The 57,671-nt window shown below is 59.9% G+C and carries 46 protein-coding genes (2 of these 46 cut by a window edge); 25 read left to right on the forward strand and 21 right to left on the reverse strand.

All coding sequences use genetic code 11. From position 1 onward, the window contains the following. The 3 genes from ACP7EE_RS03645 to ACP7EE_RS03655 form a co-directional block, all read left to right on the forward strand. A protein-coding gene (locus ACP7EE_RS03645) for an EAL domain-containing protein (protein ID WP_426233561.1) crosses the window boundary here: on the forward strand, positions 1 to 1,521 show its 3' portion. 1,353 nt of this gene lie to the left of the window's left edge; only the last 1,521 of its 2,874 coding nucleotides appear in the window; its start codon lies beyond the left edge, outside the window; its stop codon occupies positions 1,519 to 1,521. A gap of 136 nt (positions 1,522 to 1,657) precedes the next feature. Further along, positions 1,658 to 2,524 carry a transcriptional regulator HexR gene (gene hexR / locus ACP7EE_RS03650; protein ID WP_007954250.1) on the forward strand — a complete coding sequence of 289 codons (867 nt, stop codon included), beginning with the start codon at positions 1,658 to 1,660 and terminating at the stop codon, positions 2,522 to 2,524. Positions 2,525 to 2,746: 222 nt separating this feature from the next. Beyond that, entirely contained in the window at positions 2,747 to 2,950 is a 204-nt protein-coding gene (locus tag ACP7EE_RS03655; RefSeq protein WP_420649338.1) for a PA3496 family putative envelope integrity protein, read from the forward strand. On the opposite strand, the gene ACP7EE_RS03660 is transcribed toward ACP7EE_RS03655, so the two are convergent. Continuing rightward, positions 2,892 to 3,854 (reverse strand): LysR family transcriptional regulator, encoded by a 963-nt coding sequence (locus ACP7EE_RS03660; RefSeq protein ID WP_426203413.1) that lies wholly within the window; start codon positions 3,852 to 3,854, stop codon positions 2,892 to 2,894. The two genes, ACP7EE_RS03655 and ACP7EE_RS03660, sit on opposite strands and share 59 nt — an antisense overlap. A 190-nt stretch (positions 3,855 to 4,044) precedes the next feature. On the opposite strand from ACP7EE_RS03660, the gene ACP7EE_RS03665 reads away from it, so the two are divergent. Both ACP7EE_RS03665 and oadA read left to right on the forward strand, forming a co-directional pair. Further along, positions 4,045 to 5,460 carry an acetyl-CoA carboxylase biotin carboxylase subunit gene (locus tag ACP7EE_RS03665; protein ID WP_420649336.1) on the forward strand — a complete coding sequence of 472 codons (1,416 nt, stop codon included), beginning with the start codon at positions 4,045 to 4,047 and terminating at the stop codon, positions 5,458 to 5,460. 11 nt (positions 5,461 to 5,471) lie between these two features. Then, positions 5,472 to 7,280, forward strand: coding sequence for a sodium-extruding oxaloacetate decarboxylase subunit alpha (oadA, locus tag ACP7EE_RS03670; protein ID WP_426233563.1), 1,809 nt, complete (start codon positions 5,472 to 5,474; stop codon positions 7,278 to 7,280). 107 nt (positions 7,281 to 7,387) lie between these two features. On the opposite strand, the gene ACP7EE_RS03675 is transcribed toward oadA, so the two are convergent. Then, positions 7,388 to 9,655 carry an autotransporter outer membrane beta-barrel domain-containing protein gene (locus tag ACP7EE_RS03675; RefSeq protein WP_426233565.1) on the reverse strand — a complete coding sequence of 756 codons (2,268 nt, stop codon included), beginning with the start codon at positions 9,653 to 9,655 and terminating at the stop codon, positions 7,388 to 7,390. Positions 9,656 to 10,077: 422 nt separating this feature from the next. Between ACP7EE_RS03675 and ACP7EE_RS03680 the strand changes: the two genes are divergently transcribed. After that, the gene (locus ACP7EE_RS03680; protein WP_426233567.1) at positions 10,078 to 11,430 is read left to right on the forward strand and encodes a HipA domain-containing protein; all 1,353 of its coding nucleotides are present in this window, start codon (positions 10,078 to 10,080) and stop codon (positions 11,428 to 11,430) included. Next, a complete protein-coding gene (locus ACP7EE_RS03685; RefSeq protein ID WP_426233569.1) occupies positions 11,427 to 11,705 on the forward strand; it encodes a helix-turn-helix domain-containing protein in 279 nt (92 codons plus the stop codon). The genes ACP7EE_RS03680 and ACP7EE_RS03685 overlap by 4 nt, the downstream gene beginning before the upstream one ends. A gap of 30 nt (positions 11,706 to 11,735) precedes the next feature. Here ACP7EE_RS03685 and ACP7EE_RS03690 read toward each other — a convergent pair whose 3' ends face one another. From ACP7EE_RS03690 to ACP7EE_RS03700, 3 genes are read right to left on the reverse strand one after another with little or no spacing between them, the layout of a single operon-like run. Continuing rightward, a complete protein-coding gene (locus tag ACP7EE_RS03690; RefSeq protein ID WP_426233571.1) occupies positions 11,736 to 12,407 on the reverse strand; it encodes a GNAT family N-acetyltransferase in 672 nt (223 codons plus the stop codon). Positions 12,408 to 12,419: 12 nt separating this feature from the next. Beyond that, positions 12,420 to 12,866 carry a GNAT family N-acetyltransferase gene (locus tag ACP7EE_RS03695; protein ID WP_426233573.1) on the reverse strand — a complete coding sequence of 149 codons (447 nt, stop codon included), beginning with the start codon at positions 12,864 to 12,866 and terminating at the stop codon, positions 12,420 to 12,422. Between the two features lie 10 nt (positions 12,867 to 12,876). Continuing rightward, positions 12,877 to 13,500 carry an FMN-binding negative transcriptional regulator gene (locus ACP7EE_RS03700; protein ID WP_426233575.1) on the reverse strand — a complete coding sequence of 208 codons (624 nt, stop codon included), beginning with the start codon at positions 13,498 to 13,500 and terminating at the stop codon, positions 12,877 to 12,879. Between the two features lie 92 nt (positions 13,501 to 13,592). Here ACP7EE_RS03700 and ACP7EE_RS03705 point away from each other — a divergent pair, with 92 nt between their 5' ends. Further along, the gene (locus tag ACP7EE_RS03705; RefSeq protein ID WP_426233577.1) at positions 13,593 to 15,146 is read left to right on the forward strand and encodes a PLP-dependent aminotransferase family protein; all 1,554 of its coding nucleotides are present in this window, start codon (positions 13,593 to 13,595) and stop codon (positions 15,144 to 15,146) included. Here ACP7EE_RS03705 and ACP7EE_RS03710 read toward each other — a convergent pair whose 3' ends face one another. The 8 genes from ACP7EE_RS03710 to ACP7EE_RS03745 form a co-directional block, all read right to left on the reverse strand. After that, positions 15,147 to 19,724, reverse strand: a complete 4,578-nt coding sequence (locus ACP7EE_RS03710; RefSeq protein ID WP_426233580.1) for a dermonecrotic toxin domain-containing protein — start codon at positions 19,722 to 19,724, stop codon at positions 15,147 to 15,149. Then, positions 19,721 to 24,307: a dermonecrotic toxin domain-containing protein gene (locus tag ACP7EE_RS03715; RefSeq protein ID WP_426233582.1), complete on the reverse strand. Its 4,587-nt coding sequence runs from the start codon at positions 24,305 to 24,307 to the stop codon at positions 19,721 to 19,723. The genes ACP7EE_RS03710 and ACP7EE_RS03715 overlap by 4 nt, the downstream gene beginning before the upstream one ends. 151 nt (positions 24,308 to 24,458) lie before the next feature. Continuing rightward, the gene (locus tag ACP7EE_RS03720; protein WP_426233584.1) at positions 24,459 to 25,496 is read right to left on the reverse strand and encodes a histone deacetylase family protein; all 1,038 of its coding nucleotides are present in this window, start codon (positions 25,494 to 25,496) and stop codon (positions 24,459 to 24,461) included. Positions 25,497 to 25,665: 169 nt separating this feature from the next. Continuing rightward, positions 25,666 to 27,555: an ankyrin repeat domain-containing protein gene (locus tag ACP7EE_RS03725; protein WP_426233586.1), complete on the reverse strand. Its 1,890-nt coding sequence runs from the start codon at positions 27,553 to 27,555 to the stop codon at positions 25,666 to 25,668. A 71-nt stretch (positions 27,556 to 27,626) separates the two neighbouring features. After that, entirely contained in the window at positions 27,627 to 28,619 is a 993-nt protein-coding gene (locus tag ACP7EE_RS03730) for an AraC family transcriptional regulator (protein ID WP_426233588.1), read from the reverse strand. 104 nt (positions 28,620 to 28,723) lie between these two features. After that, the gene (locus tag ACP7EE_RS03735) at positions 28,724 to 29,728 is read right to left on the reverse strand and encodes an asparaginase (RefSeq protein ID WP_426233590.1); all 1,005 of its coding nucleotides are present in this window, start codon (positions 29,726 to 29,728) and stop codon (positions 28,724 to 28,726) included. 99 nt (positions 29,729 to 29,827) lie between these two features. After that, positions 29,828 to 31,276 (reverse strand): alanine/glycine:cation symporter family protein, encoded by a 1,449-nt coding sequence (locus ACP7EE_RS03740; RefSeq protein ID WP_426233592.1) that lies wholly within the window; start codon positions 31,274 to 31,276, stop codon positions 29,828 to 29,830. Between the two features lie 487 nt (positions 31,277 to 31,763). Further along, positions 31,764 to 33,188 carry an aspartate ammonia-lyase gene (locus ACP7EE_RS03745; protein ID WP_420649323.1) on the reverse strand — a complete coding sequence of 475 codons (1,425 nt, stop codon included), beginning with the start codon at positions 33,186 to 33,188 and terminating at the stop codon, positions 31,764 to 31,766. A gap of 180 nt (positions 33,189 to 33,368) precedes the next feature. Between ACP7EE_RS03745 and ACP7EE_RS03750 the strand changes: the two genes are divergently transcribed. After that, entirely contained in the window at positions 33,369 to 34,280 is a 912-nt protein-coding gene (locus ACP7EE_RS03750; protein ID WP_426203372.1) for a LysR substrate-binding domain-containing protein, read from the forward strand. A gap of 208 nt (positions 34,281 to 34,488) precedes the next feature. Here ACP7EE_RS03750 and ACP7EE_RS03755 read toward each other — a convergent pair whose 3' ends face one another. Continuing rightward, positions 34,489 to 35,094 carry a reprolysin-like metallopeptidase gene (locus tag ACP7EE_RS03755; protein ID WP_426233594.1) on the reverse strand — a complete coding sequence of 202 codons (606 nt, stop codon included), beginning with the start codon at positions 35,092 to 35,094 and terminating at the stop codon, positions 34,489 to 34,491. 512 nt (positions 35,095 to 35,606) lie between these two features. Here ACP7EE_RS03755 and purE point away from each other — a divergent pair. The 4 genes from purE to ACP7EE_RS03775 all read left to right on the forward strand — a co-directional run bounded on the left by purE (position 35,607) and on the right by ACP7EE_RS03775 (position 38,174). Then, complete coding sequence (gene purE / locus ACP7EE_RS03760; protein WP_095081226.1) at positions 35,607 to 36,098, forward strand: 5-(carboxyamino)imidazole ribonucleotide mutase; 492 nt, start codon at positions 35,607 to 35,609, stop codon at positions 36,096 to 36,098. A gap of 10 nt (positions 36,099 to 36,108) precedes the next feature. Further along, positions 36,109 to 37,191, forward strand: a complete 1,083-nt coding sequence (locus tag ACP7EE_RS03765) for a 5-(carboxyamino)imidazole ribonucleotide synthase (protein ID WP_426233596.1) — start codon at positions 36,109 to 36,111, stop codon at positions 37,189 to 37,191. 110 nt (positions 37,192 to 37,301) lie between these two features. After that, the gene (locus ACP7EE_RS03770; protein WP_426203366.1) at positions 37,302 to 37,547 is read left to right on the forward strand and encodes a GlsB/YeaQ/YmgE family stress response membrane protein; all 246 of its coding nucleotides are present in this window, start codon (positions 37,302 to 37,304) and stop codon (positions 37,545 to 37,547) included. Positions 37,548 to 37,637: 90 nt separating this feature from the next. Continuing rightward, positions 37,638 to 38,174: a DUF3299 domain-containing protein gene (locus ACP7EE_RS03775; RefSeq protein WP_426203364.1), complete on the forward strand. Its 537-nt coding sequence runs from the start codon at positions 37,638 to 37,640 to the stop codon at positions 38,172 to 38,174. A gap of 171 nt (positions 38,175 to 38,345) precedes the next feature. Here ACP7EE_RS03775 and ACP7EE_RS03780 read toward each other — a convergent pair whose 3' ends face one another. Further along, positions 38,346 to 39,245 carry a D-hexose-6-phosphate mutarotase gene (locus ACP7EE_RS03780; protein ID WP_426233598.1) on the reverse strand — a complete coding sequence of 300 codons (900 nt, stop codon included), beginning with the start codon at positions 39,243 to 39,245 and terminating at the stop codon, positions 38,346 to 38,348. A gap of 57 nt (positions 39,246 to 39,302) precedes the next feature. Next, on the reverse strand, positions 39,303 to 39,707 hold the full coding sequence (locus ACP7EE_RS03785) for an acyl-CoA thioesterase (RefSeq protein WP_003229628.1): 405 nt from the start codon (positions 39,705 to 39,707) through the stop codon (positions 39,303 to 39,305). Between the two features lie 364 nt (positions 39,708 to 40,071). Between ACP7EE_RS03785 and ACP7EE_RS03790 the strand changes: the two genes are divergently transcribed. The 10 genes from ACP7EE_RS03790 to ACP7EE_RS03835 all read left to right on the forward strand — a co-directional run bounded on the left by ACP7EE_RS03790 (position 40,072) and on the right by ACP7EE_RS03835 (position 51,695). Then, entirely contained in the window at positions 40,072 to 41,370 is a 1,299-nt protein-coding gene (locus tag ACP7EE_RS03790) for an MFS transporter (protein WP_426233600.1), read from the forward strand. Positions 41,371 to 41,559: 189 nt separating this feature from the next. Then, the gene (locus ACP7EE_RS03795) at positions 41,560 to 42,558 is read left to right on the forward strand and encodes a phosphate ABC transporter substrate-binding protein PstS (RefSeq protein WP_426203356.1); all 999 of its coding nucleotides are present in this window, start codon (positions 41,560 to 41,562) and stop codon (positions 42,556 to 42,558) included. Between the two features lie 191 nt (positions 42,559 to 42,749). Next, positions 42,750 to 45,032 carry an ABC transporter permease subunit gene (locus ACP7EE_RS03800; protein ID WP_426233602.1) on the forward strand — a complete coding sequence of 761 codons (2,283 nt, stop codon included), beginning with the start codon at positions 42,750 to 42,752 and terminating at the stop codon, positions 45,030 to 45,032. A 16-nt stretch (positions 45,033 to 45,048) separates the two neighbouring features. Further along, entirely contained in the window at positions 45,049 to 46,719 is a 1,671-nt protein-coding gene (gene pstA, locus ACP7EE_RS03805) for a phosphate ABC transporter permease PstA (RefSeq protein WP_426233604.1), read from the forward strand. Positions 46,720 to 46,902: 183 nt separating this feature from the next. After that, on the forward strand, positions 46,903 to 47,736 hold the full coding sequence (gene pstB, locus ACP7EE_RS03810; protein ID WP_426233606.1) for a phosphate ABC transporter ATP-binding protein PstB: 834 nt from the start codon (positions 46,903 to 46,905) through the stop codon (positions 47,734 to 47,736). A 74-nt stretch (positions 47,737 to 47,810) separates the two neighbouring features. Continuing rightward, positions 47,811 to 48,572, forward strand: coding sequence for a phosphate signaling complex protein PhoU (gene phoU / locus ACP7EE_RS03815; protein WP_420649314.1), 762 nt, complete (start codon positions 47,811 to 47,813; stop codon positions 48,570 to 48,572). A gap of 176 nt (positions 48,573 to 48,748) precedes the next feature. After that, a complete protein-coding gene (locus tag ACP7EE_RS03820; RefSeq protein WP_426203349.1) occupies positions 48,749 to 49,705 on the forward strand; it encodes a response regulator in 957 nt (318 codons plus the stop codon). 290 nt (positions 49,706 to 49,995) lie between these two features. Next, positions 49,996 to 50,319, forward strand: coding sequence for a type II toxin-antitoxin system RelE/ParE family toxin (locus tag ACP7EE_RS03825; RefSeq protein ID WP_426233608.1), 324 nt, complete (start codon positions 49,996 to 49,998; stop codon positions 50,317 to 50,319). 3 nt (positions 50,320 to 50,322) lie between these two features. Next, positions 50,323 to 50,634 (forward strand): helix-turn-helix domain-containing protein, encoded by a 312-nt coding sequence (locus ACP7EE_RS03830; RefSeq protein WP_426233610.1) that lies wholly within the window; start codon positions 50,323 to 50,325, stop codon positions 50,632 to 50,634. Positions 50,635 to 50,798: 164 nt separating this feature from the next. Continuing rightward, on the forward strand, positions 50,799 to 51,695 hold the full coding sequence (locus tag ACP7EE_RS03835; RefSeq protein WP_426203346.1) for a peptidoglycan DD-metalloendopeptidase family protein: 897 nt from the start codon (positions 50,799 to 50,801) through the stop codon (positions 51,693 to 51,695). Positions 51,696 to 51,876: 181 nt separating this feature from the next. Here the strand turns inward: ACP7EE_RS03835 and ACP7EE_RS03840 are convergent, their stop codons facing one another. From ACP7EE_RS03840 to phoB, 3 genes are all read right to left on the reverse strand, one after another. Further along, the gene (locus ACP7EE_RS03840; protein WP_426203344.1) at positions 51,877 to 53,217 is read right to left on the reverse strand and encodes a hemolysin family protein; all 1,341 of its coding nucleotides are present in this window, start codon (positions 53,215 to 53,217) and stop codon (positions 51,877 to 51,879) included. A gap of 111 nt (positions 53,218 to 53,328) precedes the next feature. Further along, a complete protein-coding gene (gene phoR / locus ACP7EE_RS03845) occupies positions 53,329 to 54,615 on the reverse strand; it encodes a phosphate regulon sensor histidine kinase PhoR (protein ID WP_426233830.1) in 1,287 nt (428 codons plus the stop codon). 74 nt (positions 54,616 to 54,689) lie between these two features. Then, a complete protein-coding gene (gene phoB / locus ACP7EE_RS03850) occupies positions 54,690 to 55,379 on the reverse strand; it encodes a phosphate regulon transcriptional regulator PhoB (protein WP_310844182.1) in 690 nt (229 codons plus the stop codon). A gap of 151 nt (positions 55,380 to 55,530) precedes the next feature. Here phoB and ACP7EE_RS03855 point away from each other — a divergent pair, with 151 nt between their 5' ends. Beyond that, positions 55,531 to 55,917 (forward strand): hypothetical protein, encoded by a 387-nt coding sequence (locus ACP7EE_RS03855; protein WP_420649310.1) that lies wholly within the window; start codon positions 55,531 to 55,533, stop codon positions 55,915 to 55,917. 48 nt (positions 55,918 to 55,965) lie between these two features. Here ACP7EE_RS03855 and ubiA read toward each other — a convergent pair whose 3' ends face one another. Together ubiA and ACP7EE_RS03865 are read right to left on the reverse strand one after the other, a co-directional pair. Beyond that, a complete protein-coding gene (gene ubiA / locus ACP7EE_RS03860) occupies positions 55,966 to 56,856 on the reverse strand; it encodes a 4-hydroxybenzoate octaprenyltransferase (protein WP_420649309.1) in 891 nt (296 codons plus the stop codon). Next, positions 56,856 to 57,419, reverse strand: a complete 564-nt coding sequence (locus ACP7EE_RS03865; protein WP_426233613.1) for a chorismate--pyruvate lyase family protein — start codon at positions 57,417 to 57,419, stop codon at positions 56,856 to 56,858. Before ACP7EE_RS03865 ends, ubiA begins: the two co-directional genes overlap by 1 nt. Positions 57,420 to 57,619: 200 nt before the next feature. Here ACP7EE_RS03865 and ACP7EE_RS03870 point away from each other — a divergent pair, with 200 nt between their 5' ends. Beyond that, positions 57,620 to 57,671, forward strand: partial view of a rubredoxin gene (locus ACP7EE_RS03870; protein ID WP_034152097.1) — the beginning only. It continues 116 nt past the right edge of the window; the window shows 52 of its 168 coding nt (coding positions 1-52); it begins with the start codon at positions 57,620 to 57,622; its stop codon lies beyond the right edge, outside the window.

Consider the following 57,671-nt stretch of genomic DNA (forward strand, 5'->3'; position numbering starts at 1 on the left):
TGCAGTCGCGACGCGCGTCGACATTACGCGGCCATTCGCCAGGCGTTGGAGCAGCACGGCAGTTGGCAAGGTGAGCTGGTGGAAACCCGCAAGAACGGCGAGTTGTACCCGCAGTGGCTGCAACTGAATGTCGTGCGTGATCGCCGGGGAAGTGTCAGTCATATCGTCGGCTTCTTCGCCGATCTGTCCGCGCGTCGCGAATCTGAAGAGCGTATGCGCTACCTGACGCACTACGACGAACTCACGGGACTGGCCAACCGCTCGCTGTTCCGCGACCGTCTGCACGAAGCGCATCAACGCGTGCGGCAGGGCGGACGCCGCAGTCTGGCTTTGCTGCACATCAACCTGGATCGCTTCAAGCTGCTCAACGATAGCCTCGGCCATGAAATCGCCGATCAGTTGCTGCAAAAAATGTCGCGGCGCCTGGTCATCGCTTTGCCGGAAGCCGACACCATCGCCCGCCTGTCCGGCGACGAGTTTGCGGTGTTGTTCGATGCTTATGGCAGCCTGTCGAGTCTGGCGCGGGTCGCTACACGGCTTTCGACCAAACTGCGCTTGCCGCTGATCATCGACGGACATGAGTTGGTAGTCAGCGCCTCGATGGGCATCAGCATGCTGCCGGACAACGCCCGGGAAATCTCCGCGCTGGTCAGTCAGTCGAACATGGCCATGCAACACGCCAAACACTTGGGCGGCAACAACTTCCAGTTCTACACCGAAAGCCTGCAAGCCAGCACCCTTGAGCGTCTGCAGCTGGAAAACCAGCTACGCAAAGCCATCGAAGAAAGACAACTGCACGTCTTCTATCAACCCAAGCTGTGTCTGGAAACGGGACGGCTGAACGCCGCCGAAGCACTGGTGCGCTGGGATCATCCGACCATTGGCCGAGTGCCGCCGGGGGATTTCATCGGCTTGGCTGAGGAAACCGGATTGATCGGGCCGATTGGCGAGTTCGTGCTGCGCCAGGCCTGTTTGCAGGCGTGTGAATGGCAGCGGCAAGGGCTGGCGCCGATTCGGGTCTCGGTAAATCTGTCGGGGCACCAGTTGCGCCAAGGCAAACTGGTCAGTCTGGTGCGCCAAGTGCTCGAAGAAACCGGCCTCGCGCCGTACTACCTCGAACTCGAACTTACCGAAAGTCAGCTACTCGACAGCGTTGAACACATCATCGCCACGTTCCAGCAACTGCGTGATCTTGGGGTGAAGTTGGCCATCGACGACTTCGGCACCGGCTATTCGTCGCTGAGTTATCTGAAGCGGATTCCGGTGGACTACGTGAAGATCGATCAGGCGTTCATTCGCGGACTGGGGGAGGGCAGCGAGGACGCGGCTATTACTCGCGCGATCATTGCGATGGCGCATGGGTTGTCGCTGAAAGTCGTGGCTGAAGGCGTCGAACGGCCGGAGCAGCTGGAGTTTTTGCGGGCTGAGGGCTGTGATGAGGTGCAGGGTTATTTGATCAGCCGTCCGGTTGAGGCGACGACTCTGGCCGAGTTACTACGCGGGCAGGAAAAACCGGCATAAAGGGCTACATACAGAGGACGACGCCTGATCCGGGGGCATCCAGATACGCATTGAGCAGGCAAAATGCCGATTCATGTAGTATAACTACAAGCTTGCTACATCCCCGGCATCTGCCCCATAACAAGAGTCCAGTCCTTTGAATCTGCTGCAACATATTGCCCAGTCACGTCACCTGTTACGCAAGTCGGAGCTCAAGGTCGCCGACCACGTGCTGCTTGACCCTGCGGCGGTGATGCACAGTTCCATGGCCGACCTGGCGCACAGCGTCGGTATCAGCGAACCGACCATCGTGCGCTTCTGTCGTGCCATCGGTTGTTCGGGTTTTCAGGATCTGAAACTCAAGCTCGCGCAGAGCCTTGCGGCCGGCGCCAGTTTTGGTCAGTTCGCCATTCATGAAGACGACTCCGTCGCCGACTACAGCCTGAAGATTTTCGACACCACCTTGCACACGCTGATGGAGGTTCGCGAGAAGCTCGATCCGCTGGAATTGCAGCGCGCGGTGACGTTGATGTCGCAGGCGCAGCGCGTCGAGTTCTACGGCTTTGGTGCGTCGGGCGCGGTGGCCGCGGATGCCCAGCACAAGTTCTTCCGTTTGCTGCTGACGGCGGCGGCGTATTCCGATCCGCACATGCAGGCGATGTCCGCAGTAACGTTGAAACCGACTGATGTGGCGATCTGCATTTCGCAGTCCGGTCGATCCAAAGATCTGCTCATTACCGCCAATCTGGTGCGTGAGAGCGGTGCTTCGTTGATTACGCTGTGCCCGAGCCAGACGCCGTTGGCCGAGCTTTCGACGGTCAACCTGGCGATTGATGTGCATGAAGACACTGAAATTTATACACCGCTGACTTCACGCATTGCTCACCTGGTAGTGATCGACGTGTTGGCGATGGGCGTGGCGATGGCGCGTGGGCCGAGCCTGGTCAACCATCTCAAGAGCGTCAAACGCAGCCTGCGCAGCTTGCGCCTGTCGCCCAAATCGGTGAAAGCGCTGGACGACTGACCCTGGAATGCGGGGCTGTTGTGGCGAGGGAGCTTGCTCCCGCTTGAGTGCGCAGCGCTCACAAAAATATCGGGGCCGCTGCGCGACCCAGCGGGAGCAAGCTCCCTCGCCACAAATTGCCTCTGCCCTGAAGAATTTCATCTGCCTGTAACCTGCAAGCAGCCAAACCGTCATCCCCCGCGCCTATCGTGAAACTCCCGTAAACGCCTTGGGAGACTCGAAATGGCTCAGCCTTACGAAGAACGCAACAGCGCCGCGAAAACCCGTCGTCAGCAGGAAGATCAGCGCCGTATGGAATTTCGCCGCGCTATCGAAGATCGCGCAGAACAGCGCCTGCTGCTCGCCGAAATCGACGATTTTGCCGAGATCAATCACTGGCAGGCAGCACCGGCAGTTTCCCGGCGAAACGCTCAACCAGCGCGCTGATCTGCACGCGCTCGGCGCGGATAAACGCCAGGAAGGCGTGTGCTACCGGTGACAGGCGTTTGGCTTTGGCCTGCACCAGGCACCAGCTACGGAACAGTGGAAGTTCCTCGACCGGCAACTCGACCAGTGCGCCGGTCGCCAGCTCAAGGTTCAGGGCGTGGCGCGTCAACAGCGCCAGGCCCAGACCCGCCAGCACGCATTCACGCTGAGCTTCGGCCGACGCCACTTCCTGGGTCTGCGTGAAGTGCACGCGCTTCTCTTTGAAGTATTCCTCGCAAGCCATGCGTGTGCCTGAACCGGCTTCACGAATCAACAGCGTGTAAGGCTCCAGATCCTGCAAGCGCAGCGGCCCCATGTGCGACAGCGGATGATCCGGCGGCGCGACGGCCACAATCGGGTTGTTGAGGAAGGGCAGGAATTCCAGGCCCATGTCCTGCGGCACCATCGACATGATCACCAGATCGTCGCGGTTGTCCGAGAGACGGCGAATCACCTGGCCACGGTTAACCACAGTCAGTTGCAGATTCACTTCGGGGTGCTGGCGTTTGAATGCAGCAAACAGATGCGGCACGAAGTATTTGGCGCTGGATTCCACCGCCAGTTTCAGCTGGCCCTGCAACGAACCCTGCATGTCCGACAGCTGCATATCGAGGTTTTCCAGCCGTCCGAAAATGTCGCGACTGGCACGCTGAAGCGCTTCCGCTGCCTCGGTCATGTACAGTTTCTTGCCGACATAATCGAATAATGGCTGGCCGATCAGCTCTTCAAGCTGCCGAATCTGTAGGCTGACGGCGGGTTGTGTGAGCGACATTTCCTCGGCTGCACGGCTGTAGGAACGTAAATCACACACTTCATTGAAGATCTGCAATTGACGCAATGTCATACGCATCAATGACTTACGCATTTTATAAGCACTCTGAACGCAGGCTGATGCGACGACTATAAGTCTTTACTTATGGCTGACCCAATTTTTATTCATTTTTGTTAATCCCTTATGAGCGCTAGTGTGGGGGCGCGACCAGATTGAAACATTTGGTCACGCGTCGACCTGGGTCTAGCAGGTCGTGATGCCACCGGCTCAAGGGAACCTCCAAGTGATAAAAAAGATCCTGATCGCCAACCGTGGTGAGATTGCCGTACGAATCGTGCGAGCCTGCGCCGAAATGGGTATCCGCTCGGTCGCGATCTACTCCGACGCCGACCGTCATGCGCTGCACGTGAAGCGTGCGGACGAGGCCCACAGTATTGGCGCCGAACCATTGGCCGGTTACCTCAACCCGCGCAAGCTGGTGAACCTGGCGGTGGAAACCGGCTGCGATGCGCTGCACCCCGGCTACGGTTTTCTTTCGGAAAACCCGGAACTGGCGGACATCTGCGCCGAGCGCGGGATCAAATTCATTGGCCCGTCGGCGGAAGTCATTCGCCGCATGGGCGACAAGACCGAAGCGCGCCGCAGCATGATCAAGGCTGGCGTGCCAGTGACACCGGGCACCGAGGGCAACGTGGCGGACATCGCCGAAGCCCTGACCGAAGGCGACCGCATCGGTTACCCGGTGATGCTCAAGGCCACGTCCGGTGGTGGCGGTCGCGGTATCCGTCGCTGCAACAGCCGCGAAGAACTCGAACAGAATTTCCCCCGCGTCATTTCCGAAGCGACCAAGGCTTTCGGTTCGGCGGAAGTGTTCCTGGAAAAATGCATCGTCAATCCGAAACACATTGAAGCGCAGATCCTTGGCGACAGCTTCGGCAACGTCGTGCATCTGTTCGAACGTGACTGCTCGATCCAGCGCCGCAACCAGAAGCTGATCGAAATCGCCCCGAGCCCGCAATTGACTCCGGAACAGCGCGCCTACATCGGCGACCTTTCGGTGCGTGCGGCCAAGGCTGTGGGTTACGAGAACGCCGGCACCGTGGAGTTCCTGCTCGCCGAGGGCGAGGTGTACTTCATGGAGATGAACACCCGGGTGCAGGTCGAACACACCATCACCGAAGAAATCACCGGCATCGATATCGTCCGCGAACAGATTCGCATCGCTTCCGGCCTACCACTGTCGGTGAAGCAGGAAGACATTCAGCACCGCGGATTTGCCCTGCAATTTCGCATCAACGCCGAAGACCCGAAAAACAACTTCCTGCCGAGCTTCGGCAAGATCACCCGTTATTACGCACCCGGCGGCCCTGGCGTGCGCACCGACACGGCGATCTACACCGGCTACACCATCCCGCCGTTCTACGACTCGATGTGCCTGAAACTGGTGGTCTGGGCGCTGACCTGGGAAGAGGCGATGGACCGTGGCTTGCGCGCCCTCGACGACATGCGTCTGCAAGGCGTGAAGACCACCGCCGCGTACTATCAGGAAATCCTGCGCAACCCGGAATTCCGTAGCGGCCAGTTCAATACCAGCTTCGTTGAAAGCCATCCTGAACTGACCAACTACTCGATCAAGCGCAAACCCGAAGAGCTGGCCCTGGCCATCGCCGCCGCCATCGCCGCCCACGCAGGCCTGTGAGGAATACAACAATGTCCAAGAAGATCTTTGTCACCGATACCATCCTGCGCGACGCCCATCAATCGCTGCTCGCCACCCGCATGCGCACGGAAGACATGCTGCCGATCTGCGACAAGCTCGACAAAGTCGGCTACTGGTCGCTGGAATGCTGGGGCGGTGCGACGTTCGACGCCTGCGTACGTTTTCTGAAAGAAGACCCGTGGGAGCGTCTGCGCCAGTTGCGCGCGGCGCTGCCTAACACGCGTCTGCAAATGCTCCTGCGCGGGCAGAACCTGCTGGGCTACCGCCATTACAGCGACGACGTGGTCAAAGCGTTCGTGGCCAAGGCAGCGGTCAACGGCATCGACGTGTTCCGCATTTTCGACGCGATGAACGACGTGCGTAACCTGCGCGTGGCCATCGAAGCGGTGAAAGCGGCGGGCAAACATGCCCAGGGCACCATTGCCTACACCACCAGTCCGGTGCACACCATCGACGCGTTCGTGGCGCAAGCCAAGCAGATGGAAGCCATGGGTTGCGACTCGGTTGCGATCAAGGACATGGCCGGCCTGCTGACCCCTTACGCCACTGGTGAACTGGTTCGAGCATTGAAAAGCGAGCAGTCGCTGCCGGTGTTCATCCATTCGCATGACACCGCTGGCCTGGCAACCATGTGCCAACTCAAGGCCATTGAAAACGGCGCCGATCACATCGACACCGCGATCTCCAGCTTCGCTTCCGGCACCAGCCACCCAGGCACCGAATCGATGGTCGCCGCCCTTAAAGGCAGCGAGTACGACACCGGCCTGAATCTGGAACTGCTGCAAGAGATCGGCCTGTACTTCTACGCCGTGCGCAAGAAGTACCACCAGTTCGAAAGCGAGTTCACCGCCGTCGACACCCGCGTGCAAGTCAACCAGGTGCCGGGCGGGATGATCTCCAACCTGGCCAACCAGTTGAAAGAGCAGGGCGCTCTGAATCGCATGGCTGAAGTGCTGGCAGAGATCCCGCGCGTGCGTGAAGACCTCGGCTTCCCGCCGCTGGTGACCCCGACGTCGCAGATCGTCGGCACCCAGGCGTTCTTCAACGTGTTGGCCGGCGAGCGTTACAAGACCATCACCAACGAAGTGAAGCTCTATCTGCAAGGTGGCTACGGCAAGGCTCCGGGCGTGGTCAACGAGAAGCTGCGTCGTCAGGCGATCGGCAGCGAAGAAGTGATCGACGTGCGTCCGGCTGATCTGCTCAAGCCGGAAATGACCAAGCTGCGTGCCGATATCGGCGCACTGGCCAAGTCCGAAGAAGACGTGCTGACCTACGCGATGTTCCCGGACATCGGCCGCAAATTCCTCGAAGAACGCGCTGCCGGCACCCTGACGCCGGAAGTGCTGCTGCCGATTCCCGAGGCCGGCGCAGTGGCCTCGGCGGGCGGCGAGGGTGTACCGACCGAGTTCGTCATTGACGTCCACGGTGAAACCTACCGCGTCGACATCACTGGTGTCGGCGTCAAGGCTGAAGGCAAGCGTCACTTCTACCTGTCCATCGACGGCATGCCGGAAGAAGTGGTGTTCGAACCGCTCAACGAATTCGTCGGTGGCGGCAGCAGCAAGCGCAAACAGGCTTCTGCACCGGGCCATGTCAGCACCACCATGCCGGGCAACATCGTCGATGTGCTGGTCAAGGAAGGCGACACCGTCAAGGCTGGCCAGTCGGTGCTGATCACCGAAGCGATGAAGATGGAAACTGAAGTCCAGGCGGCCATCGCCGGCAAGGTCACCGCGATTCATGTGGCCAAGGGTGACCGAGTGAATCCGGGCGAAATTCTGATCGAGATCGAAGGCTGAGATACACGCCTCGATACAACGTTTAAACCTCGGGGGGGCATGTGCTCCCCTTTTTTTTGCGCGCAATTCAGCGGGTGGGGCGCAAGCGCCCCGCCCTGGTATGTCGATCAGAACGCCATGCGCCACTGGCCGGTTACGCCGTGATTGCGGCTGTCGGTGCCGATCTCGCCAGACAGGCCGACGCCCAATGTGTGGCTGTTGGAGACCGCCAGGTCAAGCCCGGTGTCGAGCATCAGACTGTCGCGATCCAGCTCTGCGCCATAAACGGTGTAGTCGCGGCCGCCCTTGTCCAGACGTTGCCGAGTGCTGGTGTAGGTATCGCCATAAACGTGTTTCCACCCTGCGCTGAATCGCGGGGTCAGGCGCATGCCGTTATTCAGCGTACTGACGCTTGCCATGCGCAGGCCGAGGGTGCTGTTGATGTTGCCCTGGGACTGACCATGAACCTTGAGCGCCGCATCTCCACCTTTCTCGGTGTAGCCGTCGCGCTGATAGCGCTGAAAACCAACACTGGCGAACGGTTCGATGAGGGTGTCTGCGCGGCCCAGGTTGTAGCCCATTTCGGCGAAGGCCTGCTGGGTGCTCGCCTCGTAACTGGCTTTGAGGCGATTGCTGAAACGGTCGAACTCGACTTTGCGTTTGGTCCGGCCTTCATGGCTGCCCCAGTTCGCGCCAAGCCTCATTGAGACTGGACCGCTTTGGCGCAAGGCGTATGCGCCCAAGTGCCAACTGTCCAGATTGCCGTCCAGTTCATGGCTGTCCATGCTCGTGGTTGAGGTTCCACCCAGCAGTCCCAGACGCCACTCCTCGTCGACACGCCAGTCCGCACCCAGCAGAAGGCCCTTTGTGGAATGCTGCATCGGCTCGAAGTCGCGATCGAGTTTGCCGCCGTGGCCGAGGGCTTGCAGCCAGACCCTGCCGGAGTCAGCTTTTCCGGCCGCGTGGCGCGGAGATTCTTTCTGGGTCCCGTGGATTCCATCGAGTTGGTGCATGGCCGATAACATGCTGGCGCTGACCGGCGCGACACTGCTCAAAGTCGCCTTGGACAAGTTGGCGTTGCCACTGCCGGCCAGTTGTTCGAGGGCGATTGCCGCCGTGGATTTACTGGTCGTGAGCAAAGCCGCAACCGCCGTGTTTGTCGGGGCGACTGGAGCGGAACTGGCGGCTGAGACGGAGTGGATGGCTGAGACTGGCGCTTTGCTGGAGGGTGGTTGAAGAGCCTGCACGGTTTTCCCGGGCTGATTTTGCTCTGGGGTTTGCGCAGTTACAGGAGGCGCTGGATTCTTCGCTCTGGGCGGATTTTCCTGAGTGTCGGCTAACTGTTGCGGCGGTGCAGGCGGCGCCTCAATGCTCTCGGCAACAGCGCTGGCGTTTTCCGTGGTAGCGGCTTCTTCAAGGCGCACATCGTTGCGGGTGTAAGACAGACCGACACGCTTGGGATCGTCGTAATCGAGGGTCGGAGTCATGTAGGCCAGATTATTCTCGACCGTACCGAACCGTCCCTCGACATTGCCAGCCACAAGAATCGTATGTTGGCTGCTTTGCGGGTAGTCGCCGGCACTGACCAGTCTCAGGGTCGCATCGCCCAGTACGGCAGTGCCGTCGACGATGATGGTCGGGCTGTCGCCGGCGGCATCGACGGAATACGCGAGGACGGCAGAGCTTGCCAGCGTCAGATCACCCTTGACCCTCGGTGCTCCGTACACCTCATCCACCGAAAAGCGTCCCTGAATATTCAGGCCACTGACCTCGCCATTACCGGCGAAATGACCGTTCTCATGCACATCCACGGTGCCTGCAATGTTTCCCGAGTGGGTGAGATCGCCACCGGACTGCACGATCACGCCGCGTTCGATCATGCCTTTGTTGATCAATATGCCTTCAGTGACCGCGTCGCCGAGGATGGTTCCTTCATTTGTCAGCTGGGCTTTGGAGTGGACCAGTACACCGCCAGTGAAATCTGCGGGGCCTTTGCGCGTCCATTCACCTTGCTTGACCTCCAGTCCCAGGAAGTTATGCGACTCGCCAAGCTTTCCGCCCTTGGGCCCATCGAGCTGAATAAGGTTGCCGCCACCGCCACCGTCAATCACTCCGGAATAGCTGGCTCGAGATTTCACGCTAATCAGATCGTTCGCTTCACCCGCTTTCAGCAGGAAACCGTCGACGACCTTTGTCGCGTTCTTGATCTCATGAGGGACCTTATCAGGGTCATTGATAACGGTATCGAACGCCGATCTCAGTTGCACCGGCACTTGCCCGGCCGGCATTTCAGGCTCGAGAGCGGTCTCTTGCGCCAGAGAGATTCCGGCGTAGCCAAGCGTCAGTGTGATCGCAACAGCCAGTTGGTGAAGTCGGTATGTATGTCGAGCAAGCATCGGTTCAACCTCCGTGTTGGGGAGGTCGAACTTTAAGACGGGACCTGTAGACGCCGATGTCAGGCCGTTCTGCCAATCCTGCGGGGTTCGGCGACTGGATCGGGAGGAAAGCAGCTCGTTAGTTTCAAAAAGCCGCTTTTACTTCGATGAAGCGCTGCCTTTGCCTACAGCCCGCGCTGAAATATTGATTGGCGAATCATTGGGAGCTCTACTACTCACTGCGCTTCAGCCTGCGTAGGTTTCGAAAACTGACAAACTCGACCATGTGGGTATATCTGCATTATTTTGCGTCTACTATGGGGTTGAGTCAGATAAATCTGCATTTTGTTGCACATATGCGCGTAGTTTTTGGCCTTGTGTGCACTATATTGCGTATGCAGCCTTTGAAACGCTTCGACCGCACTTAGATGCAAGTAGGAAATATGTACGACCTGACATTACAGATCTTCGCGGCCGGCCAATGGCACGACGCGATGGTGTTGAATTTCGACAAGCCTGAGAAGGGCTTTGAAAGCCGTTGCAGTTTTGGTTATGAGACGGCTTACCTGGTCGAAAACATTGATGCTGTCGGATCTCCTTTTTCCAAGGCAGTGAGTGCGCTGTTTCCTTTGGATTGGGAGGGTCGGCGCTCCAACACTCCTGCATTTGTACATGACATTGCCCCGGCGGGAGCCGCCAAAAGGTTTCTGCTCGCCCACCTGGGGTCAGAGAAACCTGTAGATATCAGCTCCGATCTTTATCTGCTAGGCCGCAGCACGCCAGCTCCGATCGGCAATATGCGGATAAAAGAGTCAGTCGAGGCTGTTGATGAGCGCAAGCCCATCGGGTTTCAGCGCCAAGAGGTCGTCAGTCGTGACAATCGGTTTCTTGAATACGCCTACGAACTGGGTGCTGCGATTGGCGGTGCAACTGGGGCTGGTGGTGAGGCGCCGAAGCTTCTGCTGGCTGAGAACAGGGCTGGTCTCCTATATCCCGATGCAGTGCTGGATGATGAAGACGTCAGTCAGCATTGGTTCGTAAAGTTCGCCCGCAATAGAGGAGGCCTGACAGACCAAGACATCCTCCGCAGCGAATTCCACTACTACAAGGCTCTGCAAACGCTTGGCATTGAAACGGTTGCTGCTGAAGGGCTCGCATTAGAGGAGGCAATCAAACCCAGCCTCTGGATGCAGCGCTTTGATCGCAGCGTAACGAACGGGGAAGTCACGCGTTTTGCCGTCGAGTCAATTTACTCGCTGGCTGAGGTGACTACGCCGGGAAGTGCGATGAACCATATGGATGTCATTCGTATGCTCGCCGGACTCTGGCGTGACGCAGGCCAAGGGAGTCAGATTCCGGCTCTGGTGGCGGACTATCTACGTCGGGATCTGATCAACAAAGTTCTCGGCAACTCGGACAACCATGGGCGCAACACCGCAATCATTCGCGACGTGGATTCGTTTCGCTTGGCACCCATATATGACTTGGCGCCTATGGTCATGGATGACGAAGGGGTGACCCGCACCACAAAATGGCCAAGAGATCTGGAGAGGGCCGGAGATGTCGATTGGCGAGGCGTTTGCCGCGCATTGGCGGACATAACCGATCCGGATGACCCATTGGCTGCATTAGCTGATTCGCCGGATTCTTTCGAGCGTTTACGCGAGGATGCCGAACGCTTGGCGGCGCTCCCGGACATTTTGACCGCCAGCGGCTTGCCTGACCGGACAATGAATCACCCAGGCGTTCACCTGAAAAATCTGGAGCAACGTTTGAAAGAGTGGGATTTGAAATGAGCATGACTGTTGCCGAGCGCACTCTGCTCATTGAAAGCATTCAAGAGGGATTGGCTCAAGGGACGCTAGAGATTGGTGAAGCCGTTCGGCGTTTGCGCGTGGAAGTGACTGGGTTGCATCAGACTCAATTCGCCAAGATGTGCAAAATCTCGGTGCGCACGCTGGTGCATATCGAGCACGGAGAAGGCAATCAAACGCTGAAATCATTAAATGCCGTATTCCGCCCATTCGGGTTGAAGATGGGCGTGGTGCGGATTCGCCGTGATAACAGTTGAACCCGCAACGCACTTAATTTCGATCCAGTTTCAGGCGCGGCACTCAACCAACCCTTTCACCTGCCCCGACACCGTCTGATTCTCATCGCTCAGCCACTGCTCAAACCCTGCCGCAATCGCTGGCCATTCCGAGTCCAGAATCGAGTACCACGCGGTATCGCGGTTCTGGCCCTTGACCACCATGTGCTGGCGGAACACGCCCTCGAAGCTGAAACCCAGACGTTCGGCGGCATATTTGGAGCGGGCGTTGGCGTTGTTGCATTTCCACTCAAGGCGACGGTAGCCCGTGGCGAAGGATTCCTTGGCCAGCAGATAAACCGCTTCGGTGCTTTTCGGCGAGCGCTGCATCGGCGCGCCGAAGGTCACGTGGCCGATTTCGATGCGGCCGTGCGCCGGGACGATCGACATCAAGCTGAGGAGACCCTGCACCTGGCCGCTGACGCGGTCGATCACGCTGAAGAAATACGGGTCGCTGTTGGCCGCGTGGTTGTTCAGCCAGTCGTTGAAGACGCTGCGTTCCGGGAACGGGCCGTAGGGCAAATAATCCCAGAGTTTCGGGTCGGCGCCGGGGCCTTGCAGGGCGTTGAACAGTTCGTCGCCGTGGCGCGTCGGGTCGAGTTTTTCCAGGCGGATGAAGCGGCCTTCGAGCAGGGTGGCCGAGGGCGGCGGGGCGCCTTTCCAGTCGGCGGGAGAAATTGTCATGTGCAGCACTCCTTAAATGGCTTTGCGAAACTGGATGAATCCCGGGCGCTCGGCGATGCGCTCGTAGAGCTGGATCGCGGTGGTGTTGGTTTCGTGGGTCAGCCAGTGCACCTTGCAGCAACCGTCGGCCTTGGCCGTGGCGTAAACGTGTTCGATCAGCAGGCGCCCGACGCCGGTGCCGCGAGTTTGCGGTTCGACCAGCAGGTCTTGCAGGTAGCAGGAGTTTTCGATGCTCCAGTTCGAGCGATGGTAGATGTAATGCACCATGCCTAGCGCTTTGCCGTCGGCCCAGGCGAGCGCGGCGTGGGTCGGTTCGCTTGGGTCGAGAAAGCGTTGCCAGGTGCTCTGTGTAACCGGTTCGGGCAGCTCGGTGTTGTAGAAACGCAGGTAAGCCTGCCACAGCGGTAGCCAGGCGGCGTAATCGTCGGCCGTGACCTGGCGGATATCGATCTGACTCATGCTGGTTTCCTTAACGCATCAAACGGGAGAGGGTTTGGTCGGTGAGATCGGGGCTGGCGGCCAGCCCTTCGCGCACGCCGGCGATGTCTTCGGCACTGCGGTTCTGGCTGAGCTTGCGCTTGCCTTCGAGGCGCTCGATGGGGATCGCAAAGCCGACGATGGCCTTGAGCATGCCGTCGATGTAATCGGCCGGTGCGTCGGCCACTGACCATGGTTGGGCGCGACCGGCCTCATGGCGGTCGGTGAGGGTGCTGACGATATCGAGCAGTCGCCCGCCATCGCTGAAGGTTTCAGCGTGGCCGTAGGCGTGCACGGCGATGTAGTTCCAGGTCGGCACGACTTTGCCGTGCTCGGCCTTGCTCGGATAAAAGCCCGGGCTGACGTAGGCGTCGGGGCCGGTAAAAATCAGCATGGCTTCGGCGCCGTCGCGCAGGTCCTTCCACTGTGGATTGGCCTTGGCCAGATGCCCGTAGAGCGTGCCGTTCTGGCCTTGTTCACAGTGCAGCAGTACCGGCACATGGCTGGCTTGCAGGCCTTGCTCACCGTGGGTGACGAGAATGGCGAGGCGGCTGGCGAGGATCAGTTCGTGCAGTTGGGACAACTCATCGATAGCAAAAGCGCGCGGCGTATACATGCAGAAATTTCCCTTGGCGAATGGCCCCATCCTAGGCAGGCTATTGGTCTGTTGTAAGAGCCATTGATGACCAATTTCATAGGTCCATTGTCATGCCCGATTCGTCCACGCTGTCGATGCCATTCAATCCGGCGGGTATCGAACTCGACCGCCGCAAAGGCCTTAGTCTGCAGCTCTATCAAGCGTTGCGCCTGCGTGTGCTGGACGGTCGCCTCGTTAGCGGCACGCGACTGCCTGCCAGTCGTGATCTGGCGGCAGCGCTGAGTATTTCGCGCAACAGCGTCGTCCGTGCCTACGACCAACTGTATGCCGAGGGCTTCATCGAAGGACGGGTTGGTGACGGGACTTATGTCGCTCAGTTGCCGCAATCAGGACTCGCGGCAAAAAAACTATCCACAAAACTGTCCACAGGCTTTTCAACAGGCTTACCCACAGCCTTATCCACAATTTCGGCTAATTCCACTGGGATTCCATCCAGTAAAGTTATCCACAGTGGTGCGTTGCAGCGTCTCGAAAACAACCATTTATCGACGCCGCCGACGGGGCCACCGCGCGCATTTCGCGTCGGCATTCCGGCCTTCGATCTGTTCCCGTTCGACGTCTGGGCCAAGCTCAACGCGGGGTTCTGGCGCAAACCGGATTTGCAGCAGCTGTGTTACGGCGATCCGGCCGGTGATGCACGTCTGCGCGGACTGATCGCGGCCTATTTACGCAGCTCACGCGGGATGCAGTGTTCGGCTGAGCAAATTGTGATCACCAGTGGCGCACAGCAGGGAATAAGCCTTTGTGCACAGCTGCTTGTCGAGCCCGGCGCAGGTGTGGCAATCGAGAATCCCGGCTATCGCGCGGCCGGTCATGCATTCGCGGTCGCGGGTGGGCGATTGCGCGCAATTGCGGTGGACGAGGAGGGCATTGATTGCGCCGCGCTGGCCGCCGCCGAGGATTGCCGGGTGGCCTATGTCACGCCGTCTCACCAGTACCCGACTGGCGTGGTGATGAGTCTGGCGCGGCGTCTGGAATTACTCGCGTGGGCCGAGCGCACCCAAGGCTGGATCGTCGAGGACGACTACGACGGCGAATATCGCTACACCGGCGCACCTTTGGCGCCGTTGGCCGCGCTGGATCGGCAGGGGCGTGTGCTGTACGTCGGGACGTTTGGCAAAGTCGCGTTCCCGGCGCTGCGTCTGGGCTATCTGGTGCTGCCGCCGGGGTTGGTGCAGGCGTTTTCCCAGCGGCGTGCGGTGGATGTCCGGCATTCGGAAGTGAGCACTCAGGCAGTGATGGCCGAATTCATGGCCGCCGGGCACTTCCAGCGACACATTCGGCGCATGCGCCGCGCGGCACTGAGCCGCCGTAATGCCTTGCTCAGCGGTTGGCCGCAAGATCTGGCCGGCGTCGGCAGCTTGCCGGCGGTGTCTGCCGGGTTGCACCTGACGGTGCAAGTCGACAGCGTGGCCCGCGAGCAACAGTTGATCGCGCAAGCCGCCAGCGTCGATGTGGAGATCAATGGTTTGAGCAGTTACTGGTTGCCAGATTCGACAACCCCAGTTGATCAGCGCGCCGGTCTGGTGCTGGGGTTCGCCGCGGTGCCGGAGCCGGCGATCGAGTCGGCTCTGACACGCTTGCGTCAAGTCTGGCGCGGATAGTCAGGGTTTCGCCGCGTGCGGTTTTAGAAACAGGTCGCGCACCTGCGGGTCGACGATCCGCCGTAGCGCATTGTCCACGGCGTCGAAGCTGTTCAGTGTCTGGCGTGTCTTCGCATCAAGTGTCAGCAGATACGCATCGGCGAATTTCAGATGAGCAGCCGTGTACGCATCGTCCGCGTCGGTCATGTGTTCGTAGTGGAAGTGCGCCACCCACAACGGCTTGCCGCCATTGGCCTGGTCGAGAATCCGGTACTCCTGAAAGTAATCCCCGCGATGACGGGTGCGAATACGTCCGCGTTCGTCCTTGACCACCTCGACCTGTGCATTGCTCTGCAACCAATGGAAATACGCTTCCCGAGGTTTACGTTGCTTGAGCATTGCCGCGTAGGTGGTGATGCCATCGGCATGGGTGCGAGTCGCGCCTTCGCGCAAATCGTCGCTGAGGGACGCAATGGGCAGTGGATCCGCTTTGCTCACGCTTCGTCTGGCGATTGCCATGTCGACGTCACTCGCGGTCTGCTTCAGCCGTGCGACTTGCTGTTCGAACAGGTCGCGAATATCGGCCGGGATGCGCCCTGGTCGCCGGGCATCTTCGCGGGTCTTGCGATTGAAGTCGTCGATGTGCAGATTGAGCTCCATCGCTGCTGAAATCAGCTCTATGTCATCGCTAGGCGCGGTTGGTCTGGGCCGTTGCGAGGGGAGTTTGACGAACGCAGTTTTTTCGTCCGAATCGCTGCTCTGAGAGCCTGAAGAGTTTTCGCCGGTGTCCGGGCGCGGGCGGCTTTTGCTGACTTTCACCCGAGGCTGTGAAGTGGAGGGCTGCGGTTCAGGCTTGACGGGTGCGGGCAGTTGCTCCTGCTCGGGCAGTTCGGCGATCAGGCGTTCGCGCGCCAGGGCGTGGAATTCGTCGATCAGCGTGCGGACCCGGTCGAGCCGCGCTTGAATAAACATCTTGGGGTGCGCGGCGGGCAGTTGGACGACGCGCTCGTCGAGGCTGGCGAACAGATCGTTCCACTGTGACAACTGCTCGATGCGCCCGGCTTGCCCGGCGGAGCCCACAGCGGTTTTGCTCAGCAGGATCAGCTCATGGGCGGCGTCTGCAGCATTGGCGGTGATGATGCCGATCGCCTCACGCGCGGCGAGCATCGCGGGGCCAGGTTGCTCGTTGACCGAGCGTTCATAGGACATGCCGATTTCATTGGCTTTGAGATCGAGCGGACCGAAGTCCGGCAGTAGACCGATCAGTTTTGCCGCGACCGTTTTGGCTTTGCCCGAGTGGCTGCTCAGCACTTGCGCGGAGCGATAGAGCGTCTCCAGAGTGCCAATCATCGCGTCACTCAGCGGTATCGCCGCATTGGCAATCTCGATGTGCTCGCTGCGAGGAATAGCAATCTGCCGGGTCGTGCTGTCGATGAGCTTTTGTGTCGCATTGGCGTACATGCGCATTTTCACCCGCAGCCACGACCCCAGGCAGCGATGCTGCTCCGCCGTCAGGCGCATCAGCTGTGACTGGTGCAGCAACGCAGCGCCTCCCGCGTTGTGCCAGATATCCAGTTGCTCGAGCGCTGCGGTGTAGTCGCTGCCGAGCTTCATGGCCTGATCCAGATAGCGCGTGGCGGGTGGCGTAAATCCAGCTTCAGTGGTGACGCTCGGCAGGGACACGAGGGCGTGCAGGAGTTGGCGTTTTTCTTCTGGCTCGCGTTGGGCAAATTGCTCCAGTGCGGTCCATGCGCTATTCATCCGTTGTTCCTTGGCGCGCCGCAGAGCCTCGATCCGGCCCTTGGGCATGCCGCCGCGCAAGCGCAACTTCGGGTCCCAGTGCCAGCGCCCGGCAGTGCTGTCGTATTTGATCGACATGCCGCTGCGCAACGGATTGCCCGGATCGACGATGTACACCAGCGTTTCCTCAATTGCCGCCACCTGGAACCAGCGGCTGCCGACCGGGGTGCAGGTTTTGCCGTCGAGCGTGTAGAGATGGGTGACTGGAGATGCACTTTTTCCACTGAGATCCGGCAAAGGTATCTTGAAGCTGTCGAGCATGGCCAAAAAGCGCGCGCTGGAATCGGGCCGCAGCAAGGTTCCGGGTTCGAGCTGTGTGAGATGGCCGACGGGCAGATCGCCGACGATGGGTATCGGGTCGAGCGTGACGGCAGGTGTGACCGTTGGTGAAGGCAGAGCCGGATGGTCGGCCAGATCTTCGGTTTCAGGCGATAGCTCGACAATCTCCTGGACGGCTTTCAGGTGCGGCAGCAACGAGCGGTTGCGCCGTGCGACAGCGTGTTGCGTGAGAATCATGCCCAACGTCAGCAGCACGTCGGCAGTGGATTGCCAGACCACGAGGTTATCGTCGCGCTCGTGGGCATCGATGGCCTGCTGGATCTGCGTGATGGTCTGCCAGACCCAGACAGCGGTGCCCGCCGCGCCGCTCATGAAGTTTGCGGCCACGTTGAACAGCGCCCAGCCGCTGTCTGCCGCCAGCGCCCAGCGCCGCTCGCTATTGGACTGCGACTGACGGTCGGCGAGTTCGACCAGGGCCTGACTGTTGGCGCTGTACAGCGCTGCGAGGATGTCACCGGTGAGGGGCGCGTTGGCGAGGTCGATCGGGCCGGTCAGATCCAGGTGCATGAACGGCTCGACGGCCAACTGCGTGACGATCCAGGGCGAGGGCAGGCCCGTCGAGAAAACGTACTGCGAGTACTCGAAGCTCAGTGCTGCACTGCCCAGCCAGGCAAGTACCGAATTACGTAATTCGCCAGGCTGGTACAACGCGTACATCAAATTTTGCAGCGACGCGAATTGCATCAACGGCATGTCGAGCATCGGCCGGTACAGCAAGCAGGGACCTTGACGGTGGTCTCGCGGACAGATGACGAACATGTTGGTGACGGTGTCTACGCGCCCGCTCATTCGCCGACGCGGAGCGAAGGCCAGCGGCCGGATGGTCACCGGATGTTCGGCATCCGGCTGTTTGCTGGTGATCGAATCCATCAATTGGCAGACGTAGCCGTAACCCCGCTCATCGACGCCGCCCTGCCGTTTGAGTTTGTATTCAAGTGCCAGTAACGGCAGCAGCGTCGGCAGTTGGCGCAGGTAGCGGGTCTTTTGCCTGGCTGCGCGGACCGCATCGTCAATGAGGGTACGTTTGATCAGTTGCGGGTATTGGCCTCCGATGTCGACCTCCTGCGCCTTGGCGGTCAGAAAATCGACTGTCAGCCAGCCCGGTACCGCACGTGCATCGGTGAAGGCAACGGTGGCTTGATACGGCGCAGCATTCTGCAGGGCGAATTCACCGAGGGTTTCGCGCACCCGGTCAAACGGATTGGGCAGGGTGAAGCCGGCCGTTTCCAAGCTGTTGGTTACCGTGATCCGCAAGTGTTCCAGCGGCAGGTCGGCGGCACCTTCGGCAGTTTTATCGGCGATGATCGCCTCGCGCATTTTCTGCTCGGCGTACGGCTTGATCAGGGGGATGTCGTCATCAGTGTTGTCCGCGTCTTCGCGCAATGTCCCCAGGTCGGCGATGCAGGCGCTGTAGGCTTGCAGGTCATGGATGGAGCCAGCGTGCAGCCAGCCGGGAATGGCCTGCTCCAGCTGCTCGACGCGCGCTCGTTCAACCGGGTTGAAGCGGGCGCGGTTCTGCTGGCCGGAACCGGCACGGGCAGCAATGGACTGACTGCCGGGATCCAGTGCTTCAATGGCCCCCAACTGATTGGCCACCAGCGCCTGGGAGACGGCGTCGAAAACATTCCCTGCGGGTTCGATCAGGCGCCATTTGAAGGATCGGCCGGACAGATCGGGGTCCAGTCTCCCGGGCAGGGACTCGCCCAGCGCTGTCAGTGAGTCAAACGACTCATAGCCATCGGCGACGGTGTACATCAGGAACCGCTCGCGCTTCTTCACCGTCGCCGTCAGCACCAGCGCTCCGGCGATGAGCAGGTGCACGGTGTCGCTGCCATCCATCAGGTCGATGTCCAGCAGGCAGGCGCGTGGCCCGGCGAAATCGCTGCTTTTCGGGCGTTCGGCCTTGTCAGGGTGTTGCGCAACAAATCGCGCCAGTGCGCAGTCGTCGGCATCCCAGCCGCTGGCCGATTGCACGTCCGCGGCCGCGCACAACAAGTCGGACAGCTCCTGCCAGCGCGGTTGTTTGCTCGCCGACTGATTCCAGTAATCGAGTTGGCGCTGCTGATATTCAAGGAACAGGAACGGTGCGTGATCGTTCATCAGTGCGGTGACGTCATCCATGCTGACCGCCAGATGAATCGGCGGATTCGCTTTGGGCGTGAGCGTCAGAAAGTGCTCGCCTTCAATGTAATCGGCGGTGGTCTTGAGCACGCTGTGCTGGATGAAGGCATGGGTCAGTGACTGCAAGTCGAAAGCCTGGGTGTTCATCTGTGCTGCGCGCATGTCGCGCAACGGTGTCGCGAGCATCGTACGTTCCGGGTCGATGAGCAGTTCGGGGTAGCGTTTGAGCAACGCTTCCTGGAGCAGCGCTGTAGCGACCTGATGCAACGAGAAACCGCGACCGGTGAGTTCGACCAGGCGACTTTGTTTGAGCAGCGGCGCAGTGACGGACGGGGTCATGATTTTGTCCCGTGGGAGGAGGTGGACGGCGTGGCCGTTTCAGGTGTGAAAAACAGCGAAGCGGCCAGTGCGCGGCTGATCTCGCTGCGATAAATGGCGATCAGTTCCTGGGTGGCGCTGTCGCGATCGACCTGGCCGCCGAGCAGTCTTTGCGCGGCAGTTTTCAAATGCGCGGCGGTGTAGGACCCAGCGGGGTCGGTGGCATTGGCGTAGTGGAAGTGCGCGTACCACAACACCTTGCGGGTCTTGTGATCGAGCACTTCGTACTCATCCAGATAATCTCTGCCCGGCCCTTTGAGTCGACGTCTGGCGGTGGATCTGGCGATGTCGACTTCACCTTTGCTCTTGAGCCATTCAACTCGCGCCGCAGTCGGCGGTTGCTCCTTGACCATGCGGATTCGGGTACTGCGGCCGGTGTCGTAAAGTTCGCTGGCGGCGCTGGTGAGGGTGTCGCGCAATGTGGTGGCCGCGTCGTTGCGCTCTTCTGTGCGGTTGCTCGCCAGCAGCGCCTTGTCGATGGCCTTGACCACGTCGCCGAGACGCGCGGCGTGCTGGTTATAGATCTCCTGGATATCCACCGGAATTCGTTGTGCACGGCTGACGTGCGCTTGCGTGCGGCGTTTGAAATCCGCGAGACCATCAAGCAGCGCCTGCCCGTTCGTGAGGCTGTCGGCCAGTGTGGCCGGAGTTTTTTTCGGCCCTGCGGACGCTGTAACTCTGCGCAGCCAGACTCCCGGGGTTTTCTGGTGAAAAGTGGCGATCACCTTGCCGGTCAGTGGCGCTTTCACGTCCACCAGATCAGTGTCCTGGCCGTCAGCACTTTTGCGCGACTCACCGACAACCGTGCCTTTGTAGCGGGTCTTGATGATTCTTTTTACGGGCGCCGCTGCAGGTTTCGATGGGCCGGGTGTCGGCTCGATCAGACGCCGCTCCTGCAACAAACGGGTCAGTTCAGACACCGCGTCCTGACTGAATTCGGCTACGCGTACGCGGATATGCTCGAGCCGATCGCCGATGATCTGTTGCGGGTATTCAATCGCCAGATCGCTGAAGCGTTGATCGATGGTGGAAAACTGCTGCGCCAGATTGTCCATCGCCTCAGTGCGTTCGCTCAGGTTATGCCAACTCTCATCACCGCTCAGATCCAGCGCACTGCGGATGTTGACGCTGGCGTCGTTGATCAGCTGGTCGAGTGCGTTGCGTGCCTGTGCTACGTATTGCGTCGTTTCCTCCTTCAGGCACGTTTGCTCGGCCAGGGTGATCTGTAGCAATTTCAAATCATTGAGGCTGAACTGCGGAAGTTTCGCCTTGCGCTCACGGCTGATCTCGCATGCCTCCTTGCCGAGCAGACCGAGCTCTTCAAGACGCGATTGCGCGAGTTGCAGTTTTTCGATGATCCCCTGAGTCAGGTCAGCCATTTTTTCGAAGTGCGCCGAGCGCCCGGGTTGCGGCGCTGACGCTTCTTCGTCCAAAAGCTTGAGGGTTGCGTGCAAGCTGTCGCGAAAGTCCTTCGAGCGCTGATCAAGCCAGGATTGCGCCAGAAACAGCTGGTGCGACAGCCGCTCGACCATGGCCGCGCGATAGCTGGGGACACTCTCCAGAGCGTTCAGCGCCTTCAGTTGCTCGGTGTGGTCGGCGTACTCCCTGAGCTGGGAATCGAGGGTTTGCAGGAAGTAATCGCGCGCGCCGTCAACGGCTGCCGGCTGTGCTGACAGCATCGCCTGCCGGGCATTGAGCAACTGGGCCTGCCTGGCGTCCAGAGTTGCGTCGAAGGCTGATATTTCGGCCTTTTTCTGGCTCAGACGTTGTTTGTTGTCTTGCTGCATCTGCTTGCGCCTGCTGCCCAGTCCACCGCCGCGCAAGCGCAGTCGCAGATCGATGAACCACAGGCCTTTGGCGTCATGCGTCAGCAGCGGCCCGTTGCGCACCGGTTGTTGCCGCGAATCGATAATCTGCACCTGCTCATCGTCGTTGAGGCTCACCTCGAACCAGCGTTCGCCGACGGGCGCGTACCACGTTCGCAGATGGGCATAGAGGTGGCGGTGCACACCGTCAATGGCGGGGCTGGCGAGCCCTTCGGGTTTTTCGACTTTCAGTGTGTCGAGCAGCGTCGCCAGCAGCGGACGCGAGCGACTCAGCGCGCCGATGGTGAGCAGCGAGGTTTCGTGTGCCGCGGGAAATTCCGCGCCACTGACGTCTGCCAGTTGCGTCACCGTGAGCGTCCGGGCAATGGCCTTTGGCGGTGGCGTGATGGCTGTCGGGCGCCGTGCCTGGCGGGTCGATGCCGCGCGGTGCGCGAGCACCGTGCCGAGGGTCAGGAGTAAATCGGTCAGGGCCGACCAGTCGACAGCGCCGGGCTGTTCATTGCGTGCGTCGATCAATGCTTGCAGGTCATCCATGATCTGCCAGATCCACGCGGCCGTACCGATACTGCGCCCCAAAAACGGCAAGGCCGCGTTGAACAGCATCCAGCTCCCGCGTTTGAGTGTGGCCCAGCGCGCTTCGGCGTTGGACACCGATTGCCGGTCGGCTTGAGTGATCAGGGCTTGCACGTTGGCGTCGAACAGCGTTGTCAGCACATCGGTTTCGATGACGTTGTTGTCGGCCAGAGTGACTGCGCCGGTCATGTCCAGCGCGATGGTCGGATCGACCAGCAATTGCGGCACGATCCACACGGAAGGCAGGGTCGCGGGGAACACGTATTGTGAGTAATTGAAGCGCACGCTGTCGGGTAGCCAGGCCAGCACCGCTTGTTTGAGTGTGCGCGAATGTTTGATCGCATACAGCAGATTGGTCCGGCTCGGATACTGCAGCAATGGCGGGTCGAGCAGCGGTCTGTAAAGCAGGCACGGGCCCTTGTCTGCCTGACGTGGCCCGATGACGAACATGTTGGCCACGGTGTCGACCGTGTCGTTGCTGCGATGGGCCATGAACGCCAGCGGGCGGATCACGATGGGCTGGCCATCCACCTCGCGGGCACTAGCGTCAGTGGCAAACGCGGCGACGACATAACGGTAACCTCGCTCGTCCAGTCGTGCTTCACCGCGGATTTTGTACTGCAGCGCGAGCAATGCCAGTTCAATCGGCAACTGATGGGCATACAGCTGACGCAGGGCAGGCGCTTCGCTCGGGTCGTCGATCAGCCGGCGTTTGAGCATCGCCGGATAAGTGCGTCCGATGTCGACAGCCGTCACCAGGGTTTCAAGATAATCGGCCGTCAGCCAGCCGGGAATCGGCGTGCCGTCGACATGGCGCACGGTTTTGATTCCCGTCGGCAGCCCGGCAAGGTTTTGCAGTGCCAGTTCGCTGAGTGACAGGGTCAGGGTGTCCATCTGCCCGGGCAAAACGAATGTGCCCCACACCACCAGGCTGGTGATGGTGATCTCGATGTTTTCGACCTGAATAGCTGCCGTCGCCGGATGATCCTGGCGAATCCGTGTGGTCAGCGCCTCCACCGTAAAGGCGTGGAGACTGCTGACCTCGCGCTGAAAGGTTTTGCCCTTGTTGCGGTTTTGCACAACCGCCAGATCAAGCAAGTGGCGGCTGTAGCAGGCCTGATCAGCGGCGGATGCGCGGTCCAGCCAGCGCGGGAGCAATGGTCGCAGTTGTTCGAAATACTCCTCTGGCTGCACGGCCGTTGGCAGATCGGTTACCTCGTCGGCCACAGCGCTGGTGCCGACGGATGGAGAGACACCGAACGAGCCGATGACATCCGTATCCAGCGCTATCAGCGTACAGGCTTGATAATCGAAGAAATTGCCTTGCGGCTCGAACAGTCGCCATTGCAGATGATTGGCCTGAGTGTTGTTTTCCAGCAGTTTGACCAGAGCCTTGCCGAGCGCATCGAGCGAATCAAAGTGGCGAAATCCCTGGGTGATCGAGTGCGTGGCGATCAGCGTGCGTTGACCCGAGGTCCCCACCAGCACCGCGATGGGCAGCACGTCCAGGTGCGTGCGTTCGGTGGTGTCATCGCGGTCGATGTCGATCAGGCAGGCGCGAATCTTCAACTTGTCGTCGGGCAGCCGCTGTTGCTTGTCGGGAAAGCGGTACACCGCCGCGGCCATGGCCAGTTGCTCGGCGTCCCAGCCCTTGGCATCGGTAATGTTCCACACATTGCGCAAGGCATCCGAGAGTTGATACCAGCGCGGTTGTCCGGGGCTGGTGGCGGTGTTCCAGTAGTCGACCTGTTGTTCCTGATAGGCCACGAACAGCAGCGTGGCGAGCTCGTTGATCAGGCGCCCGACCGCATCGATTTGCACCGGCAAATGCAGGGCCGACCCACCGCCCGTTTGCTGGGTGAGGAAATGCTCACCATCGAACCAGGTCACGCTGCTGCCGTAGATGCCAAGTCGCACCAACACGTCGGTGAGTGATTCAAACCAGTCGGGGCCGGCTGCGACGTGATCTCCCTCAATGTTCCATGTGGGCGTCGCAACCATTGCCAGCTGCGGATCGATGTCGAGATTCGGGTACAAGGTTTTCAGTGCGTGGCGCAGGGTGTTCGAGGCGGTGTCCCTGAGCGTAGGCCCGGACACCAGTTGGGTCTGCAGATCGATGACGTCAGGCTTGGAGATTGCGGACATGGCCGTTCCTTCTCTGTCGGTGGCGGCGCTCACCAACAACGCCGGAGTCGGAGCAGACTAGAATCCCGGCCACGGCCCGGTGCGGTACATAGATATCGCAGGCAAAAAAAGACCCGCTAATGCGGGTCCTGGTCTGATGGGGAGAGCGGCTTCAGCTGACGGACTGGCCTTCAAAACCTTGCAGCACGTTCACCGCATTGATGCCGATTTCTTCTACCGCGTAACCGCCCTCCATGACGAACAGCGCAGGTTTACCGAGCGCGGCGATGCGTTGGCCCATGGCGAGATAATCCGGGCTGTCGAGCTTGAACTGCGAGATCGGATCATCCTTGAACGTATCGACACCCAGCGACACGACGATGACGTCGGCGTCGTAACTTTCGATCTCTTTGCAAGCCTGTTCCAGCGCGGCGCTCCAGGTTTCCCAGCCAGAACCGGCCGGCAGCGGATAGTTGAAGTTGAAGCCCTCACCCGGACCTTCGCCCGGCTCGTCTTCATAACCGAGGAAGAATGGAAATTCTGCTTCCGGGTGGCCATGAATCGACGTGAACAGCACGTCGTTGCGCGCATAGAAAATCGACTGGGTGCCGTTGCCGTGGTGATAGTCGACGTCGAGGATCGCAACTTTTTTATGGCCCTGATCGAGGAACGCCTGCGCGGCAATCGCGGCGTTGTTCAGGTAGCAATAACCGCCCATCAAATCTGCGGCGGCGTGGTGTCCCGGTGGACGACAGAGGGCGAAAGCCGCGCGCGCGCCACGCTGGATCTCGGCCTGTGCGGTCAACGCCACTTGCGCCGCGCTGTACGCTGCTTGCCAGGTACCGGCGGTGATCGGTGCGCCGCCGTCGAAGCTGTAATAGCCGAGCTGGCCGTGCAGGCTGACCGGTTTTATCGCGCGCAAGGTGCGTGTCGGCCATGTATAGGGCAACAAGTCGCCGTCAGTGTTGAATTCGGTCCAGCGTGCCCAGGCACCTTTGAAGAAGTCGAGATAGTCACGGCTGTGAATACGTTCGATCGGCCCGAGACCGAAATCCTGCGGCGCCGCGACCGGGCCGAGGTTTTGCTCCTTCACCCGTTGCAGCACATGGTCGGCACGCGAGGGCATCTCGAAGCACGGCTTGAGCTGGCCATCGATCAGTTCGCAGCGGCCGTGGTGCAGGTGGTGATCGTCCGAGTAGATCGTCAGCATTTGTTGTTCTCCGCAGGGCTGATTCGGTGGCCTGTAGTGTCGCGGCGGATGCTGATTCGGAGAACGGCAGGAGCGGCCAAAAGGGGATTGATCTGGCCAAAACCGCTGACCGGAATTCGCCCCGCTTCGCGCAGAGCCGGCGCCCCTGCGCAGGGCGCCGCAGGAGGCTTCAGCGGCCGGTTACGGCCTTGTCTGCCTCGGGTGCATGGCGCTCGAGAGCTTCCAGCAGGTCCGGTCGTTGACGTTGGCCGATGACTTTGCGCAGCTCACTGTAGGCGTCTGCCGAGCACTCTCGGCCCAAAGTCGGGTCAGCACCCTTGTCCAGCATCAAGGTGAACAGTTCAAGCGTCTGCTGCTGATTGAGCGCAAGTCCCAGCTCTTCGCGAGGCGCCTGACTGGCCAGCAGGAACAAGGCTGACTGGGTTCGGTCGCCTTCAGTGCAGCGTCCTCTTGGATAGACCAGATTGAGCTTTGCACCCGCTTCGACCAGACGTTTTGCCGCCGGGTAATTGTTGCGATAAATCGCTTCGTACAGCGCGGTTTTCTGCTCTCTGTCCTCGCGCCGATCAAGGTCTTGTGGATAGTTGAGCAGCCAGTTGAACGCTGCAGAGTCTTTGACTGAAGCTCGCTGCATCAGCAGGGTTTGGCCGCTTGCGTCAGGCTCGTCGATGGCTGCACCAGCGGCCAGTAGAAATTGCGTGCGCTGCGCCCTCTCGGGGTTGGCGTCAGCCTTGATGTCTTTGTTGAATGCCTGCATCACCAGCGGTTCGCTGCCATTGATTCCGCTGGTCGCAGCGCCACGTTCAAGCAACAGACGCGCAATCGGGAAATTCGGCGCGTCCAGTGCACGCAGCAGGGCACTGCGGCCATCCTCGCCCAGGGTCTTGGCTTGAAGGCCGCTGTCGAGCAGTTGCCGCACGCGTGGTTCGTCCTGATTGTCGACAGCCTCAATCAACGGCCACTGGGCCTGGCAGGCCTGCGGGTCGGCCTGGGTGAGGCCGAGATTTTTCAGTACACGCTCAGGAACACTCAGATTGCGTTGCAGACGCAGCCCACAGTAGATCCGGTAATACTCCTGCGCCAATGCGTAATGCGTGGTGTAGGCCGGCGACTTTTCATAGGCCTTCCACGCTTGGTCCGCGAGGTTCAGATACACCGGAATGCGTTGCGGTGCGCGCCGTACAACCTCCAGCAGCCATTGCCGTGAACCCTCGTCCGGCGCCAGTTGGCTCTTCCAGTAGGCAATGTCATTGAGCTGGCCGATGAATTCCGGCTGATCGGCACCGATGCGGCGAAAGTCCTGATTCAAGAACAGCTCATCGACTTTCTTCAGTCCCGGCCCTTTGTCGCTGGCCGTGCTCAGTTGCCGATGCAGCTCCCAAAGTTGCAGGGCGCCGTCGCCGGCAAGGTATGGTCGCGGATCGACTTCGATGCTCAGCGGTGCGTCGGGCACGCGGTAGCGCATGGCGTTGCGGGCGCCTTCGATGCCCTTGAGCCAAGAGTCGAGCACTGGGGCAGGGGTGTCCTGCAACGGCTGGAATGACAACAGGTGATCGTTGCGCACCCGACCCAGGGCGAGCAGCGGCGTGCCGGGTGCGCGCCAGTCGATCAGCAGATAGCGCTTGCTTTCCCAGCCGTTGGTTTTGGCGCACTCGAAACTCAGGGTATCGACCACGATGCCGGGCGCGATATCGGTGCGAGCAGCCGACGTGCCCAGATTCAGATACTGAAATTCAGTGATGCAACTGCGAAACTCGTCGCCGCTGAGCAGCGGGATCGGCCCCAGTTTATGCAGGCGCTCGCGGTAGTCCTGATCGCGATAGACGTTCAGGTAGAACAGACCACGAAAGCCGCTGAGCAAACCCGTCAGCGGCGTTGCAACACCGGGCGTTTCGGCGGCGGCTGGAATCGGGATGATGGTGCGGGCGTACTCGGGTGCATCGACCACAGCTTTGGGTGGCAGCCCCCACCAGTTCAGTTCAATGGCGTTGGCGGCCATCGGCAGGTTGAGCAGAACAGCGAGCAGCACAAGGTGCGCAGAGGAACGAAAAAAGGCCATCAAGCTAAAACGCCGGCGACATGATTGGCCGCGTAATGTAGTGCAGTCGCCGGCGCGCCGCCTGATTTATCTCAAGGCCTGAACTGACTCGGCGCCACACCGCTCCAGCGCACGAATGCATGGCGGAAACTTGCGGTCTCGCTGAAGCCCAGGGTTTCGGCGATGCGGTAGATCGGCAGCTGCTCTTCGCAGAGCATTTGCTTGGCGCGTTCAAAGCGTAATTCGTCGAGCAGTTCCTGATAGCTGCACCCCAGATCCTTGAGGTGCCGGCGTAGCGTGCGCGGTGAGCACTTCATCTGTTGCGCCAGACCTTCCAGCCCCGGTGCGGCGTTGAGTTGTGCGCCAAGCAACTGGCGAATCCGCCCCAGCCACGCCTGGCGGCCGGTGAACTCGGTGTTCTGCTTGCGACAGCGTTCGGCCATGGCCTGATGGGTAATTACGTCGGCCAGCGGCAACGGCTGATCGAGCCAGCGCCGGTCGAAGGCGAAGGCGTTGTCCTTGGCCGCGAAGTGCAGCGGGCAGGCGAAGTGTTCGGCGTAGCTGTCGCGGTAGTCCGGCGCGGCGTGTTCGAAGCGGGTGGCGAGCAGTGGCAGCGCGTGCCCAAGCAGGTCGTCGCAAATGACCTTCAGCGAGACCAGACAGAATTCGGCATTGAACACCGCCATCGCCGGGCTCTCGCGATAATCGGCCGCGACGAACCAGACGCGCTCGCCGTCGTCCTCAAGACTCAGCTCGAAAAGTGTTCCCAACAGCGCCGGATAACGGATCGCCAAGCGCAAAGCGTCACCGAAGGTGGCACTGGTGAGCAGTGCATAACCGAGCATGCCGTAGGACGAAACATGCATGCGCCGCCCCAGTTCGAGGCCGATGTCACGCTTGAGCGCGACCGCGTTGGCACACACCTGCATCTCCTGATTGGTGGTGATGCGCGTGTCCGCCCGGCTCAGATCCGCCGCACTGATGCCGCTGCCGGCCAGCAACGCCTCGCTGGACAGGCTTTGGGCCTTGAAGGTATTGAGCACCAGCGAGACGGCGTTGAGGGTGGTGAGGTGGGAGTGGAGCATGGGCGACTTCCAGCCTTGGGATGACTGGAACGCAGCAAGTTATATGCCGGGAGATATCCTGGTGGGGGCTAGCCTGCTGGCTCCCACCTGGGGATCGTGTTGTGTCAGATGAGTTCGCCGCACAGGTCGAGTTCGACCAGTCGGCGCACTTCAGCGGTTGCAAGCCCCGCACCCAGCAATCCATGCAATTTGCCAAACGCCGCCTCACGGGTCATGCCACCCCCGGACAACACGCCAACCCCGCGCAAACGGCTGCCAGCCTCGTACACATCCAGTTCAACCCCGCCTTCATGGCACTGCGTCACCGCAACCACCACCACGGCGTTATCCCGCGCGCGGCCGAGGCTGGCGAGGAATTCGGGATTGTCGCTCGGCCCGGTGCCGCTGCCGTAGCACTCCAGCACCAGCCCCTGAATGCCGCTGTCGAGCAAGCCATCCAGAACTCCGGCGCTGATACCGGGGAACAACGGCAGAACCGCGACGTTCGCCAGTTGCTTGGGCTGGTTGTAGTTCAGCGCGGCTGGCACGGACGCAGCTTTCACGCCGCCACCCTGACGCTCCAGACGTTTGAACGGGTGCCGACCAAAACTGCGCACTTTCGCGCAGCGCGTCGGTGCCAGCAGCTCACCGTGGAAGTACAAATGCACGCCCGGCGCCAGGCCCTGGCCGAGGGCGACCAGTGCGCCTCCAAGGTTTTCCCAGGCATCGCTGTCGGTGACCCCGGCCGGCAGCATCGAGCCGGTGAAGCACACGCGGGCGTGCAGGCCGAGCAGTTGGAAACTCATGGCCGCCGCGCTGTAGGCGAGGGTGTCGGTGCCATGCAGGATCAGCACGCTGTCGCAGCCCTGGACATCCACGGCATCGACCACCGCTTCACGCAGTTGCTGCCAGTAGGCCGGGGTCATGTTGGCGCTGTCGATCAGCGGCGACATCTCGCGGAAACGCCACTGCGGTACCACCAGCTCAGGCTGGCTGTGCAGGTAATCGCGCATCCGCGCTTCGAAACCGGAGGCCGGGGCCAGGCCGTTGGCGCTGGCCTGCATGCCGATGGTGCCGCCGGTGTAGAGCACCATGACGTGCTGAGCGGCAGGGTAGGTCGAGGAATTCATGGGGAGTTCTCCTGAACGATGGCAGCGTGCGGTCGAGCATGACGCCGACCACACGCTGTGTCACGCCGGGCGCGTGGAGTGCACCCGGTTTTTACCCGATCAGCGTTGCGCTGCGGGTACGCCTTGCGGCTGTTTTTCAGTCTTGGTGACAGCCGGCGGATTGGCTGGCCAGGCTTTCAGATCCAGGTCCAGATCCGGGAACTTGCTCGAATCAAACACCGGGGTCTTGATGCCTGCTGCGCGCTGGTCATCGTAGTCACGCAGGATGCGCATGCCGACCTTGAACAGCATGAACAGCGCGATCAGGTTGACGAACGCCAGCATGGTCATAGTGATGTCGGCAAAGGCGAACACGGTGCCGAGGTTCTCGATGGCACCCCAGAAGATCAACACCAGTACCAGCGCGCGGTAACCGATCAGCGCCTTGCGGTTTTCACCGATCAGGAAGCGCAGATTGCTTTCGCCCAAGTAGTAGTTGTAGAGGATCGAGGTGAACACGAACAACGCCAGTGCGACCGAGATGAACATGCGGCCCCATTCACCGACCACGGCGGCCAACGAGTTTTGCGTCAGGGCAATGCCGTCGCCTTCGAAGCCCGGGGTGTAGAAACCCGAGAGCAGGATCAGCAACGCGGTGCAGGTGCAGATCACGAAGGTATCGAGGAACACGCTGAACGCCTGAACCACGCCTTGCGCAACCGGGTGTTCAACCGAAGCCACGGCGGCCACGTTTGGCGCACTGCCCAGACCCGCTTCGTTGGCGAACACACCACGCTTCACGCCCATCACGATGGCGCTGCCGATCAGACCGCCGAACGCTTGGTCGAGGCCGAAAGCGCTCTTGACGATGGTCATCAACATGGCTGGCACGTGGTCGAATTGCAGGACGATCACGTAAATGGTCACGCCGATGTAAACCAGGGTTTTGACCGGCACCAGCAGGTCAGCGACCTTGGCGATGCGCTTGATCCCACCGATGAACACCAGACCCAGCAGTACCGCCAGACCGAGGCCGGTGTAGGTGGTGTCGAGGCCGAAGGCGTTGTTCAGCGAGTGGGTTACGGCGTGGGCCTGCAGTCCGTTAAAGGCGAAACCGAAGGTCACCAGCAACAGGAACGCCATGATCATGCCCAGCCAGCGCTTCTGCAGACCGTGCTGGATGTAGTAGGACGGGCCGCCGCGGTAGGTACCGTCGGTATTTGTGCGTTTGTAGAGCTGGCCGAGGGAGCATTCGAAGAAGCTGCTGGACATGCCGACCAGTGCGGTCACCCACATCCAGAACACCGCACCTGGCCCACCAAGGGTCACCGCGATGCCGACACCGGCGATGTTGCCTGCACCGACGCGGCCGGCGAGGCTGAGCATCAGGGCCTGGAACGAGCTGAGTTGCCCGGCGCTGCTTTTCAGGCTGTCGCGGAACACCGCGAACATGTGGAAGAAGTGGCGCAATTGAACGAAACGCGAGCGAATCGTGAAGTAGCTACCGAGCCCGACAATGAGCACGATCAGTACTTTCCCTGAGAGGAAGTCGTTGATGACTTCGAGCATGGATTTTTCCTCGCTGTTTTTTGTGTAAGCAAATTCTGGATGTTCAGAAACATCGCGTTACACCGGTCTGCGCGCGGCACGACAGGCGAGGCGAGGGTTTCGTCCCGGATCCATTTCGCGGGTTTGTTATTAGTTCGGGTTTCGCATGGGTTGTGGCCTCGTTACCGACGACCGCTCACGCGAAGAGGGGCGGCACTATACCGATCAGTGCGGCGCCCGTCTGCACGGTAGTGGTGCAAGCGACGAAACGAGGTGCTGCAAAATCAACAGATCGCAGCCTTCGGCAGCCTCTACAGGTGTACGTCAAACTCTGTAGGAGCTGCCGAAGGCTGCGATCTTGGCGGCATCAGAAACACAAGTCATTCAGAGGCATATCCCGCAAACAAGTTAAAAAAAAGGGCTTGGAGACTGAGTCCCCAAGCCCTCAAAAGGTGAGAGGTGTCTAGTCCCTCGACCTGGTGAGCGGTGCTACCAATAACGCGTCGGCTCAGGCTTTGAGCGGAACCAGACGCGGAGCAATCATGTTTTCCGGGCGCAGGATGTCGGCGAGCATGGCTTCGTCGAGCAGGCCTTCTTCGCGCACCAGTTCCAGCACGCCGCGGCCGCTGGCCAGAGCGAGGCCGGCGATACGCGTGGCGTTTTTGTAGCCGATGTACGGGTTCAGTGCGGTAACCAGACCGATCGAGTGTTCGACCAGTTCACGGCAGCGTGCTTCGTTGGCGGTGATGCCGACGATGCAGTGTTCGCGCAGCATGTCCATGGCGCGTTGCAGCAGGCGGATCGAGTCGAAGATCTTGAACGCGATCAGCGGCTCCATCACGTTCAATTGCAGTTGGCCGCCTTCGGCTGCCATGGTCAGGGCCAGGTCGTTACCGATGACCTGGAACGCCACCTGGTTCACGGCTTCCGGGATAACCGGGTTGACCTTGCCGGGCATGATCGAGCTGCCAGGCTGACGCGCTGGCAGGTTGATTTCGTTGATGCCGGTGCGTGGGCCGCTGGACAGCAGGCGCAGGTCGTTGCAGATTTTCGACAGCTTGACCGCGGTGCGCTTGAGCATGCCGGAGAACAGCACGAAGGCGCCCATGTCGGAAGTGGCTTCGATCAGGTCGGCCGCTGGCACCAGCGGTTGACCGCTGATCAGTGCCAGACGCTCGACAGCCAGTGCCTGATAGCGCGGGTCGGCGTTGATGCCGGTGCCGATCGCGGTACCGCCCAGGTTGACTTCAGTCAGCAGTTCCGGGGCCAGCGTCTTCAGACGGGCCAGGTCTTCGCCCATGGTGGTGGCGAAAGCACGGAATTCCTGACCGAGGGTCATCGGCACGGCGTCTTGCAGCTGGGTACGACCCATCTTCAGAACGTGGTTGAATTCTTGACCCTTGGCTGCGAACGCCTGAATCAGGCTGTCGAGGCTGGCCAGCAGCGCGTCGTGACCCAGCAGCAGACCCAAACGGATCGCGGTCGGGTAGGCGTCGTTGGTCGACTGCGCCATGTTCACGTCGTCGTTCGGGTGCAGGTATTGGTATTCGCCTTTCTGGTGACCCATGGCCTCCAGTGCGATGTTGGCGATGACTTCGTTGGCATTCATGTTGGTCGAAGTGCCAGCGCCGCCCTGAATCATGTCCACCACGAACTCTTCGTGGAAATCGCCGCGGATCAAACGTGCACAGGCTTCGCTGATGGCAGCGTGTTTGGCTTCGCTCAGGTGACCCAGCTCACGGTTGGCGTCAGCGGCGGCCTGTTTGACCATCGCCAGGCCAACAACCAGTTTCGGGTAATGCGAAATCGGAACGCCGGAGAGGCGGAAGTTGTTCACCGCTCGCAGGGTCTGGATGCCGTAATACGCTTGAGCCGGTACTTCGAGGGCGCCAAGCAGGTCGTTTTCTGTGCGGAATGATGCAGCGGAGGACATGATGGAAATCATCTCGATATGGACCCGGTCTGTGCCGGAACGCTGCGAATGCTAGGCTTGTGGGAAATTTTGGGCCAATGCTGTTAAGCGCTGCCCTATGCATATTCGGCATAATGCCCGTGTGACGCCGCGTGTGCGGCAGACGTGTGACCTGTTTTGGTGCGTGTCCGGGAGGACAGGATGAATCTGGAAAGCAAGTGGCTCGAGGACTTCAGTGCTCTGGCCGCCACCCGCAGCTTCTCGCAAGCAGCGGAGCGCCGCTTCGTGACGCAACCGGCGTTCAGTCGGCGGATCCGCAGCCTAGAAGCGGCGCTGGGGCTGACGCTGGTCAATCGCTCGCGCACGCCGATCGAACTGACGGCGGCGGGGCAGTTGTTTCTGGTGACCGCGCGCACCGTGGTCGAACAGCTCGGTGAAGTGCTGCGGCATCTGCATCATCTGGAGGGCGGGCAGGGCGAGGTGATTCAAGTGGCGGCGGCGCATTCGCTGGCATTGGGCTTCTTTCCGCGCTGGATCGCACAACTGCGCAACGACGGACTGAACATCGCCACGCGGCTGGTGGCAACCAACGTAGGCGATGCGGTCCACGCGCTGCGTGAAGGTGGCTGCGATCTGATGCTGGCGTTCTACGACCCGGACGCCGCGATGCAGATGGACCCGGAGATCTTTCCGTCGCTGCATCTGGGCCAGACCGAAATGCTTCCGGTGTGCGCGGCGGACGCCGATGGCAAGCCGTTGTTCGATCTCGAAGGCGAGCACAGTGTGCCGCTGCTGGCTTACAGCGCCGGGGCGTTTCTCGGTCGTTCGGTCAACGGTTTGCTACGCCAGCGTGGGCTGCGCTTCACCACCATCTATGAAACGGCGATGGCCGACAGCCTTAAGAGCATGGCGCTTGAAGGTCTCGGCATCGCCTGGGTGCCACAACTGAGCGTGCGCAATGAACTCGCCCGTGGCGAACTGGTGGTCTGCGGCGGTCCGCAATGGCATGTGCCGCTGGAGATTCGCCTGTATCGCTGCGCGCTGGTGCGCAAGGCCAATGTGCGGTTGTTGTGGCGCAAGTTGGAGGGCGGTGCGGCGAGCGGTAATAACTGAGTGAAAGAAAGCAGAGGCGCAAGTTGTTTCTCGCCTCTGCCTGGCCGCTGGAAGAGCGCTCAGTCTCTGTTGACCAAAAGGGCTGTGTTTCCAGGTACCCCAGACAGCCTTTCTGGCTTTTTCTGTGGTTAACCCGGATGGGCACAGGTTGTCAGGGTAATTGTGATGTGGATTGGATGATCAGAAGTGCCACGGGTGTAAATCAGTTTCAGTCATCATCATCATCGGGACGTGGCGTACTTGTTCTGATGATTGGCCCGTTGAGATAGTTACGAATGTTCTGTCTGTTTTTATCGCTAAAACGGTTGGCATTACCACGTAATGGTGAGGATTCAGCAGTCATGACCGTTTCGCTCCACCAACCGTTGTACAGAACCTCGCTGTCTGCATGGGTTGCACCGAACATGTGGCCTGCTTCGTGAGCAGGGGTCATGTCACTTGTTATTGAAGCTATACCCGCATAGCCCTTGAATTGGGCGATACCCAGTATGCTTTGGTTTATATTATTGCGGGTCAGCAATAAATACTTGTTGAATCGTGTGTGCGAGTCATGCAGGAGTTGGGGGCCAAAATGGTTGTTTAACTTTTCTTTCCAGGCGGCCAAAGTAACAGTGGAAGAGATGTTTTTATAATCACAGTCACTCAAGGCCTTTGCTTCTGACGGAGTGAACATATTGACTGTTAATTTACGGTTGGAGCAGTTCTGGATTTCGTCGGCAAACCAGGAGAAATGGGTTTCGTACAATTTTTGTCTGCTGTAGTTCGATAAGTCCTCATGCATGAAGACATTCAGTGTTAAAGGCTGGTTGGCCATGTTCAAATCCTTTTGATGATTTCAATTAACTTGGTAGTTGTGGGCAGGTCTGATGGTTTCGACTATTCTGCCATTGGATTTTTGGAAGTGTTTTCAATATAGATTTGTTGGCTGTGCAATATCAGCATCCTTGTTTTTACTATTTGATTCCCTGTGTTTTAAATGTGGTGTTGCTTTATATCATTTGGTTTTTATTGATGCTCTGAGAATGTTTTGAATTTTATTGCATGACGTCATAAGGAAGTTTAAGTACGCTCCTCCATTCAATGTGTAGACCATGCTTCACGCATGAAAAATCGAAGAAATATTCTTGAACCTCGAGTCAGCAAAATGTGTAGTTCCGGGCACAAGACAGATGGTCGTGACGGGGGCTGTTTATTGCTTTCATTGCGGTATACTGCGCGGCCTTCGGCCGGTTCGCCCGGCCATTTTTCCTACAACAAGCCACGCATTTCTGCGTGGCTTGTCGTTTTTGACGCGCCTGCGGGCGCCCAGAGAGAAGAGGCACGACGATGAGTGCACTGGTTGGCGTGATCATGGGCTCCAAGTCCGATTGGTCCACCCTTAGCCACACCGCCGATATGCTGGAAAAGCTCGGCATCCCTTACGAGGTGAAAGTGGTCTCTGCCCACCGCACCCCGGATCTGCTGTTCCAGTACGCCGAAGAGGCCGAAAGCCGTGGCATCGAGGTGATCATCGCCGGTGCCGGTGGCGCGGCCCACTTGCCAGGCATGTGTGCGGCCAAGACCCACCTGCCGGTGTTGGGCGTGCCGGTGCAGTCGTCGATGCTCTCGGGCGTTGATTCGCTGCTGTCCATTGTGCAGATGCCAGCAGGCATTCCGGTCGCTACTCTGGCCATCGGCAAGGCCGGCGCGATCAATGCTGCGCTGCTCTCGGCGAGCATCCTCGGCGCCAAGCATCCACAATTCCACGCGGTGCTGAAAACCTTCCGTGCCGAGCAGACAGACAGCGTCCTGGACAATCCAGACCCACGTATTGCCTGAGGTTGTTGAGATGAAGATCGGTGTAATCGGTGGCGGCCAGTTAGGTCGCATGTTGGCCTTGGCGGGCACTCCGCTGGGCATGAACTTCGCTTTCCTCGACCCGGCGCCGGACGCTTGCGCGGCCGCATTGGGCGAACACCTGCGCGCCGATTACGGCGATCAGGATCATCTGCGCCAGCTCGCCGATGAAGTCGATCTGGTGACCTTCGAATTCGAAAGCGTTCCTGCTGAAACCGTGGCATTCCTCTCGCAATTCGTCCCGGTCTACCCGAGCGCCGAAGCCCTGCGCATCGCGCGTGATCGCTGGTTCGAGAAGAGCATGTTCAAGGATCTGGGGATTCCGACCCCGGCATTTGCTGACATTCAGTCGCAAGCCGATCTGGATGCCGCAGTCGCTGCAATCGGTCTGCCGGCCGTGCTGAAAACCCGCACTCTGGGTTACGACGGCAAGGGCCAGAAAGTCCTGCGCACACCGGAAGATGTGGTCGGCACCTTCGCCGAACTGGGCAGCGTCGCCTGCTTGCTGGAAGGCTTCGTGCCTTTCACTGGTGAAGTGTCGCTGATTGCTGTGCGTGCTCGCGATGGCGAAACGAAGTTCTACCCGTTGGTGCACAACACCCACGACAGCGGCATCCTCAAACTGTCGGTCGCCAGCACCGATCACCCGTTGCAGGCCCTGGCCGAAGACTATTCCAGCCGGGTACTCAAGCAGCTGGATTACGTCGGCGTGATGGCGTTCGAGTTCTTTGAAGTCGACGGTGGCCTCAAGGCCAACGAAATCGCCCCGCGCGTGCATAACTCCGGGCACTGGACCACCGAAGGTGCCGAGTGCAGTCAGTTCGAAAACCATCTGCGGGCGGTTGCCGGTCTGCCGCTGGGTTCGACAGCCAAGGTTGGCGAAAGCGCGATGCTCAACTTCATCGGCGTGGTTCCACCGGTTGAGAAAGTCATCGCCATCGACGATTGCCACCTCCATCACTACGGCAAGGCCTTCAAGGCCGGGCGCAAGGTCGGTCACGCCAACCTGCGCTGCGCCGACATGGCGACCCTCAAGCAGCAAATCAGCAAGGTCGAAGCGCTGATCGCCGAGTAAAACAGTTTCATGTGGCAGCGGCGGAACCATTACGGGCCGCCGTTCTCTCATGGCAGGATGCCAAAGTCTGACTAGGCTTTGGCATATCTACCAAATCAGAGGGAAATGCCATGGGAATTATCGGAACCATCTTTATCGGCTTGATCGTCGGCCTGCTGGCTCGGTTCCTGAAACCGGGCGATGACAGCATGGGCTGGATCATGACCATCCTGCTCGGTATCGGCGGTTCGCTGGCGGCCACTTACGGCGGCCAGGCTCTGGGCATCTATCGCGCGGGCGAAGGCGCAGGTTTCCTCGGCGCGCTGGTCGGTGCGGTCGTGTTGCTGGTGATCTACGGCCTGATCAAAAAGAACTGATCCAAAGCGACAAAGCCCTCTCGGCCAATCGGGTCGGGAGGGCTAGAATGCTCGGCGTTGTGCATACCCTTCTATAAACCGAGCACCTTCATGCGCCGTCTTTTATTGACTCTCCTTTTGCTGGGCAGCGGTCTCGCCCACGCCGGCGAATTGCCGGAAACCGACTGGCTCGACCTGATGCCCAAGTCGGATCAGAAAGCCCTCGAGGCCATGCCTGAAATCGACCACGACTCCCCGGAAGCTACCGGCACCTTCACCGAGAAGGGCGGGATGAAGCAGGCCAAAGGTTTGCCGGCGGTGATGTATTCGACCAAAACCGTGGCGTCGATGAACGACAAACACATCCGCATCGGTGGTTATCCGGTGCCGCTGGAATCCGATGCCAAAGGTCGCAGCACACTGTTCTTCCTCGTACCGTATCCGGGCGCGTGCATCCACGTGCCGCCACCGCCGCCGAATCAACTGGTGCTGGTGCGGTATCCGAAAGGTTTGAAGCTGGACGACATCTACACGCCGTTATGGGTGACAGGCACGCTGAAGGTCGAGAAAGTCAGCAATGACCTGGCCGATGCGGCTTATGCCCTGGATGCCGACAAGGTGCGGGTGGTGGAAGAATCTGATCTTTAACACGTACCGAACAAATCTAGAGTGAACCCCTGTGGCGAGGGGATTTATCCCCGTTGGGTCGCGGAGCGGCCCCGGCTTTTTAATTCAAGAGCAGGGGCCTGCTGCCCAGTCCAACGGGGATAAATCCCCTCGCCACAAAGGCGCACTCCTACATTGGATTTGCGCTGTGGCCTAGAGCGGTTTCGAACCGATGCTGACGCCCATCGTGTGACTGGCGCCGGACGCCAGGTTCACCACATCACCCATCACATTCGCCGTCTCGATACACAACATCCGCTGCCAGCCGTCATCGGCCATATCACTGAGTGCAGCGGCGCGGTCGATCCACGGATTCCAGATCACCGCCGTGCGCGAACCGGTGGTGGTCAGCACAATCTGTCGCTCCCACGCCGGATCAACGATGCTCAACTGCGGCGGCGCATTCAGATAGATGCGGTCGGTCTCCCCGGCAAAGCGCAGATCGCCTTGCTGGGTATGCGTGTTCCAGTCGTCCAGCGTTTCGATGTAATCCAGACCATCCACACCTTCGACGCGCACATTGCGAACATCGCTGACGGCGAAGTAGGTGTGCAACGCCTGACTGAGGCTGACGGTTTCGCTGCCACGGTTGTGGCTGCTCAGGCTGATGTGCAGCTGCTCATCGAGACGCAACGTCAGCGTCAGATCCACTTGATGCGGCCAGCCGGGAAAACCGCCTTCAGGGTACGGCAGCTTGAATTCGACCTTCAGGCCATCGCCTTCAGCCTCGATGCCACCCAACTCCCAGTCCATCGCCCGGACAAAACCGTGAGCGCCAGCAGGTTCTGCGCTGGTGCGCATCGCCTGAACGCTTTCGGGGTTGCGCGCGAAGATGCCGAACCACGGCCAGCACACCGGCACGCCGGCGCGGATGCTCTTGCCGGTCTTGAACTCGGCCTTGTCGTTGAGCCAGATCAGCGGCGGCTGGCCGTCGACCTGATAACTGAGAATGTGCGCGCCTTGCTGGGCCACCAGCACTTCGGCCTGACCGTGACGAATGCGCCAGCAGTTCAGTTCATCGAGTTTCACGGCTTCAACGTTGGGCGTGCTCATGGGACGGCTCTCGATCAGACACTTGGACGACTATCGACCGCAAAACGGCCGCGATGTTTAACGCGCGCGCGGCGGAACCGAGCGGGTGCGACCGCTGCCATCAATGGCGACGAACACAAACACCGCTTCGGTGACCTTGCGCCACTCGCTGGACAGCGGATCGTCGCTCCACACCTCGACCATCATCTGGATCGAGCTGCGGCCGATTTCCAGGGTCTGGGTATAAAAGGACAATTGCGCGCCAACGGCGACCGGCACCAGGAACGCCATGCGGTCAATCGCAACGGTCGCGACGCGGCCACCGGCCACGCGGCTGGCCATGGCCGTGCCGGCCAAATCCATCTGCGCTACCAGCCAGCCGCCGAAAATATCGCCAAAGCCGTTGGTTTCGCGCGGGAGTGCGGTGATTTGCAGGGCCAGGTCGCCTTGCGGGATCGGATCTTCTTGTTCGAGCTCTATCATGCCGGGGGTGCCTCTGACCCGTGACTCTTCTTTGGTGCTGCTGGTGGTAGCCGTCTTCGGGAAAAACGATTCAGCACCGAACATACTACGTTCGTCACGTTTTCCATAAGGCGCCTGAGAGGGAAACTCTGCGAAACCGACTGACGTCTCCAGCGACGTTTTCGCACAGCAACCCCTTACAAACCGGTGCAGGTTGCGAGTATATCGGTCGGTAGACTCCGCGACGACCGTCCGGTTCTCATTTCGACCGTCAATTACGCGCCTCTATGTGCTTTTTCGAACAATTTGCTATGGTGCCGAACCTGCCCGAGCCACAGCCAGCGTTGTTGTGGCGGCAGATCCGACTATAAGAGAAGACCTCGCCATGACCTCAGCGCCTTCGAGCCTCGCGCAGCCCGACCAACCCGCACGACCGTTGACCCGCAATGACTACAAGACTCTGTCGCTATCGGCCTTGGGGGGCGCGCTGGAGTTTTACGATTTCATCATCTTCGTGTTCTTCGCCACTGTAGTCGGCAAGCTGTTCTTCCCGGCCGACATGCCGGAGTGGCTGCGCCTGATGCAGACCTTCGGCATCTTCGCCGCCGGTTACCTCGCGCGGCCGCTGGGCGGCATTGTCATGGCGCACTTCGGCGACCTGCTGGGGCGCAAGAAGATGTTCACCCTGAGCATTTTCATGATGGCCGTGCCGACCCTGATCATGGGGCTGCTGCCGACCTACGCGCAGATCGGCATGTGGGCACCGATCCTGCTGCTGGTGATGCGCGTGATCCAGGGCGCGGCGATTGGCGGTGAAGTACCGGGCGCGTGGGTCTTCGTTTCCGAACACGTTCCGCAAAGGCACATGGGCTACGCCTGCGGCACCCTCACCAGCGGTTTGACTGCCGGCATCCTGCTCGGCTCGCTGGTCGCCACCGCGATCAACAGCATTTATACGCCAGTGGAAGTCTCGGACTACGCCTGGCGGATTCCATTCCTGCTCGGCGGCGTGTTCGGCCTGTTCTCGGTCTACCTGCGCCGCTGGCTGCACGAAACTCCGGTGTTCGCCGAACTGCAACAGCGCAAAGCCCTGGCCGAAGAAGTGCCGCTGCGCGCAGTGCTGCGTGATCATCGCGGAGCGATTGCAATCTCGATGCTGCTGACCTGGCTGCTGTCGGCCGGGATCGTCGTGGTGATCCTGATGACTCCGACCGTGTTGCAAACGGTTTACCACTTCTCGCCGACCATGGCGTTGCAATCCAACAGCCTGGCCATCGTGTTCCTGAGCATTGGCTGCATTATCTCCGGCGCACTGGCCGATCGCTTCGGCGCGGGTCGCGTGTTCGTCTTCGGCTGCCTTGGTCTTTTGATCAGCTCGTGGACCTTCTATCACAGCCTCGCCGATCACCCGAACTGGCTGTTCCCGCTGTATGCGCTGACCGGGTTCCTGGTCGGCACCATCGGCGCAGTGCCATACGTGATGGTCAAAGCATTCCCGCCAGTCGTGCGTTTCAGCGGCTTGTCGTTTTCCTACAACGTCGCCTACGCGATCTTCGGCGGCCTGACTCCTATGGTCGTCAGCCTGCTGCTCAAAGAAAGCCCGATGGGGCCTGCTTACTATGTGGCGGTGCTCTGCGGCATGGGGATTCTGGTGGGGGCGTGGTTGTGGAATAAGGGGCGCTGATCCGGAAATTATCGGCAGCTGTACCGGCCCAATCGCTAGCCTGCTAGCGATTAGGGTCGAATGAATCATCCTGTAAAAACTCCGAATGCTGGCCTTTCATCCAATTGTCATATTTCAGCCATAGAGTGTTCACACGGCCTGCTGATACTTGGCCCCGACTTAACACACCCTATCTGCTAGGAGTAAGGCATGAAACTGAAGCGTTTGATGGCGGCAATGACTTTTGTCGCTGCTGGCGTTGCGACTGCCAACGCGGTTGCCGCTGTTGACCCTGCGATCCCGAGCTACACCAAGACCACTGGTGTGTCGGGCAACCTGTCCAGCGTCGGCTCCGATACTCTGGCCAACCTTATGACCCTGTGGGCTGAGAACTACAAAAAAGAATACCCGAACGTAAACATCCAGATTCAGGCCGCCGGTTCGTCGACCGCGCCACCTGCGTTGACTGAAGGCACCGCTAACCTGGGCCCGATGAGCCGCAAGATGAAGGACAACGAGCTGCAGGCTTTCGAAACCAAGTACGGCTACAAGCCAACTGCAATCCCGGTTGCCGTGGATGCCTTGGCTGTATTCGTTCACAAGGACAACCCGATCCAGCACCTGACCATGGAACAGGTTGACGCGATCTTCTCGTCCACTCGTCTGTGCGGCGCAAAAGCCGACGTGAAAACCTGGGGCGACCTGGGTGTGACCGGCGACCTGGCCAACAAGCCGGTGCAACTGTTCGGTCGTAACTCGGTATCCGGCACTTATGGCTACTTCAAGGAAGAAGCCCTGTGCAAAGGTGACTACAAGCCTAACGTCAACGAACAACCAGGCTCGGCTTCGGTTGTGCAGTCGATCAGCTCTTCGCTGAACGGCGTTGGTTACTCGGGCATCGGCTACAAGACCGCTAGCGTGAAAACCGTTGCTCTGGCCAAGAAAGGCAGCACCGAGTTCATCGAAGACACCGAAGAGAACGCCCTGAACGGCAAGTATCCGCTGTCGCGTTTCCTCTACGTGTACGTCAACAAAGCCCCGAACAAGCCTCTGGCCCCGCTGGAAGCCGAGTTCGTGAAGCTGATTCTGTCCAAGCAGGGTCAGGAAGTTGTGGTGAAAGACGGCTACATCCCACTGCCAGCCAAGGTTGCTGCAAAAGCACTGGCTGACCTGGGTCTGCAGGAAGGCGGCGCTGTCGCAAAGAAGTAACACCTTAGGTTCGGGCTAAACCCCGAACCTGCAGGAACCCTGCAGGAGCTGTCGAGATTCACTCGACAGCTCCTGCACAGGTCCTGAAAACCTTCGAATTCTTCTGATCCTCCTCCAGTCCCGCTGGCGGTGGATTTGCTGCGTCACTGCATTGTCATCTTTCTGTCATACAGGATCGCTAGGGTGAGCGCATGAATGATCTGGCCAATTCCCAAATGACTAATAATCCTCCCAAGCGCATTGATTTCAATACGCCTGAGCTGCAACGCAAGCGCCGTATCCGTGCGCTCAAGGATCGCTTCACTCGCTGGTACGTCCTCGTCGGCGGTCTGGCGGTGCTGGCAGCGATCACGCTGATCTTCTTCTTCCTCGCCTACGTGGTTGCGCCGCTGTTCAAAGGTGCCGACCTGAGCGCGCAAGACGCGATCACCCCGGCCTGGATGCAGGACGCCGGCAAGCCGCTGATGATCTCGCTCGAAGAGCAGAATCAGGTGGCCATGCGCGTTTCCGACAAGGGCCAGGCATTGTTCTTCGACATCGACAGTGGCGCTGAATTAAGGCGCGTCGATCTGCCATTGCCGGCAGGCGCCAGCGTGACCTCCATCGGGGAAGACCAGCCAGGTCATCCGCTGGTCGCCGTGGGTCTGTCCAACGGCCAGGCGCTGGTGTTCCGCCACACCTACAAAGTCAGCTACCCCGATGGCAAGAAAACCATCAGCCCTGCTATCGAGTATCCGTATGGCGAAGCGCCGATTGCGTTGAATGAAAGCGGCGGTGCGCTGGAGCACGTCAGCCTCAACGCCACCGACACAACGCTGATGCTCGTCGGCTCCAGCGGTTCGCAGCTCAACGTGCTGTCGCTGACCAGCGAAGAAAACCTGATGACCGGCGAAGTCACCAACGAGCAGAAGCGTATCGATCTGCCGCAGATGACAGAGCCGGTGAAAAACATCTTCGTCGACCCGCGTCAGCAGTGGCTGTACGTGGTCAACGGGCGTGCTCAGGCCGACGTGTTCAGCCTGCGCGACAAGAGCCTCAACGGTCGCTACAAACTGCTGGAAAACGGCGACGCCGAAGTCACCGCCACCACGCAACTGGTCGGTGGTATTTCGCTGATCGTCGGTGACTCCACCGGTGGTCTCGCGCAGTGGTTCATGGCCCGCGACCCGGATGGCGAGCTGCGCCTGAAGCAGATTCGTACCTTCCAGATGGGCAAGTCGCCGATCGTTGAAATCTCTGCCGAAGAACGTCGCAAGGGCTTCCTCGCCCTCGACGCCAGCGGCAAGCTCGGCGTGTTCCACAGTACCGCGCACCGTACTTTGCTGGTCGATCAAGTGGTCGAAGGGCAGGGTGTGTTCGGTCTGTCGCCGCGCGCCAACCGCGTGATCGTCGAGGCCGGCGGCAAGCTGCAACCGCTGCTTTTGGAAAACCCGCACCCTGAAGTGTCGTGGAGCGCGCTGTGGAGCAAGGTCTGGTACGAGAACTACGACGAGCCTAAATACGTCTGGCAATCGACCGCGGCCAACACAGATTTCGAACCGAAACTGAGCCTGTCGCCACTGACCTTCGGCACCCTGAAAGCTGCGTTCTACGCGATGCTGCTGGCCGCGCCACTGGCGGTTGCCGCTGCGATCTACACCGCGTACTTCATGGCTCCGGGCATGCGCCGCAAGGTCAAGCCGGTGATCGAGCTGATGGAAGCGATGCCGACGGTGATCCTCGGTTTCTTCGCCGGTCTGTTCCTGGCGCCGTATGTGGAAGGGCATCTGCCGGGCATCTTCAGCCTGCTGATGCTGCTACCGATCGGCATCCTGGTCGCAGGCTTCGCTTTCAGCCGCCTGCCTGAGTCGATCCGTCTGCGCGTCCCGGATGGTTGGGAAAGTGCGTTGCTGATCCCGGTGATTCTGTTCGTCGGTTGGCTGTCGCTGTACATGAGCCCGTTCATGGAGAACTGGTTCTTCGGCGGCGACATGCGCATGTGGATCTCCCACGATCTGGGCATCACCTACGACCAGCGCAACGCTCTGGTAGTCGGTCTGGCCATGGGTTTTGCGGTGATCCCGAACATCTACTCGATTGCCGAAGACGCCGTGTTCAGCGTGCCGCGCGGCTTGACTCTGGGTTCGCTGGCGCTGGGTGCCACGCCATGGCAGACCATGACTCGCGTAGTGATTCTGACCGCCAGCCCGGGCATCTTTTCGGCGCTGATGATCGGCATGGGTCGTGCGGTCGGCGAAACCATGATCGTGCTGATGGCCACCGGTAACACCCCGGTCATGGAAATGAACCTGTTCGAAGGTCTGCGCACGCTGGCAGCCAACGTCGCGGTGGAAATGCCCGAGTCGGAAGTCGGCGGCAGCCACTACCGCGTGCTGTTCCTCTCGGCGCTGGTGCTGCTGTTGTTCACCTTCGTCATGAACACACTCGCGGAGCTGATTCGTCAGCGTCTGCGCAAGAAATACTCGTCGCTTTAAGCAAAGGTAGAAGTCTGTGAAACAGAACTCCCTGAAAGGATGGTTCAAGAGCGGCGCCCCGGGCGTCTGGATCAGCGGTGGCGCGGTGTCCATCGCGGTCATCATGACCATTGGCCTGCTGGCGGTGATTGCCGTGCGCGGTCTGGGTCACTTCTGGCCGGCGGATCTGATCCACGCCAGCTACGACGTGCCGGGCCAGGCCCAGCACCTTGTAGTCGGCGAAGTGGTGCAGAAGGAAGAAGTGCCGCGCGCCCGTCTGAAGAGTGCCGGCCTGCCGGTGCCGGACGCCGGCCCGGAATTCATGACCCGCGAGCTGATCAAGGTCGGTAACCGTGACTTGAATGGCAACGACTTCACCTGGATCGTCGGTGACTGGTTGACCAACCAGACCACGCCGCCTGAGCTGATGGCCATCGAGCGTCGCGAGTGGGGCAACTTCTACGGCTACCTGGTCAACGTCAAACAGGACGGCAAGGTCATCGCCGAAGGCGAAGCCGCATGGCCGGAACTGCAAGCGCGGATCAACCGTGTGAACGATCTCGCCGCGCAGCTCAAGTCGCTGGAAAAAACCGACATCGGCGCGATCAACGCCGGTCTCGAACGCATCCGTCTGCACGGCCGCAAACTGGAACTGGAAGGCAAGCTCGACGCCACCGCTCAGGCGGACATGGAGTCGGAGCGCGCCGAACTCAATGCGCGTTATCAGGACATCGAAGCGCGGCTGGCCGATCTGCATGCGCAGTTCAACCGCGACGCACTGACCGCTCGTGATGCCAACGGCAAAGAGCTGGAAATCAGTCTGGGCAAAGTGGTTCACGCCTACCAGCCGAACGGCATGGGCACGATGACCAAGATCGGCTTCTACTTCAGCAAGATCTGGGAATTCCTCTCGGATGACCCGCGCGAAGCGAATACCGAAGGCGGGATCTTCCCGGCGATTTTCGGCACGGTGATGATGACCCTGATCATGGCGATGATCGTCACCCCGTTCGGTGTGCTGGCGGCGGTGTACCTGCGTGAATATGCCAAGCAGAACACCCTGACCCGGATCATCCGGATTGCGGTGAACAACCTGGCGGGTGTTCCGGCGATTGTTTACGGCGTGTTCGGCCTGGGCTTCTTCGTTTACGTGTTGGGCGGCTCGGTTGACCGCTTGTTCTTCCCTGAAGCATTGCCGGCCCCGACCTTCGGTACGCCGGGTCTGCTCTGGGCATCGCTGACCCTGGCGCTGCTGGCGGTGCCGGTGGTGATCGTCGCGACTGAAGAAGGTCTGGCGCGTATTCCGCGTACCGTGCGTGAAGGCTCGCTGGCGCTTGGCGCAACCAAGGCCGAAACCTTGTGGAAGATTGTCATTCCGATGGCCAGTCCGGCGATGATGACCGGCATGATTCTCGCCGTGGCCCGTGCTGCGGGTGAAGTGGCGCCGCTGATGCTGGTGGGTGTGGTGAAACTGGCGCCGTCGCTGCCGGTGGACGGCAACTACCCGTACTTGCACCTCGATCAGAAGATCATGCACCTGGGCTTCCACATCTATGACGTCGGCTTCCAGAGCCCGAACGTCGAAGCGGCCCGCCCGCTGGTGTACGCCACGGCGCTGCTGCTGGTGCTGGTGATCGCGACGTTGAACCTCTCGGCCGTGTACATCCGCAACCACCTGCGCGAAAAATACAAAGCCTTGGACAGTTAACACAAACCCTGTGGGAGCTGGCTTGCCAGCGATGCAGGCGACTCGGTCTGCCAGTAGCACCGCGGTGATGCCATCGCTGGCAAGCCAGCTCCCACAAGGATCGGCGCAAGCCACAGATTTTTAGTACCCATTGGCCAGGCCAGTGGTTAAACGAACCGGATTTGTTAGCACAGGGGATTTCCCATGCAGCACGAAACACACTCTCACGGCATCAACATGTCTGCCTTGGGTCGCGACAAGCAGAGCCTGAACCTGGCGCAGGAAACCGTGGCCATGGAAGTGCCGGGCCTGAGCCTGTACTACGGCGAGAAACAAGCGCTGTTCGACGTCAGCATGAACATTCCGAAACAGCGCGTGACCGCCTTCATCGGCCCGTCCGGCTGCGGCAAGTCCACGCTGCTGCGCACCTTCAACCGCATGAACGATCTGGTTGACGGCTGCCGGGTCGAAGGCGCGATCAACCTGTACGGCAACAACATCTATCGCAAGGGCGAAGACGTTGCCGAACTGCGTCGTCGTGTCGGCATGGTGTTCCAGAAGCCCAACCCGTTCCCGAAAACCATCTACGAAAACGTGGTTTACGGTCTGCGCATTCAAGGCATCAACAAGAAGCGCATCCTCGACGAAGCGGTCGAGTGGGCACTCAAAGGTGCGGCGCTGTGGGACGAGGTCAAAGACCGTCTGCACGAGTCGGCACTCGGTCTGTCCGGTGGTCAGCAACAACGTCTGGTGATCGCGCGCACCATCGCCGTTGAGCCGGAAGTGTTGCTGCTCGACGAACCGTGCTCGGCCCTTGATCCAATCTCGACGCTGAAAGTCGAAGAGCTGATCTACGAGCTGAAATCCAAGTTCACCATCGTCATCGTGACCCACAACATGCAGCAGGCTGCGCGGGTTTCGGACTACACGGCGTTCATGTACATGGGCAAACTGGTGGAATTCGGCGACACCGACACGCTGTTCACCAATCCGGCCAAGAAGCAGACCGAAGACTACATCACCGGTCGTTACGGCTAGCAGATGCTGGTTGTCGCTCACTGAATTGACGCTGCGGCCCGCCGCACCTTACCGGACGCTCCAAGGACGCCAAGATGATTAGTAAAGAAGGTCTTACCCACCACATTTCCGCGCAATTCAACGCCGAGCTGGAAGAGGTGCGCAGCCACCTCCTGGCCATGGGCGGTCTGGTGGAAAAGCAGGTCAACGACGCAGTCACCGCACTGATCGAGGCCGATTCGGGCCTGGCTCAGCAAGTGCGTGAGATCGACGATCAGATCAACCAGATGGAACGCAACATCGACGAAGAATGCCTGCGCATTCTCGCTCGTCGGCAGCCAGCGGCGTCCGACCTGCGTCTGATCATCAGCATTTCCAAGTCGGTGATCGACCTCGAACGCATCGGTGACGAAGCGACCAAAATCGCCCGCCGTGCAATTCAGTTGTGCGAAGAAGGCGAAGCGCCGCGCGGTTACGTCGAGGTTCGCCACATCGGCGACCAGGTGCGCAACATGGTCCGCGATGCGCTGGACGCGTTCGCGCGCTTCGACGCCGATCTGGCGTTGTCAGTGGCGCAGTACGACAAGATCATCGACCGCGAATACAAGACCGCTTTGCGTGAGCTGGCGACCTACATGATGGAAGACCCGCGCTCTATCTCGCGGGTCTTGAGCATTATCTGGGTGTTGCGTTCGCTGGAGCGCATCGGCGATCACGCGCGTAACATCTCGGAACTGGTGATCTATCTGGTGCGCGGCACCGACGTGCGCCACATGGGCCTCAAGCGCATGAAGGAAGAAGTTGAAGGCACAAGTGGCGAAACCGCTAATGTTCCGGGCGAAGTTGACGATAAGTAAGATTGCCTGAGAAAAGCGCCCGGCCCTTTGGCCGGGCGTTTTTGTTTCCGGTGCTTTTCAATCAATCGAATTAAAAAGCAGCACCCGCGAACGAAAAGTCCCGGCGTGACTGAAGAGTTTTGGCAATGTGCCATCAGCCAGCGTTATGCTTGCCGGGATTTTAATAGGGGTGTTGGATGAGCAAGATCAGTGTGTTGGTCGTGGACGATGCTTCGTTCATTCGTGACCTGGTGAAAAAGTGCCTGCGTAATTACTTCCCGGGGATCCGCACCGAGGACGCCGTCAACGGTAAAAAGGCTCAGGCCATGCTGGCCAAGGAAGCGTTCGACCTGGTCCTGTGCGACTGGGAAATGCCGGAAATGTCCGGTCTGGAACTGCTGACCTGGTGCCGTGAGCAAGACAATCTCAAGACCATGCCCTTCGTCATGGTCACCAGCCGTGGCGACAAGGAAAACGTCGTGCAGGCGATTCAGGCCGGCGTTTCCGGCTACGTCAGCAAACCGTTCACCAACGAGCAACTGCTGACCAAGGTCAAGCAGGCGTTGAACAAGGTCGGCAAACTCGACACCTTGATGAACAGCGCGCCAACCAAGATGAACTCGGCGTTCGGCAATGATTCCCTGAGCGCACTGACTGGCGGCAAAGCTGCTGTAGTCGGCGGCGCCCCGGCTGCTGCGGTGGTCAACCCGTTCGCCAAGCCTGTCGCTGCTGCCCCGGCACCTGCCGCCGCCCCGCAACGCGGCCTGCTGAACAGCCCGCCGGTCAAGGCACCTGTGCCCGCGTCGTCGCCAGCCAGCGGTCGCGGTCAGGGCCAACTGCGCCTGCCGAGCGGCACCCAGCAATGCGTGATCAAGGCCCTGAGCATCAAGGAAGCGCTGTTGGTGGTGAAACGCACCGACACCCTGCCACAGATCCTCGACAGCGCCGTGCTCGACCTGGAGCAAGGCGACAACGCCGAAATCGCCCGCCTCAACGGCTACCTGCACGCCATCGTCGCCTTCGAGCAGAAACCCGACAGCGACTGGCTGCAACTGACCTTCCGCTTCGTCGACCAGGACGCACAGAAGCTCGACTACATCTCCCGCCTGATCGCCCGCGGCACAGCGCAGAAGCACTTCGTTCCGGGCGCGTAATCTTCGTCGCCTGACAGTCCGCCATCGCCAGCAGGTCGAATCGTCGCACCGTGGCTCCCACATTGGAATGCATTTCAAATGTGGGATCCAGCCTGCTGGCGATGGGTCTCCCGTTATCCGAAAAGCCAGCTATACCGCGTATCTGATTTGATAGCTGGGCACTTGATTTATATCAACTACGATATAGCCTGCTATTAAGTGCTTTACTCTCTGCCATTCCTTGCAACACACCGAAGCGCCGAAAATCCCACTGCCTATTACGCTTTCGTTCTCAGTAATAGGAGAAGTCGATGCCAAGACACAAGGATGTGGTGTTTGTCGGGAGTGCGCTCAAGGATCTCAAAGCATTCCCGCTCGATGCCCGCAGGGCTGCTGGATTTCAGCTGGACCTGTTGCAGCAAGGAGAGGAACCCTTCGATTGGCGGCCTATGAAGACTGTTGGGCGAGGGGTGAATGAAATTAGAATCACCGAGGACTCAGGGGCGTTTCGAGTGTTTTATGTGGTCAATCGGCCTGACGCCATCTATGTGCTGCACGCCATGCACAAGACCACTCGCAAAACCGAAACGCGGGATATCGAACTGGCACGTGCCAGATATCAGGAAATAAGTTGAATCATGAAGGATCATCAAAACCCGCCGCAGCGCTTTTCCAGTATTTGGGACGCGCTGGAAGAAACTCCGCAGGAAGCGGCCAACATGCGTCTGCGAGCCAAGCTGATGCGCACGCTTTGCGCGACCATTCGGGCGTGGGAGCTCGCGCAGAAGGATGCGGCCAAGCGTCTTGGGATAACTCAGCCCAGGCTCAACGATATGCTCAACGGCAAGATTGATAAGTTTTCGCTGGATGCCTTGGTCAACCTTTCTGCGGCAGCGAGTCTGGAAGTAGACATCTGTTTCCCGGCTGCTGACTCGATGCAGATGGCTTGATCCTGTTCCCACAGGATGATCAGAAATCCTGTGGGAGCTGATTTGCTTGCGATGGGGCACCATCCATCTCCCGCTGTGTCAAATTTGAAACATCTCTCCACTACCCTGGACTGTCTCACCTGCTAGGCTCTTTTTCAGGCCTTACTCAGACAGAATCTTTGCCCATGCTCGCGCGCCTGCTGTTTTTCTGTGGTCTGTTCATGGCCTGCACCTCGGCTGTGGCCATGACTATCTACAAATCCACCGATGCCAACGGAGTGGTCTCGTACAGCGACCGTCCGAGCAAAGGCGCGAAGGTGTTCGTGTTTCAGGACCGCATGGTCGAGCGCCTTGAGCGTCAGGTGTATCTCGACATCAAGAAGCAGAAGGGCATGGACGTGGTGTTCGTGCGCAACGATCTGTATGCGCCGGTGGAGATTGCGCTGGCGTTCACCGGCCTGAGCAACGTGCGTGGTGTCCCGAAGCAAACCATTCGCCGGGTGCTGCCGGCGCGCAGCAACACACGGCTGGCGCTGCTGACGGCGATCACTGGCGGCAAGCCGTTGGTGTATAGCCCGCAATTCCAGTATTCGCTGGGCGACCCCGCAGGCGCCGCGCAGAGCTATCGCTATCCGCTACCGTGGCGTGGCGGGCCATTCCGTCTGAGTCAGGGCGCTGAGGGCCAGTACAGCCACTTCGGGCCGAAGAATCGCTATGCGATGGACATCGCCATGCCGGTCGGCACGCCGATCATTGCCGCGCGGGCAGGGGTGGTGGTGAAAACCGAGAACTCGCAGAGCGGGCGTGGCAGCGATCCATCGGGAAACTTCGTGCGGGTGCTGCACGACGACGGCACGATGGGCGTGTATCTGCATCTCAAGCAAGGGTCGGTGAGTGTGCGCGAGGGTCAGCGAGTAACGGTGGGCAGCGCGCTGGCGCTGTCAGGCAACACCGGCAACAGCAGCGGACCGCATCTGCACTTCGTGGTGCAGCGCAATACCGGGCTGGGGCTGGTGTCGATTCCGTATCAGTTCAACCAGCCACTGGGGGCATTGCCCAACTTTGCGTTGGGCAAGAAATAGCAACGATACGGCTCAAATGCAGAGGGCTTTTGTGGCGAGGGGATTTATCCCCGTTGGGTCGCGCAGCGGCCCTTAATTCTGTAATCGCACGCTGCCGGCCCATTTGCAGTCACAGTTTTTGGGACGGCTGCGCCGTCCAACGGGGATAAATCCCCTCGCCACAGAACCCCCCAAACTCCCGTCAATCCAGCATCAACACCTTGGCCAGTACGATTTTCGGACCTTTCATCTTCTTGATGATGATCCGCAGCCCTTCGACTTCCAGTACTTCCTCTTCTTCCGGCACCCGTTTCAGGGTTTCGTAGACCAGCCCGGCGAGGGTTTCGGCTTCGATGTGGTCGAGGTCCACGCCGAGCAGGCGCTCGACCTTGAACAGCGGCGTATCACCGCGTACCAGAAGCTTGCCCGGTTGATAGGCGAGGATCCCGCGCTCAGCCTTGCGGTGTTCGTCCTGAATGTCGCCGACCAGCACTTCCAGCACGTCTTCCATGGTCAGGTAGCCGATGATGTTGCCATCCGCCTCCTCAACCACGGCGAAGTGCGAGCCGCCCTTGCGGAACTGCTCCAGCAACTGCGACAGCGGCATGTGCCGCGATACGCGCTCCAGCGGGCGGGTCAGTTCAGCAAGGTTGAACGACTCGGGAATGTGATCCAGCGCGGCCAGTTCCAGCAGCAGATCCTTGATGTGCAGCAGGCCGACGAACTCCTGACGATCGCTGTCGTACACCGGATAACGGCTGAACTTGTGGCGACGGAACATCGCCAGGATTTCCTTCAGCGGTGCGTTGAACTCAAGCGTGATCAGGTCTTCACGGGAGTTGGCCCAGTCGACCACTTCCAGCTCGCCCATTTCCACCGCCGAAGCCAATACACGCATGCCTTGGTCGCTTGGATCCTGGCCACGGCTGGAGTGCAGGATCAGCTTGAGTTCTTCGCGGCTGTAATGGTGTTCGTGGTGCGGGCCGGGTTCACCCTGGCCGGCGATACGCAGGATCGCGTTGGCGCTGGCGTTGAGCAGGTAGATCGCCGGGTACATCGCCCAATAGAACAGGTACAGCGGCACGGCCGTCCACAGCGACAGCAGCTCGGGTTTGCGGATCGCCCACGACTTGGGTGCCAGCTCGCCGACCACGATGTGCAGGTACGAAATGACGAAGAACGCCGCGAAGAACGACACGCCTTTGATCACTTCGGGCGACTGCACGCCAACGCTTTCCAGCAGGGGCTCGAGAATGTGCGCGAACGCCGGCTCACCGACCCACCCGAGGCCCAGGGAGGCGAGGGTGATACCGAGCTGGCACGCCGAGAGGTACGCATCGAGCTGACTATGTACGGTGCGCAGGATATGCCCGCGCCAGCCGTTCTGTTCAGCGATGGCTTCGACCCGGGTCGAGCGCAGTTTGACCATGGCGAATTCCGCCGCAACGAAGAAGCCGTTGAGCAAAACCAGGATCAGAGCGAAAAGAATCATGCCGAAATCGGCGAATATCGTAGCGAGGGACAAGCCAGGGGAAGGGTCCATGATGGAGTTTTGCGGGTTCCGAGTAATTCAAAAGAGAGGTATTTCAGCGCCTGAAAGGCAGGCGCGAGTCAGCCAATGTAGCGGCTGACCGGCCGATTGCCTAGTGCCGCTCTACTCAGCGGCGCTGATCACTAGCGATTGCGCGACCTGCGCCGGGGCGAAATGGCAGGTGAAGGTGCTGCCGTGGCCCGGCACGCTGCTGATCTCCATGCGCGCGCGATGGCGCAGCAACACGTGTTTGACGATCGCCAGCCCGAGGCCAGTGCCGCCGGTGTTGGAGTTGCGGCTGGAGTCAACGCGGTAGAAGCGTTCGGTCAGGCGCGGCAGGTGTTTGCTGTCGATGCCGATCCCGGAATCCTGCACGCTCAGGTGCGCGCCCTGATCATCGCCCCACCAGCGAATGCGAATATTGCCCTCGGCCGGAGTGTACTTGACCGCGTTGAACACCAGATTGGAAAACGCACTGCGCAATTCCGCTTCGCTGCCCTTGAGCAGAATTCGCGGATCGGCTTCCAGCGTGATGTTCTGGTTTTTCTGCCCGGACAATTGCTGCGCATCGCTTTTGATCGATTGCAGCAAGCCCTCGATTGGCACTGGCTGGTTGTCCGACGGGTAATCCGTGGCTTCCAGTTTGGCCAGCAACAACAAGTCATTGAGCAGGGTCTGCATGCGTCCGCCCTGTTGCTGCATCTGCTGCAAGGCGCGGGTCCAGCGTGGGTTCACTTCTTCGACGTTGTCGAGCAGGGTTTCCAGATAGCCGCAGATCACCGTCAATGGCGTGCGTAGTTCGTGGGAAACGTTGGCGATGAAGTCTTTGCGCATCTGCTCAAGCTGATGAATACGCGTGACGTCGCGCACCAGCATCAAGTGTTCGTTGTTGCCGTAGCGGGTGATGTACAGCTGAATGCGCAGGCGATCGTTGGTCGGCGAAGGGATTTCCAGCGGCTCGGCGTAGCTGTCTTGCTCGAAATATTCCTTGAAGCGCGGATGGCGCACCAGGTTGGTCACCGGTTGGCCGCTGTCCTGCGGGGTCTTCAGGCCGAGCAGGGTTTCTGCGGCACGATTCCACCATTCGAGGTTGCCTTCGCTGTCGAGCATGATCACCGCGTCTTTCAGCGCGGCAGTCGATTCCTGAACCCGGTCGATCACCGCTTGCAGGCGCCCACGTACCCGTTGGTCGCGGCGTTGCAGGTGATAGATGCTGTCGAACACTTCGCCCCACAGACCGTAGCCGTCGGGCGGCGCTTCATCGGGTTGGTGCAGGCGCAGCCATTCGTGCAGGCGCAGCAGTTGCTTGAGCGTCCAGGCCAGATACAGGCCCAGACCTACCGCCAGACTCCAGCCGTAGAAACCGGTGATCAGGCCGATCACCAGGCAGGCGGTGACCAGCAGCAGCATGTGGCGAATCAGGGTGCCATGCCAGTTTTGATTCACGGAAAATACGGTCCTTGTCTGCGGGTCTGGGGCTTGGCTCAGGCCTTGGTGGAAAACCGGTAGCCAGTGCCGCGCACGGTTTGTACCAGACTTTCGTAGGCATCGCCGAGGGCTTTGCGCAGGCGGCGGATATGCACGTCGACGGTCCGTTCCTCGACATAGACATTGCCACCCCAGACCTGATCCAGCAACTGGCCACGGGTGTAGGCGCGTTCCTGGTGGGTCATGAAGAATTGCAGCAGACGATATTCGGTCGGGCCCATTTCGGCAGGTTTGCCGTCGATGGTCACGCGGTGGCTGATCGGGTCGAGCAGCAGGCCGCCGACTTCAATCGGCGCTTCACCATCGGTCGGGCCGGCGCGGCGCAGCACAGCTTTGAGGCGGGCAACCAGTTCACGCGGGGAAAACGGTTTGGTGATGTAGTCGTCGGCGCCGACTTCCAGACCCTGGATCTTGTTGTCCTCTTCGCCCTTGGCGGTGAGCATGATGATCGGGATATCCCCGGTCAGCTCGTCACGCTTGAGGCGTCGGGCCAGCTCGATGCCGGAGGTGCCTGGCAGCATCCAGTCGAGCAGGATCAGGTCCGGTTTGCGGTCGACAATGATGGCGTGCGCCTGCTGCGAGTTTTCCGCCTCGAGGCAGTCATAGCCGGCCATTTCCAACGCAACGGCGATCATTTCGCGAATGGGCGCTTCGTCGTCGACGATCAGAATGCTCCTGCCAACCATGCCTTAATCCTCTTGTCATTTAACTGTCTTGCGCCGCATTAGATAACGGAATTATTGCAGTCGTGTGACAGTATTTTCCTCCAGCGGCGATTGTGCAAATCCTCGACTAAGCTCTAAGTCCGAATCCTGACAACCACAAAAGAAGGTTTCCATGACTCAAATGACTGCTTCCTTCAAAGCATTGCTGATGGCCGCTGCGCTGACTTTGCCTGTATTTGCGATGGCGGCCGAACCGGCCATGATGAAAGACGGCATGATGGTCGATCACAAGGGCATGACCCTGTACACGTTCGACAAGGACAGTGGCGGCAAGTCGATGTGCAACGATGATTGCGCCAAGAACTGGCCACCGCTGATGGCCCCGGCGGACGCCAAGGCTGAAGGTAAATGGACGGTCATCAAACGCGACGACGGCATGATGCAATACGCCTACGACGGCAAACCGTTGTACACGTTCATGAAGGACACCAAACCGGGTGAGATGACCGGCGATAAAATGAAAAACATGTGGCACGTGGTTCGCGAATCGCAGAAATAACCACTCGTGTAGCGCAAATCTGCCCCGGTTTTGCGGGGCAGATTTCATTCAGCGCAGCGCGTAATCCAGCACAATCCCGACGAATATCGCCAGCCCGGCCCAGTGGTTGTGCAGAAAAGCCTTGAAGCAGCGCATGCGATCTTTGCCGCGGGTATACCAGAACTCCCAGGCAAAACAGCCGGCAGCTACCAGCAGGCCGAGGTGGAACCAGCCCCCCAGATCGAATTTCGATCCAGCCAGCAGCAGGCAACCCAAGGCCAGCGCCTGCAAGGTCAGGATGATTACCCGATCCGCCTCGCCGAACAGAATCGCCGTGGATTTCACCCCGATCTTCAAATCATCATCGCGATCGGTCATCGCGTAATAAGTGTCGTAACCCACCGTCCACAGCAGATTGGCGATCCACAGCAGCCAGGCGGCGGCGGGCAACTCGCCGGTCTCGGCGGTGAACGCCATCGGCATGCCCCAGGAAAACGCCGCGCCCAGCACCACTTGCGGGTAGTAGGTGTAGCGCTTCATGAATGGATAAGTGAAGGCCAGCGCCAAGCCGCCGAATGACAGCCAGATCGTCGCAGCGTTGGTACACAGCACCAGCAGGAAACTCACGCCCATCAGCAGCGCAAAGAACACCAGCGCCTCTTTCGAGCTGATTCTGCCGGCCGCCAGCGGTCGTTGCGCGGTGCGTTTGACGTGGCCATCGACCTTGCGATCCGCCCAGTCGTTGATCACGCAGCCACCGGCGCGGGTCAGCACCACGCCGAGCACGAAGATCACGATATTGGCCAGCGACGGCGAGCCTTTGCCCGCGATCCACAGCGCCCACAAGGTCGGCCATAACAGCAGATAGATGCCGATCGGCTTGTCCATCCGGGTCAGTTGCACAAAATCCCAGGCGCGCGGGTTCAAGCGATTCAGCGACTTGAGCAGGTTTTGGTACATCAGCAGTTCTCCGGGCAGGCGCGGGCGACTTCCCACAGGGTCGGCAGAAAAATCTCCGCCACCAGCACGCTCAGCGCGCCACGGTCGAAGCGCGAACGCCGGCCCCACAGACCTGTAGCGCGCGACGCTTGCGGCAACCATTGTTCGGGGTAGTGACAAACTTCAATAGCGCGGCGCACGAAGGCGTGATCGCAGAACAGCAGTTCACCCAGCGAGCGACTGCCCAGCTCATCCATGTGCAAACCATCGCCCTGCAAGGCACTGCGCGAGGCCACGCTGCGGGCGAACACCCAGGCATCGCCGTGGCCACGCAAATACACTTCGCGAACCCAGCCTTCGCTGCCTTCGGCCAAGTCCAGCGCCGCACATTCGTCGGCGCGCAGGGTCTGCCAGCCTTCGAACAACGGGGTGACGCTGAAGCCGTCATTCGACAGCCGGGTCAGACGCCGAGTCAGCGAGCCCTGGTCGAACAGCCAGTCCAGCGTCAACGGGTCGGGGAGGGGCGTCAGGCGGTTTTGCACAAGCCACAGCGGCGCCGGGCAGGAGGAATTTGTCTGTTGCACAATGAGTCATTATTGGCCGCAAATGAGGCGCCGAGCTTAACATGGCGATCCGCGATGTTGATTGATCCGGAGCGCAGTCGCGCCGATCAGGCTTGCATCTGCGCCGCCCGATCAGTACAAAACGCCCTGAGCCGGATGGCAGCGCTGCACCCATCGACCGTCTGCGCCGTAAAAAGCCTGAATCCTGAGGAAGTACCTGAATGAAGAAGTGGCAATGTGTGGTCTGCGGCCTGATTTATAACGAAGCCGACG

Source organism: Pseudomonas sp. TWP3-2 (assembly GCF_049897765.1).
GTDB lineage: Bacteria > Pseudomonadota > Gammaproteobacteria > Pseudomonadales > Pseudomonadaceae > Aquipseudomonas.

Excerpts from the sequence above, each read along its gene's own strand:
- ACP7EE_RS03740 (WP_426233592.1), bottom strand. The coding sequence starts at position 31,276 with ATGCTCGAAGTCATCAACGACTTCCTCTCAGGGAAAGTACTGATCGTG.
- ACP7EE_RS03660 (WP_426203413.1), bottom strand. The coding sequence starts at position 3,854 with ATGCGTAAGTCATTGATGCGTATGACATTGCGTCAATTGCAGATCTTC.
- ACP7EE_RS03795 (WP_426203356.1), top strand. The coding sequence starts at position 41,560 with ATGAAACTGAAGCGTTTGATGGCGGCAATGACTTTTGTCGCTGCTGGC.
- ACP7EE_RS03745 (WP_420649323.1), bottom strand. The coding sequence starts at position 33,188 with ATGTCCTCCGCTGCATCATTCCGCACAGAAAACGACCTGCTTGGCGCC.
- ACP7EE_RS03700 (WP_426233575.1), bottom strand. The coding sequence starts at position 13,500 with ATGTATACGCCGCGCGCTTTTGCTATCGATGAGTTGTCCCAACTGCAC.
- oadA (WP_426233563.1), top strand. The coding sequence starts at position 5,472 with ATGTCCAAGAAGATCTTTGTCACCGATACCATCCTGCGCGACGCCCAT.
- ACP7EE_RS03720 (WP_426233584.1), bottom strand. The coding sequence starts at position 25,496 with ATGCTGACGATCTACTCGGACGATCACCACCTGCACCACGGCCGCTGC.
- ACP7EE_RS03765 (WP_426233596.1), top strand. The coding sequence starts at position 36,109 with ATGAAGATCGGTGTAATCGGTGGCGGCCAGTTAGGTCGCATGTTGGCC.
- ACP7EE_RS03725 (WP_426233586.1), bottom strand. The coding sequence starts at position 27,555 with ATGGCCTTTTTTCGTTCCTCTGCGCACCTTGTGCTGCTCGCTGTTCTG.
- ACP7EE_RS03735 (WP_426233590.1), bottom strand. The coding sequence starts at position 29,728 with ATGAATTCCTCGACCTACCCTGCCGCTCAGCACGTCATGGTGCTCTAC.
- ACP7EE_RS03770 (WP_426203366.1), top strand. The coding sequence starts at position 37,302 with ATGGGAATTATCGGAACCATCTTTATCGGCTTGATCGTCGGCCTGCTG.
- ACP7EE_RS03675 (WP_426233565.1), bottom strand. The coding sequence starts at position 9,655 with ATGCTTGCTCGACATACATACCGACTTCACCAACTGGCTGTTGCGATC.
- ACP7EE_RS03790 (WP_426233600.1), top strand. The coding sequence starts at position 40,072 with ATGACCTCAGCGCCTTCGAGCCTCGCGCAGCCCGACCAACCCGCACGA.
- phoU (WP_420649314.1), top strand. The coding sequence starts at position 47,811 with ATGATTAGTAAAGAAGGTCTTACCCACCACATTTCCGCGCAATTCAAC.
- ACP7EE_RS03835 (WP_426203346.1), top strand. The coding sequence starts at position 50,799 with ATGCTCGCGCGCCTGCTGTTTTTCTGTGGTCTGTTCATGGCCTGCACC.
- ACP7EE_RS03785 (WP_003229628.1), bottom strand. The coding sequence starts at position 39,707 with ATGATAGAGCTCGAACAAGAAGATCCGATCCCGCAAGGCGACCTGGCC.
- ACP7EE_RS03750 (WP_426203372.1), top strand. The coding sequence starts at position 33,369 with ATGAATCTGGAAAGCAAGTGGCTCGAGGACTTCAGTGCTCTGGCCGCC.
- ACP7EE_RS03695 (WP_426233573.1), bottom strand. The coding sequence starts at position 12,866 with ATGAGTCAGATCGATATCCGCCAGGTCACGGCCGACGATTACGCCGCC.
- purE (WP_095081226.1), top strand. The coding sequence starts at position 35,607 with ATGAGTGCACTGGTTGGCGTGATCATGGGCTCCAAGTCCGATTGGTCC.
- ACP7EE_RS03800 (WP_426233602.1), top strand. The coding sequence starts at position 42,750 with ATGAATGATCTGGCCAATTCCCAAATGACTAATAATCCTCCCAAGCGC.
- ACP7EE_RS03730 (WP_426233588.1), bottom strand. The coding sequence starts at position 28,619 with ATGCTCCACTCCCACCTCACCACCCTCAACGCCGTCTCGCTGGTGCTC.
- ACP7EE_RS03715 (WP_426233582.1), bottom strand. The coding sequence starts at position 24,307 with ATGTCCGCAATCTCCAAGCCTGACGTCATCGATCTGCAGACCCAACTG.
- ACP7EE_RS03820 (WP_426203349.1), top strand. The coding sequence starts at position 48,749 with ATGAGCAAGATCAGTGTGTTGGTCGTGGACGATGCTTCGTTCATTCGT.
- ACP7EE_RS03755 (WP_426233594.1), bottom strand. The coding sequence starts at position 35,094 with ATGGCCAACCAGCCTTTAACACTGAATGTCTTCATGCATGAGGACTTA.
- ACP7EE_RS03775 (WP_426203364.1), top strand. The coding sequence starts at position 37,638 with ATGCGCCGTCTTTTATTGACTCTCCTTTTGCTGGGCAGCGGTCTCGCC.
- phoR (WP_426233830.1), bottom strand. The coding sequence starts at position 54,615 with ATGCTGCTGCTGGTCACCGCCTGCCTGGTGATCGGCCTGATCACCGGT.
- ACP7EE_RS03685 (WP_426233569.1), top strand. The coding sequence starts at position 11,427 with ATGAGCATGACTGTTGCCGAGCGCACTCTGCTCATTGAAAGCATTCAA.
- ACP7EE_RS03710 (WP_426233580.1), bottom strand. The coding sequence starts at position 19,724 with ATGACCCCGTCCGTCACTGCGCCGCTGCTCAAACAAAGTCGCCTGGTC.
- ACP7EE_RS03705 (WP_426233577.1), top strand. The coding sequence starts at position 13,593 with ATGCCCGATTCGTCCACGCTGTCGATGCCATTCAATCCGGCGGGTATC.
- pstB (WP_426233606.1), top strand. The coding sequence starts at position 46,903 with ATGCAGCACGAAACACACTCTCACGGCATCAACATGTCTGCCTTGGGT.
- ACP7EE_RS03825 (WP_426233608.1), top strand. The coding sequence starts at position 49,996 with ATGCCAAGACACAAGGATGTGGTGTTTGTCGGGAGTGCGCTCAAGGAT.
- ACP7EE_RS03830 (WP_426233610.1), top strand. The coding sequence starts at position 50,323 with ATGAAGGATCATCAAAACCCGCCGCAGCGCTTTTCCAGTATTTGGGAC.
- phoB (WP_310844182.1), bottom strand. The coding sequence starts at position 55,379 with ATGGTTGGCAGGAGCATTCTGATCGTCGACGACGAAGCGCCCATTCGC.
- ACP7EE_RS03855 (WP_420649310.1), top strand. The coding sequence starts at position 55,531 with ATGACTCAAATGACTGCTTCCTTCAAAGCATTGCTGATGGCCGCTGCG.
- ACP7EE_RS03680 (WP_426233567.1), top strand. The coding sequence starts at position 10,078 with ATGTACGACCTGACATTACAGATCTTCGCGGCCGGCCAATGGCACGAC.
- ACP7EE_RS03840 (WP_426203344.1), bottom strand. The coding sequence starts at position 53,217 with ATGGACCCTTCCCCTGGCTTGTCCCTCGCTACGATATTCGCCGATTTC.
- ACP7EE_RS03690 (WP_426233571.1), bottom strand. The coding sequence starts at position 12,407 with ATGACAATTTCTCCCGCCGACTGGAAAGGCGCCCCGCCGCCCTCGGCC.
- ubiA (WP_420649309.1), bottom strand. The coding sequence starts at position 56,856 with ATGTACCAAAACCTGCTCAAGTCGCTGAATCGCTTGAACCCGCGCGCC.
- ACP7EE_RS03655 (WP_420649338.1), top strand. The coding sequence starts at position 2,747 with ATGGCTCAGCCTTACGAAGAACGCAACAGCGCCGCGAAAACCCGTCGT.
- ACP7EE_RS03780 (WP_426233598.1), bottom strand. The coding sequence starts at position 39,245 with ATGAGCACGCCCAACGTTGAAGCCGTGAAACTCGATGAACTGAACTGC.